We start from the raw sequence: 56,943 nt of genomic DNA, 5'->3' as shown, positions 1-56,943 counted from the left end.
GGTCGCCGATGATCGCACGATCCTGCGCCGCGCGGGTGACGATGTCATTGCAAGCGCGCCCGAAGCGATCCGGGGGCTGATCGAGGCGCGCTTCGTCGGGCTGTTGCGCGCCGATATCGCGAACGATGTGCCGCTCGGGATGATCGTCGATCTAGATGTGCCGGAGACGGAACGTCTACCGCCCCTGCGAACGGATACGATCCTTGGCCGCGCAATCCCCGTTCTTTACCGCTGTCCCGATCCCGCCTTCCCGGCGGCGATCCGGCAATACCTGGCACATGGGCGCCAGGCATGAGCCGGGCAAACCCGGATTAACCTTTCGTTCACGATTGCGGAATTCGGTCTTCCGCGCGCGGTTGCGGTCTTTATATGAGGGCCAAACCTGACGGATTGCCTTTCCCATGACCGACGCGCGCCACACCATCATCCTCGTCACCGGGCCCTCGGGCGCCGGGCGAACCACGTCGATCAACGCGCTTGAGGATTTCGGATACGAGGCGATCGACAACATCCCCCTATCGCTCGTGCCCCGTCTTCTCGAGGGACCGGTGCCGCCCGGCGGCATGGCGCTGGGTATGGATGTGCGCAACCGTGATTTCTCGGTGCCGACGCTGCTCGATCTCGTGGCGGCTCTGCGCGACCGTGATGATATCGCGCTCAGCCTTCTCTATCTCGATTGTACTGAGGAGACGTTGCTCCGCCGGTTTTCCGAGACGCGGCGCCGTCACCCTCTCAGCCCCGAGGGGGAGCCTGCCGACGGCATAGCCCGCGAATTGGCGCTTCTGGCCCCCCTGCGCGACACGGCGGATTACCTGATCGACACGTCGGAGCTGTCGCCGCATGACCTTCGCGCGCGGCTCGCGCAGGATTTCACCGCTCCGGATGACGCGCAGCTTGTCGTCAGCCTCGTGTCCTTCTCCTACAAGCGCGGGCTGCCGCAAGGTGCGGACATGGTGTTCGACTGCCGCTTCCTGCTCAATCCGCATTGGGATCAGGCGCTGCGCAGCGAAACGGGGCTGTCGCAATCCGTGCAGGACTATATCGCGCAGGATGCGCGCTACGCGCCGTTTCTGGAAAAGATCACGGATCTGTTGCTGTTCCTGCTGCCCGGGCACCGCGCGGAGGGCAAGACGCATGTGACCATCGCCATCGGGTGTACCGGGGGGCAACACCGCTCCGTCGCCGTGACAGAAAGCGTGGCGGGCGCTCTTGCGCAGGCGGGCTGGCAAGTGTCAACTAGACATCGCGAGTTGGAGCGGCGGGGTCTGGTGCCCGGCAGCGCCCGTCTCGGACACGGCGGAAAGGACGGAAGTCGGCTTTGATCGGGATCGTCATCGTGGCGCATGGTGGATTGGCGCGGGAATACCTCGCGGCGATCGAGCATGTGATGGGCGAGCAGCCGGGCATCCGCGCCATAGCGATCGCCCCGGTGCATGACCGCGCCGCCAAGCAGGGCGAGATCTGCGAAGCCGCCGATGCCGTCGATGAGGGCCAAGGTGTGGTGATCGTCACCGACATGTTCGGTGGCTCGCCCTCGAACCTGTCGCTGCGCGCCTGTCAGCCCGAAAACCGCCGCATCCTCTACGGCGCGAACCTGCCCTTGTTGATCAAATTGGCGAAATCGCGTCATCTGGCCGTACCCGATGCCGTGCGCATCGCGCGGGAGGCTGGCCGGAAATACATCGACAGCCAGAATATCGAGCCCGGCAGCGTCGCCGTGTTGCAATCGGGATGAAGGCGGCGCCGGAGTGAACGAGACATGACCGAGTCCATTCGACGCGAATTGCAGATCGTCAACGAAAAGGGCCTGCACGCGCGGGCCTCGGCGAAATTCGTCGAAGTGGTCGAGGATTTCGATGCCGAGGCGGAGGTGTTCCGCGATGGCATGCAGGCCTCGGGCGACAGCATCATGGGGCTGTTGATGCTGGCCGCTGCCAAGGGCAATTCCATCGAGGTCGAGACGCGCGGTCGTGACGCCCTTCCGCTGGCCGATGCCATCGAAAAACTGGTGGCGGATCGCTTCGGAGAGGGCCGCTGACATGCGCCCGGAATCGCTTCCCTCCACCACCGGACCCTGTTCCACCTCGGAGGAGCCCGCGGAGGTCACCCCGGTTCAGGCTCCTTATGACAAACGCAAGCTGAGCTACGCCAACACCTTCGGGAACCCGTGGAAGGCCAACACCATCCGCGCGATGGAATGGATGACGGGCAAGCTGACGCTATTGCGCATGGTCCGCCGGTTCGAGCGGCGGGGCCTCGTCGAAGGGCAGGCCTTCTGGGCACGCGCGCTGGAGATCATGGGGATCGACATCGAAACCCCCATGCGCGAGATCGCCCGCATCCCCAAGACCGGCCCCGTCGTCGTGGTGGCCAACCATCCCCACGGTCTTGTCGATGGCATGGTTCTGGCGGAAATCATCGGACGGCAGCGGCAGGATTACCGCATTCTCACGCGCTCCTTGCTGACGGGCGTGGATGAGGTTGCGCATTTCATGATCCCGGTGCCGTTCCCGCACGAGCCCGATGCGCGGCAGCAGGGGCTCACGATGCGCGCCGAAGCGATGGCGCATCTGGCCCAGGGTGGTCTGATCGCGGTGTTTCCCTCGGGCGTGGTGGCGTCGTCGGATCGCGCTTTCGGCCCCGCCGTCGAGCGGGAATGGAATGCCTTCACCGCCAAGATGATCCAGCGCTCCGGCGCGACGGTGGTGCCCATCCATTTCCCGGGCCAGAATTCGCGCGCCTACCAGATTGCCAATCGGCTGTCGCCGACCTTGCGGCAGGGCCTCCTGATCCACGAGGTGGTCGCAGCCTGTGGCAAGCCGCAGGCCCCCATCGTCGGGCGCCCGCTCGATCCTGCCGCGCTCGAGGCGCTGGCGCCGAACGGCCGGGATCTGTGCGCCCGGTTGCGGGACCTCACGCTGTCTCTGGGACGCTAATCGGGGTCGGCCGGGCGGCCCGGCTAGCCTGCATCCACAGGCACCATCGTGCCCTGTAACGTGGCGACATGCGTCTCCCGTCCGTCCGCGATCGCATAGACATCCGAGGCCACCACGATCAGCCGCCGCCCGGGTTTGATGATCCGTCCGCGTGCGATCAGTCGGTCGCCGCGCGCGGGCGCCAGAAGATGGATGCCGATCTCGGAGGTGACGACCTCGCGACCCTCCGGCAGGATCGACAGCGCCGCATAACCCGCCGCGGAATCGCCCACGGAAAAGGTCAGGCCCGCATGGGCAAACCCGTGCTGCTGGAGATGCGCCGCCCCAATGGGCGCGCCGATTTCGACCGCGCCGGGGGCCACGGAAACCAGCGTCGCGCCAAGGCTCGTCATCATGCTCTGGCGCGCGAAACTGGCGCGGATACGGGCGTCGAGGTCACTCATGCGGACAGGAAGCCACGGGGCTGGCGCGGGCGCAAGCCCTCAGCGCGGCATCGGGATCGCCAGGGGGCGCGGACCGGTCAGGATCGCGCGGGCATCCTCCGCCATCAAGCGCCGGAAGGCGGCATGTGTCGAATGCAGTCCGCCGGTATAAGCGCCATAGGCGGGCAGGATCATGCGCCTGCGGTCGATCAGGAAACAGGCCCGCGTGATGGTTCGTCCCCGCAGCGCCAGCCGCGCCTTGGGGTGGTAATGCCCCGACACCTCCGCCTCTGCACCGGGGGTTGCGATATGGCGAAAGGTCAGCGGGCCAAGCTGGTGCTGTCGGGCATGAGCGCCGCCGATGCCGACGGGGCCGGGATCGTGATTGCCCTCGATCCAGATCCATCTGCGCCCGGCCTGCAAACGCGTGATCCAGAGGATTTCATCTTCGCTCAGGGCCGCGCCCGCCGCGACACTGTCGAAGGAATCCCCGAGGCAAATGACCACCCGCGCGCCGGTGGCTTCGAGGTCGCGATCCAGCCGCGACAGCGTCTCGACCGTGTCATAGGGCGGCAACAGCGCGCCGCCTCCCGATACGGGCCGCGCAGCCTTGCCGAGATGCAGGTCCGAGACAACGAGAAGCGCCTCGTCCGGCCAGTAGAGCGCGCCCGAGGGCAGGGCCTGCAACGCCGCATCACAGAAGGTGAAGTCGTGGGTGTTCATGGCTTGTTCTTAATGCGCCCGCGAAGCCGCCCGCAAGGGCGAATGCGCGGGGCGCCTCACCAGGGCACGCGCCAGACGGGGCGCGCGGGCGCGTCGACCTGCGCCAGACCGGACTCGTCCAGAAGCTGCGTGATCTCCTCCTCGATCAGGCGATCATCGGCATCGCCCCGAATGGGCACACGCCCCGGCTCGAGGAACAGCGGCGCGGCGAGCGGCGTCACACGGTCGAGCCGCAGAAGGTCGATCCGGTCGCCCACCCGCGCGCACATCTCGCGGATGCGGGCGAAGTCCACGAGGCCGCGCATCGCCTCCTCGCGCGTGATCTGCAACATCAGGTGGCCGGGGTCATACTTGACCAGCGTGTCATACAGAATATCCGACGACATCGTCGCCTGCCGTCCGGTCTTGCGCTGCCCGCCCACCTGCCGTTCGATCAGACCCGCAATCGTGGCCGAGGCCCGGAAGGTCCGCTTCATCACCGCATTGCCCTGCAACCAGCCCTCGAGCCCCGCCTCCAGCCGCTCCAGATCGAAGAGCGGCCGGGGATCGCGCGCCGCATCGAGCCCCCAGATCAACGTCGCGTAATCCGTGGCAACGAAGCCCATGGGGGCGAGGCCCTCCTCCTCCATCCGCTTGGTCAGCAAGAGCCCGAGCGTCTGCATCGCGTTGCGCCCCGCAAAGCCGTAGACCACCAGTTGTTCGCGCCCATCATGGGGAAAGCTTTCGATCAGAAGGCGCCCGGGCTCGGGCAGGCGCGAGACATCGCGCTGCAGCCGCAGCCAGTCGGCGGTGTGATCGGGCAGCTCCGGCCAGTCTTCCTGTTGGAACATGGTCACGATGCGACTCGACAGCTGCGTCGAGGTGGCGAATTTCGTACCCATGAAGGTCGCGATCTTGGGTTTGCGCGTGGCCTCCCGGCTGACCTCCACCACCATCTCGCGCAGGCCCTCGTAGCGGACGATCTTGCCACCAATCAGGAACGTATCCCCCTTGGTCAGCGAGGCGGCGAAGCCTTCCTCGACCTCGCCCAGGGGTTTGCCGCCGCGCCCGCGCATCTTGACCTTCAGCGTGTCCGTGTCCTGGATCGTGCCGATATTCTGCCGGATCCGCACGGCGGAGCGCGGATCGCGCAGTTCCCACTTGCCATCATCGCGCTGGCGGATGCGCTGCCACTGGTCGTAAGCGCGCAGCGCATAACCCCCCGTGGCGCAGAAATCGAGACAGGCATCGAACTCCGCCCGCGTCAGCCCGGCATAGGGCCCTGCCGCGTTCATCTCGGCAAAGAGCATGTCGGCATCGAAAGCGCCCGAGGCCGCCGCGATCAGGATATGCTGACAGAGCACGTCGCGCGGTCCCGGCCCGCGCGGCTCCCCATCGAGGTCGCGGGCCTTCACCGCCTCAAGTGCCGCGACGCATTCCACCACCTCAAAGCGGTTCGCGGGCACCAGAAGCGCCTTCGAAGGCGCGTTGTAGCGGTGGTTCGCCCGCCCGATCCGCTGCACCAGTCGTTTGACATTCTTGGGTGCGCCCACCTGGATCACCAGATCCACATCGCCCCAGTCGATCCCGAGATCGAGGCTGCCGGTGCAGACGATGGCGCGCAATTGCCCAGCGACCATTGCCGCCTCCACCTTTTCGCGCTGGGCGCGGTCGAGGCTGCCGTGATGGATGCCGATGGGCAGCCCGTCCTCGTTGGCGAGCCAGAGGTTGTGAAAGAAGATCTCCGCCTGCGCGCGGGTATTGTGGAAAATCAGCGTGGTCTTGTGCTGGCGCACGGCCTCCAGCACGGCCGGAATGGCGTATTTCGCGCCACCGCCGGACCAGGGCGGCGCCTCCTCGGTCACCAGCATGGAGATGTCAGGCTCGGGGCCGGGATCGGCCTCGATGATCTCGCAGGGGTCTGGGTGCCGCGCCATCAGGCGGGCGACCGCTTCGGGGTCGTCCACCGTCGCGGACAGGCCCACCCGGCGCAGTGTCGGACAAAGTGTCTGGAGACGTGCCAGCGCCAGCATCAGCTGATCGCCGCGCTTGCTTTCGGCCAGCGCGTGGATTTCGTCGATGATGACCCGCTGGAGGCCCGCGAACATGCGCGGCGCATCTTCGTAGGAGGTCAGAAGCGCCAGGCTTTCGGGCGTGGTCAGCAGGATATGCGGCGGGTCCGCGCGCTGGCGTTTCTTCCGGCTGGCGGGGGTGTCGCCGGTGCGGTCCTCGACCCGGATGTTCAGACCGGCCTCGGCAATGGGCGTCGAGAGGTTGCGCTTGATGTCCGAGGCGAGCGCCTTCAGCGGGCTCACATAGAGCGTGTGCAGCCCGGGTTCGGGCGCTTCTCCCAACTCCGCCAGCGTGGGCAGGAATCCCGCCAGCGTCTTGCCGCCGCCCGTGGGCGCGATCAGCATCAGCGCAGGCGCGTTCGCACGGTCGAGCATCGCGGCCTGATGCGGGTGCATCTGCCAGCCGCGTCGGTCGAACCAGGTCTGCAGGGAAGCGGGTAGGGTGTTCATGCGCGTCACATAATGCTCCGCGGGGCCAAGCAAAATAGCCCCGCGTGTCGCAGCGGCGTCGGCCGGTCGCGCTCCGGCCCCCGCCTTCTGCCCTTATTGCCCGTGGGCTCCGTCTTACCGGTAGGGATCTTTCGGGCTGCGATCATCGGACAGCGTCTGCTGACGCCGCTCCACGAGCAGTTCGATCGCATCGGCCAGATGCACCTCGGCGATGTTGTAATCGCCACGCGCCACGCGGATCCGGTGCGCCTCGATCATCACGTCCGCATGGCTGCAGCCCATCGGCGGCTCGAACCGGTAGCAGGCCAGCTCGATCAGGAAGCCCAGCGGATCCTTGAAATAGATCGAATCCATGAAGCCCCGATCCTTCGGCCCGGAATGCGGGATGCCGCGTTCGTCGAGGCGGCTGACGACCTGGCTCCACACCGCCTTCGAGACGTTGAGCGCCAGGTGATGCACGCAGCCCGGATCGGTGGGCGTCCGGTCATGCACGGGCTTGCGTTTTTCGTTGCTGAAGATGGTGATGAGCCGCCCGTCGCCCGGATCGAAATAAAGATGCCCTTCGTCCGGATCGTCGAGATTGGGCTGATCGAAGATGAACGGCATCCCCAGCAGCCCTTCCCAGAAATCGATCGAGGTTTGCCGATCCGCGCCGGTGATGGTGATGTGGTGCACGCCCTGCACTTGAAGCTTTTTCATGGGGGCTCTCCCGTTTCCTGTCTGTTGCCGGGAAGGATAGCGCGTCTTTGCGGCTTGGCGCGTTCAAGCCATGTTTTCTTTCTTGAAACGCAGCAGACGCTATACTTGTCGCAACGCCAACCTGCACGGTCCAAGCCGGAGAGATATCATGCCCAGACGCCTCACGCGCGCCGTGGCGCTTGCCGCCAGCCTCGGCTTGAGCATGCCCGGCTGGGCGAGCGAGCTTTGCACCGAGGATGCGATGATCGTCTTCGACGGGTCGGGCTCCATGGCCGAGACGGGCTTCAACCAGATCGGAAAGCCGCGCATCTTCGAGGCGCGCCGCGCCGTGCGAGAGGCGGTGCCCGGCATCGCCGAGGCCCGGCGTCTGGGCCTCGTGATCTACGGGCCGGGCCGCGCGGGCGAGCCGGGTATCTCCTGCAAGAGCGTGGATATCCGCTTCGGCCCGCAATGGCAGGCAGCCGCCCCCATCATCGACGCGGTCGACGGGCTGGCGCCTGCAGGCGATACGCCTCTGACCGCGGCCATCGCCACCGCAGCGGATGTGCTGGACTATCGCGACCGTCCTGGCGCCATCGTGCTTGTGACCGATGGGAAGGAGACCTGCGGCGGCACGCCCTGCCTGTTGGCGGCGGAACTGGCCGCCGATGCCGCGGACCTGACCGTGCATGTGATCGGCTACAAGGTGCGCGGCGATTTTTTCAGCTGGGAAAGCCAGAACAACCAATACGAGGACGCCGAGACCGTCGCGCGTTGCCTCGCCGACCGGACGGGCGGGAAATACGTCTCCGCCGAGACCGTGTCCGAACTGGTGGCGGCGTTGCGCGTGACGCTCGGCTGCAACGTCTACGGTGCGAGCGCAAGCGCTGGAATGCACCGTCCGGGCTGAAAATCGATAAAATTTCGCTCAAATTGCGATCAACTGCGCCTGTTTTGTGGGCGATCGGGCCTAGGCGCCTCAAGCGTGGGCCCCGACGCACGCCGCAACAAGGAATTGTTCACCGGTCTGTGCCATCTCTTGGGTCAGGGAGGATCACCCATGGAGGCATAGCCCATGTTTCGATCCTTGGTCTCGGGCGCACTCGCCCTGTCGATGATGACCACAAACGCCGCCGCTGGCTGTTACGAGGACGCCATGATCGTCTTCGATGCCTCCGGCTCCATGGCGCAGTCCGTTGGAGGCTCGGACTCGCCCACGCGCATCGCAGAAGCGCAAACAGCCCTTCGGCGGGTCTTGCCGATGGTCCCGGATGAACGCCCGGTGGGCCTTCTCACCTACGGGCCGGGTGCGCTGGGCTTCTGCGAAAACTTCGAGGTGCGCCTCGCGCCGGAACCGCATCAGCGCATGCTGATCCAGTCGGAGATCGACGCGCTGTCGCCCTTGGGTGACACACCGCTCGCCCGCGCGGTCGAACTCGCGGCCGAAGCGATGTCGTTTCGCGACAAGCCTGCGGTCGTGGTTCTTGTGACCGACGGGCGCGACACCTGCGGATCCTCGGTCTGCCGGGTTGCGCAACGCCTGGCCGATGAGAGCAACGATCTGACGGTGCATGTGATCGGGTTCCGGTTCGCAGGCTACGAGCCGGGGCAGGATATGTACCGCACATCGCCGGGCTGCCTCTCGGCCTATACCGGCGGGCATAACCTGAGCGCGCAATCGCTCGACGATCTGATCGGCGCCTTGCACCGCACGCTGACCTGTCCGCTGGTGGCCGGGCTGGCGCCTGACGCCGCTGCGCCCTCGCGCCTGCAATAGCGGCTTCAGGCGGGGCGACAGGCGGCACGAAAAAACGCGCGCCGGGATGGACGCGCGTTTCCGATAGATCAAACGGCGCGGGGCGGTTTGTCGCCGCGCCGCACCTTCACGTGACGATCAGTTCGGGATCTCGCCGGTCAGGCCTTCAACATAGAAGTCCATGCCGAGAAGTGTGCCGTCATCGGCGGTCTCGCCCTCTGCCAGCCAGACCGAGCCGTCCTGCTTGTTGATCGGGCCGGTGAAGGGGTGGTACTCGCCCGAGGCGATCGCCTCCTTCATGGCCAGCGCCTCTTCCTTCACATCCGCGGGCACGGCGTCGGAAATCTCGCCGATGCCGACCATGCCGGGGCCGATGCCGTCCCATGTGTCGGTCGATTCCCAGGTCCCGTCCATCACGGCCTTGGTGCGCTCGATGTAGTAGGGCGCCCAATCGTCGATGATCGAGGAAACGCGCGGCAGCGGGGCGAATTCCGACATGTCGGAGGCCTGACCGAAGGTGATGATGCCGCCCGCTTCCTGTGCCGCGGCCTGCGGCGCGGTGGAGTCGGTGTGCTGCAGGATCACGTCGGCGCCGTTCTCGATCAATGCGCGCGCGGCGTCCGCCTCTTTCGCGGGATCGAACCAGGTGTAGGCCCAGACGATGGAGAACTCGACATCCGGGTTCACCTTCTTGGCGTGCAGATAGGCCGAGTTGATGCCCCGGATCACTTCGGGGATCGGGAAGGAGGCGATGTAGCCGATCTTGTTCGTTTCGGTCATCTTGCCCGCGATGTGGCCCTGAATTGCGCGGCCTTCGTAGAAACGCGCGGAATAGGTCGAGACGTTGTCGGCGCGCTTGTAGCCGGTGGCGTGCTCGAACTTCACGTCCGGGAACTTCTCGGCCACGGCGATGGTGGGATCCATGTAGCCGAAGGACGTGGTGAAGATCAGGTCCGCGCCCGACAGCGCCATCTGGGTGATCGCGCGCTCGGCATCGGCGCCCTCGGGCACGCTTTCCTGGAACACGGTCTCGACGGCGTCGCCGAATTCTTCCTCGACCGCAAGGCGACCCTTGTTGTGCTCATAGGTCCAGCCGCCATCGCCGATGGGACCGACATAGATGAAGCCGACCTTCGTCTTCTCTTCGTGTTCCGCGGCAAAGCTGGTGGTGGCAAGTGCCGCCGCGGCGGCGGTGGCAAGCAGTGTTCTGCGCAGCATGTATCGTTCTCCCTGATGCTGATTCATGTTTGGCCGCGATCATCGTCACGGCGATGGCCTCTTAGCAAGGCCGAGGTGATCACACCGGCGGGAATCGCGATGATTCCCAGACCGATGAGTAAAATGAAGCCGGTGAAGATGCGGCCCCCCATGGTGATCGGATAGACATCTCCGTAGCCCACCGTGGTCAGGGTGGCCAGCGCCCACCACAAGGCGGCGGGGATCGACCCGAACTTCTCGGGCTGGGCTTCATGTTCGAAATGGTGGATGCCGACGGCCGCGATGAATAGCACGATCACGGCGGCGAAGGTGAAGAGGATCAGCTCATCGCGGCTTTCGGCGAAGGCGCGCTCGATCCGGGCCATGGCGCTGCTGAGACGCAGGAGTTTCAACAAGCGGACGGCGCGCAGAAGGCGCAGAAGCCGCAGGCTCTGCCAATCGGGCAGAAGCATCAGGATCGCGGGCAGGATCGCCAGAAGATCGAGGATGCCCCAGAAGCTCGTGGCATATTGCAGCCGGTTCGGCGCCGACCAGAGCCGCGCGGCATATTCCACGGTGAAGATCGCGAGGATGATGTATTCGCCGATCCACAATGCGCGATGCGCGGCCTCGGGCAGGCTTTCCATGCTTTGCAGCGTCAGCATCACGGCCGAGGCGAGGATCACGCCATGCAGCGCGAAGGCCAGCTTTCGGCCATGGACCGGATCGCTGCCGCGCAGCGCGAGGTTGAGCCGGTTTCTCGCAGCCTCGCTCATTGCGTCGCGTGGAACGGATGTCCGAGCGAGGCGGGCGCCCCGTGATTGCCCCGTGCCGAGATCGCGACCAGCACGAAGATCGTCATCAGGTAGGGCGAGGCCGACAAGAGCGCCACCGGCACCGCAGCCCCCGCGGCCTGCAGGTTCAGTTGCAGCACCGTCACCCCGCCAAAGAGGTAGGCGCCGATCAGCACCCGCTCCGCCCGCCAGGAGGCGAAGACCACGATGGCCAGCGCGATCCAGCCCGCGCCCGCGGTCATGCCTTCGGTCCATTGCGGCACGCGCACGAGGCTCAGATAGGCGCCGCCGAGGCCCGCGCAGGCCCCGCCGAAGAAGATCGCGGCCATGCGCACCCGCACCACCTTGTAGCCCAAGGCATGGGCCGCATCGTGGCTTTCACCGACCGCCCGGAGGATCAGGCCCGCGCGGGTATATTTCAGGAAGGCCCAGACCGCCGCCACGAGGGCGAGCGACAGGTAGACCATGATATCGTGCGAAAAGAGCATCCGCCCCAGCACGGGCAGGTCCGATAGCGGCCCGAGGTCCAGCTTGGGCAGGGTCGGGGTCTTCATCCCCTCATAGGGTTTGCCGATCAGCGATGAGAGGCCCAGACCCACGAGCGTCAGGCCAAGCCCGGTCGCCACCTGGTTCGACAGCAGAACCTGCGTCAGAAACCCGAAGGACAGCGACAGCACGGCCGAGGCCAGCGCCGCCGCGGCAAAGCCCAGGGCAGGCTGCCCGGTATTGATCGCGACGGCAAAGCCGACCACCGCGCCGGTGATCATCATGCCCTCGACGCCGAGGTTCAGCACGCCGGATTTCTCCACCACCATCTCGCCGATGGCCGCCAGCAGGATGGGCGTCGCCGAGACCATGATCGACGCGACAAGAAGGATCGGTGAGATCGAGGAGAGGTCCATTACGCCGCCACTCCCTGTCCGATGCGAATGCGGTAATTGGTGAAGACGTCGACGCCCAGAAGGAAGAACAGCAGCATCCCCTGGAACAGCTGGATCGACGCGCCGGGTACGCCCAGCATCAGCTGCGCCAACTCGCCGCCGATATAGGTCAGCGCCATCAGGAGGCCCGCCAGCAGAATGCCCACGGGGTGCAGCCGCCCGAGGAAGGCCACGATGATCGCGGTGAAGCCATAGCCCGAATTGAAGTCGATGGAGATCTGGCCCGCCGGTCCCGTGACCTCGAAAAGACCCGCAAGACCGGCCAGCGCGCCCGCGATGCCCAGACACAGGACCACGATCCGCGTGGGGTTCACGCCGGAAAAGCGCGCCGCGCGCGGCGCCTCGCCGGTCAGGCGGATGTTGAAGCCCTGGATGTGCCGCGCCATCAGCACGTAGGCGAGGATCACCGCGATGAAGGCCGCGACCACGCCCCAATGCAGGCCGGTGCCCGCGATCAGCTCCTCGTTGGCGGCAGCGTCCCATTGGCGGAAGTTGCGGCTGCCCGGAAAGCCCATGCCTTCGGGATTGCGCAACAGCCCCGAGGAGACGGAGGCGAGGATCGATTCCGCCACATAGACCAGCATCAGCGAGACGAGGATCTCGTTGGTGCCGAAGCGCGTCTTGAGGATTGCGGGGATCATAGCCCAGGCCCAGCCGCCCAGCGCACCTGCCAGCACCATGAGCGGGAAGATCAGCACGCTTTCGGACGGGTAGAGCGCGAGTCCCGCGCCAGCCCCCACCACGGCGCCCATGATGTATTGCCCCTCCGCCCCGATATTCCAGATGCCCGCGCGGAACCCCAGCGACAGCCCGATCGCGATCAGGATGAGCGGCCCGGCCTTCACCAGAAGCTGGGGACGCGAATAGGAGGCGAATTGCGGGTTGAAGAGCGGATCCCAGAAGATCGTGCGGATCGCCTCCAGCGGCGGCTTGCCCAGGACCGCGAACATGATGCCACCGACGATCATGGTCAGGATCACCGCGATCAGCGGTGCCGCTGCCGTCCAGAGGCGCGATGGCTGCGGGCGTTTCTCAAGCCGGATCATGGGGCCGTCCCTTCAGCGTTGCAGCTCGGCGCCCGGCGCGTGCCTGCCGCGGTCAAGGGGCGTCCATCCGCGCGGGGTCCGGGCATAGCCTCAGGCCGTGTCATGGGCGACCTCCATGTCATGCGCGCCGCCCATCATGAGGCCGATCCGTTCGACGGTCAGCTCCCCGACGGGCCGCATGGCCGACAGCCGTCCCTCGTTCAGGGCGGCGAAGCTGTCCGATATCTCCATCAGCTCGTCGAGGTCCTGCGAGATCACGAGAATGCCCGCGCCATCGGCGGCAAGATCCAGAAGCGCCTGCCGGATCGCGGCGGCCGCGGCGGCATCGACACCCCAGGTGGGCTGGTTCACCACAAAGACGTCCGGCGCCTGCACGATCTCGCGCCCGATCACGTATTTCTGCAGGTTGCCGCCCGAAAGCGCGCGTGCGGCGGTCTGGGCCGAGGGCGTGCGCACATCGAAGCGCTCGATCACCGTCTCGGCGAATTGGCCCGCCTTGCTCCAGTCGATGAAGCCGCGCCGAAGAAGGTGCGCGCGCCGCGACGCGGTCAGCACGCCGTTCTCGACAAGGCTCATATTGGGCGCGGCGGCATGGCCCAGCCGTTCCTCGGGCCCGGAGAGAAGCCCCATGTCCCGCCGCGCAATGGGACCCGTCCGGCTGATATCCTGCCCCTTGAGCATGATCGCGCCCTTGGCGGACCGCCGCTCGCCCGACAGGGCTGCCAGCAGCTCGTCCTGGCCATTGCCCGCGACGCCGCCGATCCCGAGGACCTCACCCGCGCGCAGCGACAGGCTGACATCGCGCAGGGGCGTCCCGAACGCGCCGGGGGCGGGCAGGGACAGGTTCTTGACCTCCAGAAGCACAGCGCCGGGCGTCGTGGGACGTGCTGCGGGCGCGGCAAAGCTCGCCCCGACCATCATCTCCGCCAGCTCGCGCGCGGTGGTCTCGGCGGGGGTGCAGGTCGCCACCTTCTTGCCCAGCCGCAGGATCGTCGCGGTGTCGCACAGCGTCCGGATCTCTTCGAGCTTGTGCGAGATATAGAGGATCGACGTGCCCTCGCTGCGCAGTTTGCGGAGCGTCTCGAAGAGGATCTGCACCTCCTGCGGGGTCAGCACGCTGGTGGGCTCGTCCATGATCAGAAGGCGCGGGTCCTGCAGCAGGCAGCGGATGATCTCCACGCGCTGGCGTTCCCCCGCCGAGAGCGTGCCCACCACACGGAAGGGATCGAGCGGCAGGCCGTACGCCTCCGAGACATCGCGGATACGCTTTGCGAGGTCCCGCGTTCTCGGTGGATTTTCCATGCCGAGGGCCACGTTCTCCGCGACGCTCAGCGCATCGAAGAGGGAGAAATGCTGGAAGACCATCGCCACGCCCGCGCGCCGCGCCTCGGCGGGTTCGGAGGGCGCGAAGGGCTGACCGCGCAGCGTCATTTCGCCGGTATCGGGTTTGACCAGCCCGTAGATCATCTTGACCAGCGTGGATTTGCCCGCGCCGTTCTCGCCCAGAAGCGCGTGGATTTCCCCTTCGCCGATCTCGAAGGAGACATCGTCATTGGCGACGACCCCCGGATAGGCCTTGGTCAGGCCCCGGAGGCTGAGGAGCGACTGTCCCAAAGCGCACCTTCCCTTGCGTTTTCCCACTGGAGTAGCTGGGCCGCGACACCCAGTGCAATGGCCTGCGGGTGCTTGCCGAGCGATTTCTGCCCAATTGGGCAGCAAATGCGACCGATTTCAGCGTCCAAATGGCCAAGGGCTGTCAGCCGTTTGCGAAAGCGCGCCCATTTCGTGTCCGATCCGATAAGGCCCGCGAAGGCGAAACCGCGCGTCAGAAGCGCGTGGCAGAGCGCGAGGTCGATCTCGTGGCTATAGGTCAGGATCAGATGTGCGGCCTCCGCAGGCGCATGCGCCGCAAGACGCGGCAGATCGGAAGCGGGCAGGGGCGTGACAGCGTCCGGCACCGCGTCGGGAAACCGCGTGGGCCCGGTATCGGCCCAGGTGATCGCAACATCCGGCAGCGGATGCAGCACATCCACGATGGCGCGCCCCACATGACCCGCCCCCCAGATCCAGAGCGGACGCTGCGCCCTGGTGACCGGCTCCACCATCCAGCCATCGATAAGCTGCGGGGCCCGGATCACACCCTGACCACGGGCCTCCGAGAGGTGACGCCGGACGGAGAGGGGCATCTCGCCCGGACCGCGTGCAAAAAGGCCGCCCTCTGGCACCGCCGCCACCGCCTCCGCATCGAAGATCTCGGTCAGCAGGGTCACGCGGCCCCCGCAGCATTGCCCCAGATCGGGGCCGAGCGCGTGGCGGCTGAGGCCAGCGCCGGTCAAGGCGCGGCGCGCGGCCTCGTATTCCAACGTCCCTCCGCCGATCGTGCCTGCCTGTCCACCCGCCCAGACCAGCATCGCGGCACCCACCTCGCGCGGGGTGGAGCCTGCAACTTCGGCCACCACGACGCGCGCCACGCGGCCATGGGCGGCGACGGCGCGGGCCAGGGCGGCGCGATCGAAGCTCATCCGCGCACCCGCCGCACGGCGCGCAGCACCGCCTCGGGTGTCGCGGGGGCATCGAGCGCGGGATATCCCGGCCCGCAGGCCGCCACCGCATCCGACAGCGCGAAGAACACGGACATGCCCAGCATGAAGGGCGGCTCGCCCACGGCCTTGGAGCGATAGATCGTCTCCTCGCGGTTATCCGCGTCCCAGAGCGCCACGTTGAAGACGTCCGGGCGATCCGAACAGACGGGGATCTTGTAGGTCGCGGGCGCATGGGTGGTCAGCCGACCATCCGCGTCCCAGACGAGCTCCTCGCTGGTGAGCCAGCCCGCGCCCTGCACGAACCCGCCTTCGATCTGGCCCCGGTCGAGCGCGGGGTTCAGCGAGCGGCCGCAATCATGCAGGATATCGGTGCGCAGGATCCGGTGCTCGCCCGTGAGCGTGTCGATCACGACCTCCGAACAGGCCGCGCCATGGGCGAAGTAGAAGAACGGCCGCCCCTGACCCTTGATGCGATCCCAGTTGAGATTCGGCGTCTTGTAAAAGCCGGTCGAGGACAGGCTGACACGGGCCTCATAGCAGCGCTTGGCGGCCTCCGCGAAGGGCATCTCTGCGCCCCCGACCGTGACGGTGCCGCGTTCGAAGCGCACATCCGCCGGATCGGCCTGATGCTCCGCGGCGAGGAATTCCGCCATGCGGCCCCGGATTGTCTCTGCGGCGGTTTTCGCGGCCATGCCGTTGAGGTCCGATCCCGACGACGCCGCCGTGGCCGAAGTATTGGGCACCTTGGCGGTATCGGTTGCGGTGATCTTCACCGCGCTTGTCTCAAGGCCGAAAACCTCCGCCGTGACCTGCGCGACCTTCTGGAACAAGCCCTGGCCCATCTCGGTGCCGCCATGGTTCAGCACGAGGCTGCCATCCTGGTAGACATGCACAAGCGCACCCGCCTGGTTGAGATGCGTCAGCGTGAAGGAAATCCCGAACTTCACCGGTGTCAGTGCGAGCCCGCGCTTCAACAACGGATTTTCGGCGTTCCACGCGGCGATGGCGTCGCGCCGCGCGGCATAGGCGCAGCTTTCGGACAGCCGCTCGGTCATGGCGTGCAGCACGAAATCCTCGACCGCCATGCCGTAGGGTGTGGTCTGACCGGCAGGCACAGGCGGCGCGCCACCTTCGGGCACCGATCCCTGCGCCCCCCGCGAGGCCAGATCGACGTCGGGCTCCGGAGCGGCGTCCTTTGACGCATCGGACCCCGCAGATGCCGCCGCCGCCTCATCGGTGTGCGCAGCGCTGTCCCCCTGGTTCACCTTTCCAGAAAAACGCGACGCCGTCCCATCCGACCCGTCCGACGCCGGGGTATCGCCCGCCTCGGCGTAGTAATTCCGCCGCCGGATCTCCAGCGGATCGAGCCCGAGCTGATGCGCGGCGTGATCCATCACCCGCTCGATCCCCATCATGCCCTGCGGGCCGCCGAAGCCGCGAAAGGCCGTGGCGCTTTGGGTATTGGTCTTCAGCCGGTGGCTCTCGATCCGCGCGGCAGGCAGGTGGTAGGCGTTGTCCGCATGCAGCATGGCGCGGTCGGCCACGGGCAGGGACAGATCCTGCGCCCAGCCGCAGCGCATCAGGTGCACGAATTCGACGCCGGTCAGCCGCCCATCCGCGTCAAAACCGGCGCGGTATTCGACGCGGATATCGTGACGCTTGCCGGTGATGATCATGTCGTCATCGCGATCATAGCGCATCTTGGCAGGCCGGCCGGTCTTCGCCGCCACGATGGCGCAGGCGATGGCCAGCGCATTGCCCTGGCTTTCCTTGCCGCCGAAGCCCCCGCCCATGCGCCGCGTCTCGACACGCACCGCATGCATCGGCAGGCCCAGCGCATCCGCGACCTTGTGCTGGATCTCGGTCGGGTGCTGGGTCGAGGCATGGACGATCATGTCCCCGCCTTCCTGCGGCAGGGCGAGCGCGGCCTGACCCTCCAGATAGAAGTGCTCCTGCCCGCCCACATCGATCTCGCCCGTGACCACATGCGCGGCCTCGTCAATGGCCTCGCCCGCATCGCCCTTTTCCCAGATCCGCGGGCCGTCCTCGAAGCGGCTCCCCGCCTCGATGGCCTCCTCCACGGTCAGGATCGCGTCGCGCTTGCGGGTGTCGATCACTGCTTGCCGGACGGCCTTCCGGGCCTTGAGGTGACTGTCCGCCGCGACAAGAAACACCGGCTGGCCAAGATAGTGGATCGTATGGCCCGAGAGGAGCGGCTCGTCATGGGCCGAGGGCGAGCAATCGGCGGGCCGGTCGAGATCGGCGGCTTCCAGCACCAGGGCCACGCCCGGTGCCTCGCGCACCTTTCCAAGGTCGAGCTTGGTAATCCGGCCCGCGGCGATGGGGGCCATCCCGAAAGCCAGGTGCAGGCAGTCCGCCGGTGTGGGAATATCGTCCACATAGCGTGCGGTGCCGGTGACATGCAGCTTCGCGGCATCATGGGGCAGGGGTTTGGCGACGCTCATGGGCTCACCTCCAGGACCGAGATGGCCGCGCCCGTTGTCTCCGCAAGGCAGCGCCGCAACATGCCGCGCGCCGCGTCGAGGCGATACTCGGCGGAGGCGCGCATGTCGGACAGCGGATCGAAATCCGCCTCGAACGCCTCAAGCGCCGGCGCGATGCCTTTCTCGGACCAGTCCGCCCCGATGAGCGCCGCTTCGACCGCGGGGCTGCGTTTGGGCACGCCCGCCATGCCGCCGAACGCCACCCGTGCGTCGGTGACGCGACCCTCTTCGCGGGTGATGGAAAAGGCGCCGCACACGGCAGAGATATCCTGATCGAAGCGCTTCGACAGCTTGTAGACGCGCAGATCGGGCGCATTCGCCGGGATCGAGACATCGAGCACGAATTCACCGCGCGCGCGGTCCTGTTTGCCGTAGCTGATAAAGAATTCCTCAAGCGGCATTTCACGCACCGCGTCGCCCGCGCGGAGCCGGAGCGTCGCCCCCATCGCGATGAGTGCCGGTGGATTGTCCCCGATGGGGGAGCCATTGGCGATATTGCCGCCGATGGTCGCCGCGGCCCGCACCTGCGCGGAGCCGTAGCGGCGGATCATCTCGGCATAGGCCGGATGGCTTTCGCGGACCCTGTCCAGCACGCGGTCCATCGTCACGCCTGCGCCAAACCGGATGCGGTCCTCTTCGGTGGTGATCTCTTGCAGATCGGTGCAGCGGTTGAGGAATATGACGGTGCCCAGATCGCGCAGACCCTTGGTGACCCAAAGCCCGACATCCGTGGCGCCCGCCACGAGCGTGGCCTCCGGGTGCCGCGCATAAAGACGTGCCAGATCATCGGTGTCGCGCGGGGCGAATGGACCGGTCTCACCGGGCTCGGATAGCGGATCGGTCAGCTGGGAAAGATCATCCCGCATCCAGTCGGGGACCGGTGCCTCGGTCGCGGCTTCGGCCGCGCGCACGATGGGGGCATAGCCGGTGCAGCGACACAGATTGCCCGCGAGCGCGTCGTCATGGCCTCTATCGCCATTGAGATGCGCCACCGCCATCGACACGACGAAGCCCGGCGTGCAGAAGCCGCATTGGCTGCCGTGATGGTCGATCATCGCCTCCTGCACCGGATGCAGCGCGCCACCCGGGCCCGCGATGCCCTCGACCGTGCGCACGGCGCGGCCATGAAGCTGCGGCAGGAACAGGATGCAGGCATTGAGCGCACGCGCGCCGTGATCGTCCGTGACCATCACCGTGCAGGCGCCGCAATCGCCTTCGTTGCAGCCCTCCTTGGTGCCGGTCAGGCCGCGCGTCTCGCGCAGCCAGTCGAGCAGGGTGACGGTGGGGGCCACGTCCTTCAGCTCGACACTCTCTCCGTTGAGAAGAAAGCGGATATCCATGATGAAACCTTGCCGCCTTACCGTGGGCCCGTGACATGCGCGCCCTCGATGCGGCGTAGAAGGCGGCGGGCTGTCTTTGTGTCAGACAGGCTAGGAGCGGGACCCGGGGATATGCAAGGAAAAACGCGCGGGAGGCGGGCGTGACGTGGCCGCGCCGCCCGCGCGAGAGGCAGGTTCAGTTTCCGTCGCCCTGGATGGCCTCGCCGGTATTCTCGATCGCTTCGCCCACATTCTGCTGGGTGTTCTCGATCGCCGCCTCGCCCTCGGGGCTGAGGTCGAGGAAGCCGAAGAAGATCAGGATTGCGATGATGACGATCACCGCGATGATGAAGCCGATGAGTTTTGACATGTCGACATTTCCTTGCGCTGTAGACGTGGAAGAAGTGTCGGCGGGCGCGATCGGTTCCCGTCTCTTCGCGCAGTATGACGTATTCGTCGGGATGGCGCTTGCGGGCAGGATCAAACCCGTTGGCGGGCTTGGACATGCCGAAAACCCGCGACATCCAGGCTGGTCGGTCACCGGCCCGACCACCTTGTTCGTGCAGCCTCTGAAATGACGGCTGACGCTACGGATGGGGCTTTCGGAGGGAGAGAGCTCAGCATATCGTGTCCGCATGGCAGATCCCCGATTCATCCACCTCCGTCTTCACACCGAATATTCCCTGCTCGAAGGGGCGATGCGGCTGAAAAAGCTGCCCGGCCTCTGTGCAAAGGCGGGCATGCCCGCCGTGGCGGTGACGGATACGAACAACCTCTTTGCCGCGCTCGAATTTTCCGTGGGCGCTGCGGATGCGGGCATTCAGCCCATCATCGGCGCCTGTGTCGATCTGCGCTTCGTCGAGCCCGGTCCCGGCGAGCGGCCGCGCGACCCGGCGCCCGTGGTTCTGCTGGCGCAGACGGAGCGGGGCTACGAGCATCTGATGAAGCTCAATTCCTGTCTCTACCTGCGCGGCGACGGGGAATTGGCGCATGTCACGCTCGACGAGCTGGAGGCGCATTCGGAGGATCTGATCTGTCTCAGTGGTGGGCCGGATGGTCCGGTCGGCCGGCTGTTGCAAAGTGGCAGCCGGGGTGCGGCCGAGGCGCTGATGGTGCGGCTGCACGCGATCTTCGGCGACAGGCTTTACGTCGAGTTGCAGCGCCATCCGGGCGAGGACGGCGCACCCGAGGCCGAGCGGCAGACAGAGCGCGGATTCGTTGAGATGGCCTATGCGATGGGCATCCCACTTGTCGCGACAAACGATGTCTATTTCCCGCAGGCCAAGATGTACGAGGCGCATGACGCCCTGATCTGCATCTCCGAGGGCGCCTATGTGGACCAGCAGGAGCCGCGCCGCCGCCTGACCCCGCAGCATTACTTCAAGACGCCCGAGGAGATGGTGACGCTCTTCGCCGATCTGCCCGAAGCGGTGGAGAACACGATCGAGATCGCGCGTCGTTGCGCCTTCATGGCCTACAGGCGCGACCCGATCCTGCCGCGCTTTGCCGATGACGAGGTCGACGAATTGCGCCGCCAGGCGAAGGAAGGCCTTGCCGCGCGGCTGGCGGTCATTCCCCATGCAACGAGCGTGGAAGACTATGAAAAGCGGCTCGATTTCGAGCTGGGCATTATCGAGGGGATGGGCTTTCCGGGCTACTTCCTGATCGTGGCCGACTTCATCAAATGGGCCAAGGATCACGACATCCCGGTGGGTCCGGGGCGGGGCTCGGGTGCCGGCAGCCTCGTGGCTTACGCGCTGACGATCACCGACCTCGACCCCTTGCGCTATTCGCTGCTGTTCGAGCGGTTCCTGAACCCCGAACGGGTCTCGATGCCCGACTTCGATATCGACTTCTGCATGGATCGCCGCGAAGAGGTGATCCGCTACGTCCAGGAGAAGTATGGCCGCGACAAGGTGGGCCAGATCATCACCTTCGGCGCGCTGTTGTCGAAGGCCGCCGTGCGCGACGTGGGGCGGGTCCTGCAGATGCCTTACGGGCAGGTCGACCGGCTGTCGAAGATGATCCCCGTCGAGGGCGTGAAGCCCGTCTCTATCGAGAAGGCGCTCGCAGATGAGCCGCGCCTGCGCGAGGAGGCACGCAACGAGGAGGTCGTGGACCGACTGCTGACCTATGGCCAGCAGGTCGAGGGGCTCTTGCGGAACGCCTCCACCCACGCGGCGGGCGTGGTGATCGGGGACCGGCCCTTGGATGAGCTGGTGCCGCTCTACCAGGATCCGCGCTCGGACATGCCGGCGACGCAGTTCAACATGAAATGGGTCGAGCAGGCGGGCCTCGTGAAGTTCGACTTCCTGGGCCTGAAGACCCTGACCGTGATCCAGAACGCCATCGACCTCATCCACAAGGGCGGACGGCCCCTGCATGTGGCCGAGGACGGCAGCGAGATCTATGCGCCCTTTGAGGGGGCGGAGAACGATATCGGGCAGATCCCGCTCGATGACGAAAAGACCTACGCGCTTTATGCCCGTGCCAAGACGGTCGCGGTGTTCCAGGTGGAAAGCTCGGGCATGATGGATGCCCTGAAGCGCATGAAGCCCGACTGCATCGAGGACATCATCGCGCTTGTGGCGCTCTACCGGCCCGGCCCGATGGAAAACATCCCGAAATTCTGCGAGGTCAAGAACGGCCTGTCAGAACGCGACACGCTGCACCCGTCGATCGACCATATCCTCGACGAGACGCAGGGCATCATCGTCTACCAGGAACAGGTGATGCAGATCGCGCAGGAAATGGCGGGCTACTCGCTTGGCGGCGCGGACCTTCTGCGCCGCGCCATGGGCAAGAAGATCCAGGCGGCGATGGATGCCGAACGGCCCAAGTTCCTGGCGGGCGCCAAGGAAAACGGCGTCGACAAGGAGAAGGCCACCGAGGTCTGGAACCTCTTGGACAAGTTCGCCAATTACGGCTTCAACAAGTCCCACGCGGCGGCCTACGCGGTGGTCAGCTACCAGACCGCGTGGCTCAAGGCGAACCACCCGGTGGAGTTCATGGCGGGCGTCATGAACTGCGATATTCACCTGACGGACAAGCTCGCGGTCTATTTCGAAGAGGTGAAGAAGGGGCTCGGCCTGCCCTGGGTGCCGCCTTGCGTGAACCGCAGCCAGGCGACCTTCGACGTGCAGGACGGGGCGCTCGTCTATGCGCTGGGCGCGCTGAAGAATGTGGGCCTCGATGCGATGCGGCTGATCGTCGAGGGGCGCGGCGGCGCCGCTCATCCGCCCGGGCGGGCGTCTTCGCAGGACGGGGCGAGGACGCCGGAGACGGCGGAGGAGCGGCCCTTCGCCACGGTCTACGATCTGGCGCGGCGCGTCGATCTCAAGCGGATCGGCAAGCGGCCCCTCGAGATGCTGGCGCGCGCGGGCGCCTTCGACCAACTCGATCCGAACCGGCGTCGCGTGTTTGAAAGCCTCGATGCGCTGACCGCCTATTCCGCCGCGATCCACGAGCAGAAGGCCTCTGCGCAGGTGTCGCTTTTCGGGGAGGCGGGCGAGGATCTGCCCGAGCCGCGTCTCGCGCCGGTGAATGACTGGTTGCCCGCGGAACGGCTCGCCGAAGAATTCAAGGCCGTGGGCTTCTATCTCTCGGGCCATCCGCTCGACGATTACATGCCCGCCTTGAAGCGCGAGGGCGTGCTGACCCTCGACGAGGTGATGAAGAAGGCCGAGGCGGGGCCGTGTCTCGCCAAGCTCGCGGGCTCCGTCGCCGGGCGGCAGGAGCGCAAATCGGCGCGCGGCAACCGCTTTGCCTTCTGCCAGCTCTCCGACCCCACCGGCGCCTACGAGGTCACGCTGTTCTCCGAGACGCTGGAGAAAAGCCGGGAGCATCTGGAGACGGGCGCCAAGGTCGTCATTACCGTCGAGGCCACGATGGAGAGCGATCAGCTCAAGCTTCTGGGCCGTTCGGTCAGCTTGGCCGATCCGCTCATCGCCAAGGCCGGCGCGTCGGGCTTGCGGATCTACGTGGAGGACCGCGCGGCGATCCCGCAGATCGCGTCGGTTCTGAGCCGGGCCTCCGATCAATTGCCCAAGGCCAATCGCGGCCCGGTGCATCTGTGTCTCAGCGCGCAGGGCCTACCAGGCGACGTGGAGATCGACCTCGACGAGGCCTTCCCCGTCACGCCCGAGATCAAGGGCGCGATCAAGTCGCTGACGGGTATCATGGACGTGGTGGAGTTCTGAGGGTCACGGCATTGTGCGGGTCGGGCGCCGCCCCCAAAAGTCCGCCGTCTTGTCCCCGAGGCGCTCCGCGGGCTAGAGAGGCGGAACATCGAACAAAGAGGTCCGCCTTGCGCGCAGCCCCGATCCTGATCTGTCTTGCCGTCGCCCTGTCTGCCTGCGCCCCCCAGCCGGGAACGGGTCCCGAGGCGGAGGTGCCGACCTTGTCCCAGCTGGATATGGATAGTGCTGTGGGACAGGCCGAGATCGCCGCCACTCCCGCGGATACGGCCGATCAGCCATTGTCCGACGCGCCGGGCGTCGGCGGACGGCCCGTGGAGCCCGAGGCGGCACCGGAGGGCGGGCTTCTGGGCTTCTTCCGGCAACGCGCCGAGGCCGCGGCCCCGGCCGCCCCCGAAACCTCCGCCGACCGCGCGCGCGACAGCGTGCTGGCCAGTCTGCCCGCCGAGACCCGTGCCCAGCCCGCCGCGCCCGCGCCCGCAGCAACGGGCGGTGGCGGCTTCCTCGCCGGTCTCCTTGGCGGGGGCGGGGGCAACGCCCCGACGGCGCAATCCGAGGTCGGCCCCAACGAAGCGGTGGCCTTCGGCAGGATGGCGCGGCTCTGCGGCGTGGATGTCGGCCGATTGGCGACGGCCATCGAGACCCATCAGCGCTATCGCCTCTATGACACGGCGCCCGGGCAGACCAGCCCGCGCAACTGGTACATCACCGGCTTCGATGACGGCTGCGCGCGGCAATTCACGGCTGCGCTTGCGCTTTTCGGGACGGTGGAGACGCATGAGAGCCTGCGCTACGGCGCGGCCTCCAGCGATCTTCCGATGACCGCCACGGATAGCGCCTACAAGGATGTGAAATCGCGGGTCTGCCGCGTGGGTCGCAACGCGCCATGTGGCGCGCGCCTGGCGCGGCTCGACCGAACCAGCGTGTTCGTGACCGTCTATGAAAGCTTCGGAGGCGCCGCCCGCTGGATGAACGCCTTCCTGCATGACGGCGACGTGGCCGCGATCGACATCGCATCCAATTGAGCCCGCGTACCGCGGGCACATGTCTGGCCGTCTGATCCTGTGAGGATCAGTCGGCGTGACGGGGCGCTGCCCCGAACCCCGGCGGTTTTCGGGAAAGGTGAAGAGGGGCGAGGCGGCCTGCGCGTCACCCGCGCGCCCGGGCCTGCCTGCGGGACCCGCCCGGGTGGCAAAGGAGGGCTCGGACAGGGCCAGACGCGGCACCCGGACCTTCGGTAGGGTCGGGGTGTCTTCCGGCCAATGCTGCGCTTCAGGTGACATGCAAATGCATCAGGGATGCAGCGCAACGTCCAACCCGCTCGAAGGGAGCGTGGTCAGGCCGGAAGTCATCCAGGTCTTTGCATGGCGACTTCAGTAATGCGGGGGCCGTTCATCCGCATAGAGATGCGCGCCGGAATTGTCGGCCTCTCGCGTAGCCTCGCGCTGCATCAGCCGGGCCACCTGCGCGGTCAGCGTGTCGATGGTGCGGTCCTGCCGGGCGACGACGTCGGACAGGTCGTCGATCTGGGCGATGAGATGGGCGAGGCGTTCCTCGATCCGGTCGATCTGGTCGGTCATGATCACTCCGTGGCTTGGGTTGCTTGCCCCCGACATGCAGAGGGGCTAGGGAATGCCGCGCGGAAACACCCCCTGTCAGCCCGAGGCTTACACCATGGCCAAAGTGAAGAAACAGCCCCGTCCGAAGGCGGAGACGCCGAAAGGCTTCCGGGATTACTTCGGCGCCGAGGTGACCGAGCGGCAGGCCATGCTCGCCCGGATTGCCGAAGTCTACCACATGTACGGCTTCGATGCGCTGGAAAGCGCGGGCGTGGAGACCGTCGAGGCGCTGGGCAAGTTCCTTCCGGACGTCGACCGGCCCAATGCGGGCGTCTTCGCCTGGCAGGAAGGCGAAGAAGACGGCAAGGGCGATTGGCTCGCCCTGCGCTATGACCTGACCGCGCCGCTCGCCCGGGTCTACGCGCAGCACCGCAACGACCTTCCGACGCCGTACCGGCGCTACGCGATGGGGCCTGTTTGGCGCAACGAAAAGCCCGGCCCGGGCCGCTACCGGCAGTTCTATCAATGCGATGCGGATACGGTGGGCGCGCCTTCGGTCGCCGCTGATGCCGAGATCTGCGCCATGCTGTGTGACGCGCTGGAGGGGGTTGGCATTCCGCGCGGCGATTACGTGGTGCGGATCAACAATCGCAAGGTGCTGAACGGGGTGCTGGAGGCGATGGGTGTGGCGGAGGACGCCACCCGCGACGCCGTGCTGCGCACCATCGACAAGTTCGACAAGGTCGGCGAAGCGGGCGTGCGCGAGCTTCTGGGCAAGGGCCGTCTCGACGCGTCGGGCGCCTATATCGACGGTGTCGGGCTGGAGCCCGCGCAAGCCGAGCCGGTCATCGCCTTCCTGACCTCCCGTGGGGCGAGCGCGGAGGAGACGCTGGCGAACCTGCGCGGTGCCGTGGGCGAAAGCCCCGTCGGCGCCGAGGGCGTGCAGGAGCTGTCGCAGATCGCGGATCTGCTCGCCGCCCAGGGCTACGGCCCGGACCGCATCATCATCGATCCGTCCGTCGTGCGGGGCTTGGGCTACTACACCGGGCCCGTCTTCGAGGCGGAGCTTACCTTCGAGATCCTCGACGAGAAGGGCCGCAAGCGGCAATTCGGCTCGGTTGCGGGCGGCGGACGTTATGACGATCTGGTCAAGCGCTTCACCGGGCAGGCCGTGCCGGCAACGGGCGTCTCCATCGGGGTCGACCGGCTGCTCGCCGCGCTCCGCGAGAAGGGCCGCCTTGGCAGCGAGGCTGCGGGACCGGTCGTCGTGACCGTCATGGACCGCGCCCGCATGGCCGATTACCAGGCGATGGTGGCGGAGCTGCGCGCGTCAGGCATCCGCGCCGAGGTCTATCTCGGCAATCCGAAGAATTTCGGCAACCAGCTCAAATATGCGGACAAGCGCGCCTCTCCGGTGGCGATCATCGCGGGTTCGGATGAATTCGATCAGGCCAAGGTGCAGATCAAGGATCTGATCCTCGGGGCCAAGATCGCCGAGACCGCCACGCTCGAGGAATGGCAGGAACGGCCGTCGCAATTCGAAGTGCCGCGGGCCGAGATGGTCGCCAAGGTGCAAGAGATCCTGGACAGTCAGCGATGAGCCAGGACGTCGCAGGGGCCGCGCGCGACCGGGCCATGGCGCTCAGGGACGGGTTCGCCGCTGCCCGCGGCGCGGCTGTCATCGACTGCGCCATCCTGCAACCGGCCGAGACGCTGCTCGACCTTTACGGCGAGGATATCCGCGCGCGCGCCTATGTCACCCAGGACCCCGTACGGGGCGAGCAAATGCTGCGGCCCGATTTCACCGTGCCCGTCGTGCAGATGCATATGGCGGGTGGGGCGGAACCTGCGCGTTACACCTATGCCGGCGAGGTCTTCCGACGCCAGGAGGACCACCCCGAACGCGCATCGGAATACCAGCAGGTGGGCTACGAGGTCTTCGATCGGGCCGATCCCGAGGCCGCCGATGCGGAAGTGTTCGTCGCGATTGCCGAGGCGCTGGGCGATATCCCCGTGCGCGCGGTCACGGGCGATATCGGCATCCTGACCGCGGCCGTGGCGGGCCTGCGCACCTCCGAGGCACGCCGCGCCGCCCTGATGCGGCATATCTGGCGGCCCCGGCGCTTCCGGGCGCTCTTGAACCGTTACGCGGGCCGGACGCCCGTATCCGATGCGCGTGCCGCCCTTCTGGCCGCGGCAGATCCGATGGAGGGGGCGGGCCCGCTGATCGGGCTTCGGGGCGAGGCCGAGATCGCAGCCCGGATCGAGACGCTGCGGGCGGACGCCAAGGAGCCGCCGCTCTCCAAGTCCGAGCTCGGGATGATCGACGAATTGCTGTCGGTCTCCGAGACGTGCCCCTTCGCGCTCGAGCATCTCAAGCATATCGCGATGGATGCGCCGGAATTGCGCGCCGCGGTCGCCCGGTTCGAACGGCGCTGCGAAGCCCTCTCGGCGCGGGGCGTGGATGTGGACGCGCTCGGGTTCGAGGCCTCCTACGGGCGCACCTCGATGGAATATTACGACGGCTTCGTCTTCGGATTCGCGTCGGAGACACGGGTCGATCTGCCGCCTCTGGCCACCGGCGGGCGCTATGATGCGCTGACCGCCCGGCTGGGTGCCGGCCGGTCAATTCCGGCCGTGGGCGGCGTGATCCGGCCCGACCTGACCCTGCTTCTGGAGGGCGTGGCATGAGCCTGAAACTGGGCGTGCCCTCCAAGGGCCGGTTGATGGAAAAGACGTTCGAGTGGTTCGGCGCGCGCGGCATCACGCTGAGCCGGACAGGCTCCGAGCGGGAATATGCGGGTGCTGTCGAGGGCATCGACGGCGTGCAGCTGGTTCTTCTGTCTGCGGGCGAGATCCCGCGCGAACTGGCGGCGGGCCGCATTCATCTTGGCGTCACGGGCACCGATCTCGTCCGCGAAAAGCTGGTGCAGTGGGACCAGAAGGTCGAACCGCTGGCCGAGCTGGGATTCGGTCATGCGGACCTGATCCTGGCCGTGCCGCAGGCCTGGGTGGATGTCGAGACGCTGGACGATCTGGATGCGGCCGCGGCGGCCTTCCGGGCGCGGCATGGCTTCCGGCTGAGGATCGCCACCAAGTATCACCGGCTGGTGCGGGATCACCTGCGCGACGGCGGTGTCGCGGATTACGCGCTGGTCGACAGCCAGGGGGCGACCGAAGGCACGGTGAAGAACCTGACCGCCGAAGCCATCGCCGATATCACCTCGACGGGTGAGACGCTGCGCGCCAATCATCTGAAGGTTCTGAGCGAAGAGCCGATCCTGAAAAGCCAGGCGACGCTGTTCCGCGCGCGCAAGGCGGATCTGACCGATCAGGACCGCGCGACGCTGGCCGAAATGATCGCGCTCCTCGATCTGTGATCGCCTCTTTTTTACGAGATATCAGTCGCTTGCAGCCATGCGCGTCGTGATGCCGGAAACCTCTTTGACTCGCGAGTCAAAACCCGCATGATCTGCGCCATGACGGCTAACCCCGAAATTTGGGAGAGTATGACCATGAAAACGACCCTCACCTCCATCCTTGCCTTGGGCCTTGCTGCTGGTGCGGCGCAGGCCCAGGAGGCTTGCTCGGAGCTGACCTTCGCGGATGTGGGCTGGACCGACATCACCGCCACCACCGCCGCGACCACTGTCGTGCTGGAGGCGCTGGGCTACGAGACCGAAACCAAGGTCCTGTCCGTGCCGGTGACCTACACCTCGATGGCCGATGGCGACATCGACATCTTCCTCGGCAACTGGATGCCGACGATGGAAAACGATATCGCCCCTTACCGCGAGGCAGGCACCGTCGAGACCGTGCGCGCGAACCTCGAAGGTGCGAAATACACGCTGGCGACGAATGCCGCCGGTGCCGCCCTCGGCATCGACAGCTTCGAGGCGATCGCCGCCAATGCCGATGCGCTGGACGAGACGATCTACGGCATCGAGCCCGGCAATGACGGCAACCGCCTGATCCTCGACATGATCGAAGCCGATGCCTTCGGCCTGTCGGAGTTCTCGATCCGCGAAAGCTCCGAACAGGGCATGCTGGCGCAAGTGGGCCGTCTGTCCGATCGCGACGAGCCGATCGTCTTCCTCGGCTGGGAACCGCATCCGATGAACGCCAATTTCGACCTGACCTATCTCGAAGGCGGCGACGACTGGTTCGGCCCGAACTTGGGTGGTGCGACGGTCTACACCAACACCCGCGCGGGTCTGGTCGAAGAGTGCCCGAATGTGGGCACGCTTCTGCAGAACCTCGAATTCACGCTGGCGATGGAAAACGAGATCATGGGCGCGATCCTGAATGACGGGACCGACCCGGACGAGGCCGCGACCGCCTGGATGTCGGCCAATACCGGTGTCGTCGAAGGCTGGCTCGACGGTGTCACGACCCTCGATGGCGGCGACGCGGTTGAGGCGGTGATGGGCGCGCTTCAGTAAGGCGGGCCATCGTGCGTTTGAGAAGGGCCGGTTCTTCGGGACCGGCCTTTTTCTTGTGGCGGGGGCGGAGCGAGGGGCCAGCCCCTCGCGCTCTCCGGAGGTATTTATGGTCCGGTCGTAACATCGGGTTGGCGCAAGGACCGCAGGTGGGACGCGCGGGTGGCGCGGATCAGCGCGTTGCCGTCACGAGATTGATGCGGGCGGGAAGGCGCAGCCCGTCGGCTGTCAGGTAGCTGCTCCAGCGCGTGCGCATGTCCGAAAGGATCGCATCCAGGTCCTCGCCTGTGCCCGACCGTTCGCGCATGATACCCGCGATGGGGCCAATGGCGGGCAGAAGCCGCAGCGCCGCGTCCCAGCCTTCGGGGTGGTGCAGGACGATATCCTCGGGCGCCACGTCTATGTTCTGAAAGCCCGCATCGGTTAGTAGTTGGCGCACGCGGTCCGGGTCTTGCAGCGCCATCGGACCCGGTGCGTCGGGATCGCCGGGCGCAGGCGCGCCGAGGCGCGCCACCGCGGCTTTGCGTGCGGTCGAGAACCACGGGTTGTGCTGGGCGGCGGCCCAGGTGGCCGCGACGAAGCGTCCGCCCGGGGTCAGGGCGCGGCGCAGATTGGCGAAGGCCGCGACCGGATCGTCGAAGAACATCACGCCGAAGCGCGACAGGATCACGTCATAGCGCGCCGCGAAGGGGTAGGTCTGCGCGTCCGCATGGTGAAAGCTCACGTGATCGAGTGCGGCGGCCTTGCGCGCGGCCTCGGCCACGGAAAGCAGCGGCTGAGAGATGTCTATGCCGTCCACATGCCCCGTCGCGCTCACTTCGCGCGCAGCCGAAAGGGTGGTCGCGCCGCCGCCGCAGCCCACGTCGAGCACCTTCGCGCCGACCGAGAGGTTCGCGCGCGCGATCAGCCGCGCGCGCACCACGTCATGCAGGATATCGAGGTCGCGATGATGCGCGACCCAGCGCCGTCCGGGATCCCCGCCCCAGAAATCCTGCTGGGCCGCGTTGGCCGTTTCGCTCACTCGGTGCCGATCTTGTCCTGCGTCCGGGTCTCGAAATCCGACGCGTCGTGACGTTCGTGGAGCTGCTCGTGCGGCTCGCCCATGGTGCGGTTGACCATGCGGCCCCGCCGTGCCGCCGGACGCTCTTCGATCGCGTCGGCCCAGCGAATGACGTTCTTGTATTCATGCACCGACAGAAACTTGCCCGCATTATAGGCCTGTCCCTGCACCATGCGGCCATACCAGGGCCAGATCGCCATGTCGGCAATGGAATACTCATTGCCCAGCATGAAGTCCTTGTCGGCAAGATGCTTGTCGAGCACGTCGAGCTGGCGCTTGGTCTCCATCGCGTAGCGGTTGATCGGATATTCCATCGGCTCCGGCGCGTAAGCGTAGAAATGCCCGAACCCGCCGCCGAGGAAGGGGGCCGATCCCATCTGCCACATCAGCCAGGACAGCAATTCCGGCCGGTCCTCCGGGCGCCCCATGAACGCGCCGAACTTCTCGGCCAGGTGCATCATGATCGCGACGGATTCGAAAACCCGGATCGGTGTGTCGCCGGAGCGATCCACGAGGGCGGGGATCTTCGAGTTCGGATTGACCTCGACGAAGCCAGAGCCGAACTGATCGCCATCGCCGATGCGTATGAGCCAGGCGTCATATTCGGCCTCGCTTATGCCCGCTTCCAGCAGCTCCTCGAACAACACCGTGACCTTCACGCCGTTGGGCGTGCCCATCGAGTAGAGCTGGAAGGGGTGCTTGCCGACCGGCAGCTCCTTGTCATGCGTGGCGCCTGCGATGGGGCGGTTCAGACTGCCCCAAGTGCCGCCATTCTCGGCATCCCAGGTCCAGACTTCAGGGGGCGTGTAGCTCATGGTGATCCTCGCGTCTCGAAAGCGTTGCGTTGTGGCAAACCTATGCGCTGGGGCCCGAAAGACCAGACGCGCCGGTGTTCCCCTGCGCACAGACCTCTGGCCATGGGCACACCGCGATCCCACCGCCCGCGTGTCCCAGGTCGACATGACAGGACCACGCCCTGTCACGACCGGACCGGAAATACCTCTCGGGGGAGCGCGAGGGGGCAGACGGCCCCCTCGCCCCGGTCCGGTCCGGGCGCGTCGCAGGGCAGATGGCTCAGAGCACGCCGATTTCGGCCAGCGCGCCCGCGAGCTCCGGCGGCAGATCATCGTCCTCGGCGCGCGCGGGCGCCAGATCGCCCGGCGCATCCTCGGGATCGAGATAGCGCCAGCCTTGAAACGGGCGCCGTGGTGCTGGGGCCACGCGCACCAATTCCGGGTCGAGCACCAGCGCGCAGCGGCGTATGCCGTCCTCGCGCGTGACCTCGTCGAGGCGCAGGATGCGTTGGCGGCACTGGATGAAGCCCTTGATGACCCAGTAGATCGAGCCGCCAGCGAGGATCTCCGCCTCCTTCTTGGGCCACATCCGGGTGACGTGACGGGGCAACCCATCAGCCCCCTTGGCGCGCGCGGAAGCCTGCCACCGGCTCAGCGTCTCGACGCTTTCGGTCCCGGCGCTCAGCTTCATCAGATGTGTGACGTCCTGCCCCATGATCCCCCCGGAAAAGCGCGGCAATTCGTGATGGCAAATGCCATCTCCTTGGCCTATATTGTGGTCCCTCCGCGACGGTCTTCAAACCCTTGTGGATAACCCCTGTCCTGCCGCAGCCGTGAGAGAATCATCACCATGAGCCGTTTCGCCGCCCCCATCGCCGAGCAGATCTGGGACATGAAATACCGCCTGAAGGAGGCGGACGACACCCCCATCGATACCGATGTGGAAGCGACCTGGCGTCGGATCGCGCGTTCCTTGGCCGAGGTCGAGGACGATCCCAAGACTTGGGAAGACCGGTTCTATGCCGCACTCGAGGATTTCCAGTACCTGCCCGCGGGTCGCATCACGGCGGGTGCGGGTACGGGCCGTTCGGTGACGCTCTTCAACTGCTTCGTCATGGGCACCATTCCCGATTCGATGGGTGGTATCTTCGACATGCTGAAGGAGGCCGCGCTGACCATGCAGCAGGGCGGGGGCATCGGCTACGATTTCTCCACGATCCGGCCCAAGGGCGCGCTGGTGGAAGGCGTGGCCGCCGATGCCTCGGGACCGCTGTCCTTCATGGATGTCTGGGACGCGATGTGCCGCACGATCATGTCCGCGGGCTCGCGCCGCGGCGCGATGATGGCGACGATGCGCTGCGATCATCCGGATATCGAGGATTTCATCTCCGCCAAGGCCGATTCTGCGCGCCTGCGCATGTTCAACCTTTCGGTTCTCGTCACCGATCCCTTCATGGAGGCGGTGAAGGCCGATGCGCACTGGGATCTGGAATTCGGCGGCAAGGTCTACCGCACGCTCAAGGCGCGCGACCTGTGGAACCGGATCATGCGGGCGACCTATGATTACGCCGAGCCGGGCGTGATCTTCATCGATCGGATCAACGAGGCCAACAACCTCAACTACGTCGAGACCATCGCGGCCACCAATCCCTGCGGCGAGCAGCCGCTGCCGCCTTATGGCGCCTGCCTTCTGGGATCGGTGAACCTCGCGCGGCTGGTGACGGATCCGTTCGAGGCAAATGCCGAGCTGGATCCCGAACGCCTCGACACCATCGTGGCGACCGCCATTCGCATGATGGACAACGTGGTCGACGCCTCGCGCTTCCCGCTCGAGGCGCAGCGGCAGGAAGCGCAGAACAAGCGCCGTATCGGCCTCGGCGTCACGGGGCTGGCCGATGCTCTCCTGATGCTGGGGCTGCGCTATGGCTCGGACGAGGCGGCGGCCCAGACCGAAGCCTGGCTGAAGCAGATCGCGCGGGCCTCCTATCTCGCCTCGGTGGAGCTTGCCAAGGAGAAGGGGCCGTTCCCGCTCTTCGATGCCGACGCCTATCTCGCCTCGGGCAACATGATGAACATGGATGAGGATGTGCGCGACGCGATCCGCGAACACGGCATCCGCAACGCGCTTCTGACCTCCATCGCGCCCACCGGCACCATTTCCCTTTACGCGGGCAACGTGTCCTCGGGGATCGAGCCCGTCTTCGCTTATTCCTACACCCGCAAGGTGCTGCAGAAGGACGGGACCCGCACGGAAGAGGAGGTCGTGGATTACGCCGTGAACCTCTACCGCGAGAAGTTCGGCACGAACGCCGAGCTGCCCGCCCATTTCGTCAACGCGCAGACGCTCAGCCCGCTCGATCACGTCAAGATGCAGGCGGCGGCGCAGAAATGGGTCGACAGCTCCATATCGAAGACGATCAACTGCCCCGAGGATATCAGCTTCGAGGACTTCAAGGACGTCTACATGCAGGCCTACGAGACGGGCTGCAAAGGCTGCACCACCTACCGTCCGAACGATGTGACGGGCTCGGTCCTGTCCGTGTCGGATTCCGAGCCGAAAAGCGCCGAGAAGCCGGTGCTCGTCTCCGAGGGCGACGGCAGCGCGGAAGTCGTCTACATGTCCGAACCGCTGGAGCGGCCGCAGACGCTGGAGGGTGCAACCTACAAGCTGAAATGGCCCGACAGCGAGCACGCGATCTATCTGACCATCAACGACACGGTGATCGGCGGACGCCGTCGCCCCTTCGAGGTGTTCATCAACTCCAAGAACATGGAGCATTTCGCCTGGACCGTGGCGCTCACGCGGATGATCTCGGCGGTGTTCCGCCGCGGGGGCGACGTGTCCTTCGTGGTTGAGGAACTCAAGGCCGTCTTCGATCCGCGTGGCGGGGCCTGGGTGAAGGGCAAATACATCCCCTCGATCCTCGCCGCGATCGGCGGGGTGATCGAACAGCATCTCATTGCCATCGGCTTCCTCGAAGGCGAAGGCATGGGCCTCAAATCCGACCCGCAGGCGGCGGTGGTCAATCTCGATGCGCCGCGCGGCAAGGCCTGCCCCTCCTGCGGCCAATACGAGATGCGCATGGTCGAGGGCTGCATGACCTGCGCCTCCTGCGGGCACAGCAAATGCGGATGACGCGGGGCGGGCAAGGCGCAACGCGTTGGTTCTGACACGGGTCTGAGCGGCGCGCGGGGTGGATCTGCTGCGCTGGCCCGCGCGCTTGCCCCCGTCACGCCGTAGCCCGGCGGATCAGCCGCGCAGCCAGCCCGGCGAATATCGGATCTCGTCCGTCCCGGCCAAATGCGCGACCCGGTCCAGCTCCGACATCAAGCCGGATGTGCGCGCCTTGCCCATCCGCACGCCACGCTCCGGCCAAAAGGCGCGCAGGACGAGCGCTTGGCCTGCGCGTTTGACGTCGAGCCTGCCGATCAGGCGGTCGCCCTGCAGGACGGGAAAGACGTAATATCCGTATTGGCGTTTCGCCTCGGGCACAAAGATCTCGATCCGGTAATGGAAGTCGAACAGACGCTCGGCCCGCGCGCGGTCGCGCAAGGCCGGATCGAAGGGTGACAGCAGCCGCACTCGTGTGCTCGGCGCGGGCAGGGTATGTACATGCTCCAGGAGCGCTTCCGTGGTGAAGCTGCGGCGCCGAGATCCATCGGCCATCTCGATATCCGCCTCGATGATGCGCCCGCAGCCAAGCGCCTCTGCGCACCAGGCCTGCGCCTCGCTTCGGGTCACGATGTCGAAAAAGGCCGCCAGCTCCCCGCTGGTGCCGAAGCCCAGCCGCGCGAGAGCCTCCGACATGGCCCAATCGACGATCTCCGCATCGTCCATGCGGCGCGCGCGGTAATCTTCGGGGATGACCCGTTCCGCGAGATCGTAGAACTTCCGAAATCCGCGGCGATGGCACACGGCCAGCCGTCCGGAGCGCCACAGGAATTCCAGCGCGGTCTTCGACGGATGCCAGTCCCACCAACCCGAGGAGGCGCGTTTCTCAACGTCGCCGACATCGAGCGAGCAGGCCGCGCCGTGATTGTCGATATGCTTCAGGACCGCGTCGATCTCCGCCTCCCATCCCGGACGGCGCGCATCCGACCACCGGGCCCGCATCCGCGCCTCATCCCGGGCGAATTTCAGCCGCCAGACGGGGTAGAACGGCATCGGGATCACCGCCGCATCATGTGTCCAGTGTTCGAAGGCGGAACGATGCCGCGCGACCGCTTTTTCGAGCGCGGCGGGCCTGTATTGTCCGCGCCGCGACCACAGGATCAGGTCATGGGCGCGCGCCAGCGTATTGACGCTGTCGAGCTGCACGAAGCCGAGGCTGTGCAGCACCCCGTCCAGATCCTTGTCCCGGCCGGACCCGGAACCCGGCCGCAACAGCATGTGAAGATCGAGGAACAGATGACGGGCGCGGGTATTGTCCAGAAAGGGTCGGGTCATCCGGTCACGCTATCACCAATGTCGCCGTGTGTGGGCCAAAGACTGCCGGGCGGGGTGGCGACAGCGCGAAAATCCCTGCGTGACAGCGGGGGCAATGCGCCTCTCGGACAGCGCTGCCGCTCCTCCGAACGCGACGGAGAGACCTTGCATTACCGCGCAGGCTCCGCAACAGCATCGGCCCAGGGGGCCATGACCTCGGATGTACCAGCCTGGCGCCCGTCCCGCGTCGAGACGGCGGACGGGATCGCAAACGGGTAGGGCAGGACCGACCGGCGCACGGTCGAGGTGGGCGCAACTGCGCGCAGGGCCTCGATCACCGCGTCCGGCAGCGCGTCATCGGCCACGATCCGCTCCGGGCCGGAGACGTCGATGCGGGGCGTGGCGAAGGCCGCCCCGAGGTCCATGCCGAAATCGGCGAAGAGCGCGGCAAGCTGGGCCACGGCGGAGACGATCTTGCGCCCGCCCGCCGCCCCGAAGGCCACGCGCATGCCGCCCGCATGGCCAAGGGCCGGGCAGATATTCATGAGGCAGGGCGCACCCGGTTGCAGCGAATTGGGGCGCCCCTGCACCGGATCGAACCACATGATCCCGTTGTTCAAGAGCAGCCCCGTCGAGGGCGAGACAACCCGCGCGCCGAAGACCGACAGCAAGGTCTGGGTATGGGCGACCATGTTGCCCTCCCGGTCCACGACGGAGAAATGCGTCGTCGATCCCGGTGCTGCGTGAATTTCGCCGTCGTGCCCCATGTTTGTCAGGCGATCCCGGTAGGCCGAAAGAAGTGCGCGCGCATGGGCGGGACGCGCCTCATCCAGCGTGGAGGGCGCAACGTCCGACAGATGCGCCAGCGCATGGGCGAAGGTCGGCCCGGCTGTCAGACCGGGCAGCACCTCGAACCGGGCATCGCGGTAGTCTACCCTAAGCGGGGTCTCGAAGCGCGGTGTCGCGGCGGCCAGATCCTCACGGCTGAGGTAGCCGCCCTTGGCCGCGACATCAGCGGCGAGTGCGGCCCCCAGATCGCCCCCGTGCAAGGCCCCGGCACCCTCGCGCGCGAGGATGTCGAGGCTGTCGGCCATGCGCGATTGATCGATCCGGTCAGAGCCTTGCGCCGTCCAGGAAAAGGACCGCGGGAACCTGTCCTCGACCAGGAATTGCGCTGCGGCATCCGGGTCTTGCGCCAGATCGCGCGCGGCGCTTGCGATGATGAGGGCGGCGAACCAATCGACCTCCATGCCGCGCCGCGCATGGGTGATGGCGGGCTGCAAAAGCTCTGCCCAGGGCATGCGCCCCCATCTTTCATGCGCCGCTTCAAGCCCGGCCACCACGCACGGAACCGCAACCGCCCGCGCGCCCTGCACGTTGCGATCCTCCACCACGCGCTCCCACGGGAAGAGATCACCCGCGAGCCCGTCGCCCGAGAGCGGGAAGTCCGCGACGTCCAGCGCCGCAGGGGCCGACATTCCGAAATTCAGCGCATGCGCTGTGCTGGTATCGGCGCGCCAATGCATCGCCCCGCCACCGCCCGCGGGTCCCGACATCCACGGCTCGAGCACGCCGCAGACAAAGGAACAGGCCACCGCCGCATCGACCGCATCGCCGCCTGCGGCCAGCACGTTGGCGCCCGCTTCAGCGGCCTGACGGTGCTGTGCGGCGACGACGCCGCGATCGGTCTCGACCACGTGTTTCGTGATTTCCATCGACCGCGACAGCGCCTCCGACATCAGGTGCCCAACCGCGTGAAGAGCCCCGCGGCCAAGCGCGCGCGTTCAACGAGGCTGTCGACCTCGATATGCTCCGTCAGCGTGTGCAGCCCCTTGCCGCGCACCCCGATGGAATCGAGCGTCGGCAGGCCCAGAAAGCCGGTGAAATTCCCGTCAGACCCGCCGCCCGCGGATTGGCCGGTCATCTGGAAGCCGATCTCACCGGCGATGTCGTTCGCCAGATCCAGCATCGCCATGGTACCGGGCTGATCCGGCTCCCAGACGGGGCGGGTGACGCCGCGCCGAACCTCCATGATGACGTCGCCGCTGTCGTCGTTCAGCGCGAGCATCTTCTCGACGCCTTCATCGAGCAGCTCCTGCGTCTTGGCCATGCTCAGCACCTCGGCGTCGCAGACGCTGGAGACGCAATTCACCCATTGCCCGGCATGGATAACCCCGAGCGAGAAGGTGCAATCCTCGGTCGTCATGCCCTCGATGATCGCCACATGGCGCGCCATCTCGGCAATGGCGGAGCGTCCGTCCGCCAGCGCCCAACCCGCATGGCTGGGGCGCCCGCGGGTTTGCAGGTTGAACCGGGCAATGGCGTAGCGCCCGATCACCGCACCGCCATCGGGACGCGCCGGTTCCGGCACGAGGATGAACCGGTGGCGCTTGGCCTCCGCCTCGATCAGCGCGCGGGTCGAGGGCGTGCCGATCTCCTCATCGGGGGTGAAGAGCACCGTGACCGGCAGCGACGTGTCGATCCCGGCGGCCAGCAATTTGCGCAGCGCGTCGAGATAGACGTAATTGCCGCCCTTCATGTCCATCAGGCCCGGCCCGGTGCAGATCGCGCCCTCGCGCTTGAAGGGAAGGGTCTTCAGGGTGCCCAGCGGATGCACGGTGTCCATATGCCCCAAAAGCAGGATGCCGCCTTCGCCCGCGCGGGGATGGGGCATGGTCGCGCGAACGCTGTCGCCGAGCCCCATGCGCCCCGGGATACGCTCCACGCGCGCGCCCAGCGCCGCCATCTCGTGCTGCACGAGGTCCATCATCCGGTTCACTGCCGCCGCATCGAAGGTCGGGCTTTCGGTTTCGATCCAGGGACGCAGGCCGTCCAGCATTTCGTCGGTGTCAAACGGCAGGTCGAGTGGGGCGGTCATCGGAATGGCTCCTTGGCGCCGCGCCCTTTCGGGCGACGGCGTTGGGCAAAGGGATCAGGCGTCGTGCTTCAGGCGGGTCTCGACGATCCGCGCATAGACCGAGGCGCCGATGGGCAGGATCTCGTCATCGAGCACGAAGGACGGGTTGTGCAGCGGCACGTTGCCCGCATGGCCGACCCGGCAATAGGCTCCGGGCACGACGTGCAGCATGTCGGCGAAATCCTCCGAGCCGGTCATCTGGTCGTCGATCTCGAAGGAATTGTCCTGGCCCACGATATCCTGAGCCGCGGCCACATAGGCTTTCGACAGGTCCGGATCGTTCATCAGTACGTCGAAGACGTTGCGCAGATCGGCCGTGATTTCGACGCCGTAGGCCTGCGAGAGGCCCGCGCACAGCTCGCGGATACGCGTCTCGGCAAGGTCCGCGACCTCCTGGTGAAAATAGCGGATCGTGCCCGCGATGGTCGCGTCATCCGGGACGACGTTATAGGCCGAGCCCGCGTTGAACTTCGTCACCGACAGGACGATGGGTTTTGTCGGTGGAGTATTGCGGCTGACCACGCTTTGCAGCTGCTGGATCAGCGCGGTGCCGATCACGATGGGATCGCGGGACTGGTGCGGCATCGCGGCGTGGCTGCCGGTGCCTTTCACCTTGATGTCAAAAAAGGTGGCCCCCGCCATGGCGGGGCCGGGCGTCACGGTCACGATGCCCGGATCGGTGTTGGGATCGTTGTGCATCCCGTAGATCTCGTCGCAGGGGAATTTCTCGAAGAGGCCTTCGGCGATCATGCGCCGCGCGCCGCCAAGGCCTTCTTCCGCGGGTTGGAAGATCAGCACGACGGAGCCCGCGAAATCGCGCGTGGCAGCCAGATAGCGCGCGGCCCCCAGCAGCATGGTCGTATGCCCGTCATGACCGCAGGCATGCATCCGGCCGGGATTGGTCGAGGCGTAAGGCACGCCCGAGGCTTCCTCGATCGGCAGGGCATCCATGTCGGCACGCAGTCCCACGCGGCGGTTGCCCTCGCCCTTGCCCTTTATGATCCCGATCACGCCGGTGCCACCGAGGCCCTCATGCACCTCGTCCACGCCATAATCGCGCAGCTTCTGGGCCACGATCCCGGAGGTGCGCGTCTCCTCGAAGCCCAACTCGGGATGGGCGTGAAAATCGTGCCGGATCGCGGTCAGGTCGTCGGCGAATTGCGCGATTTCGGGGATGATACTCATGGCGTGGCTCCTTGCGTCAGCGGCGCGCCATCGAGCGCGCGGAAATTGGCGAAGTCCCAGGACCGGCCGGGCGCGGCCTCGATCAGGGAGCGGGTGTAGTCGTGTTTGGGGTGCAGCAGGACTTCATCGGCGGGGCCGTCCTCGACCACGCGGCCCTTCTGCATGACCAGCACCTCGTCGCAGATCTGTGCGGCGACCCGCAGGTCGTGGGTGATGAACAAAAGCGCGATCCCGAACTGCTTCTGCACATCCGCGAGAAGGTCCAGCACCTGCGCCTGCACGCTCACATCGAGCGCCGACACGGCTTCGTCCGCGACCAGAAGATCGGGCTTCATGGCAACCGCGCGGGCGATGGCGATGCGCTGCCGCTGCCCGCCCGAGAATTGGTGCGGATAGCGGTCGAGCGCGTCGCGCGGCAGCTCCACCAGCTCCATCAGCTCGGCGGCGGTCTTCATTGCTTCCGCCTTTGGTGTGCCGAAATTTATGGGCCCCTCGCAGAGGCTGCGCGCCACGGTCCAGCGCGGATTGAGCGACCGGTAGGGATCCTGGAACACGATCTGCAGCGACTTCCTGTGTGGCTGCAATGCGCGCCGTCCCAACGTCGAGATCTCCTTGCCCGAGACGGTGATCTGCCCGCTGGTGGGATCGATAAGCCGCATGATGCAGCGCGCCACCGTGGATTTGCCCGAGCCGCTTTCGCCGACGATGCCTAGCGTGCGGCCCGGCGCGATGGAGAAGCGCGCGTCCTGCACCGCGTGCACTTCCTTGGTTTTGCGGAAGATGCCCGAGCCGCCATAGGTCATGTTCAGATTTACGACGTCGAGCACCGGCTTTGCCGCGTCGCTGTCCCGGCGCATGCGCGGGGCGAGGCTCGGCACGGCGGTCAGCAGCTTGCGGGTATAGGGCTCCTTCGGGTCGGTCAGCAATTGCCGGATCGGCGCACGTTCGACGATCTGGCCCTTCTGCATGACGCTGACCGTATCGGCGATCTCGGCCACCACGCCCATATCGTGCGTGATGAACAGCACCGCGGTGCCGTGACGCTCCTGCATCTCGGCGATCAGTTTGAGGATCTGCAACTGCGTCGTCACATCGAGCGCGGTGGTCGGCTCATCGGCGATCAGGAGATCGGGATCGAGCACGAGCGCCATGGCGATCATGATGCGCTGGCGCTGTCCGCCGGACAATTGGTGCGGGAAGGCATGGTAGATGCGTTCGACATCCGGCAGATGCACCTGGTCCATGATGTCGAGAACGCGGGCCTTGGCCTCCGCGCCCGACAGGTCCGTGTGCATGGCCAGCACTTCCTCGATCTGCTCCCCCACGCGCAGGACCGGGTTCAGCGCGGTCATCGGCTCCTGGAAGATCATCGCGATGCGCTGCGCGCGCAGCTCGCGCATCTGCGCGGGCGTGGCGGCGGTGATCTCGAACCCTTCGAGGTCGATGAGCCCGCCCTGCACCTCGAGCGCGTCCTTGGGCAGAAGTCCCATCACCGCAAGCGAAGTCACCGACTTGCCCGATCCGCTTTCGCCCACGAGGCAATGCGTCTCGCCTGCGCGGATATCGAGGTCGATCTCGTTCAGAACCGGCGCTGCATCGGGACGACCCGCAAGGCCGACCTTCAGTTTGCGGATCTTCAGGACGCGCGTCGCATCCGTGAAATCCTTCGACTTGAACTGCATCTCAGCCCTCTCGTTTCTTCATGCGGGGGTCCAGAATGTCGCGGGCCGCATCCCCCAGCAGGTTGATCGACAGGATGCAGAGCGACAGCAGGAGGCCGGGCCAGAAGATCAGGCCGGGCTTGATCTGGAAGTAGAGCCGTCCCTCGGCCATGATATTGCCCCAGGTCGGGATCTCGGTGGAGACGCCCGCGCCGAGGAAGCTCAGAAGCGCCTCGATCAGGATCGCGGAGGCGCAGATATAGGTGCCCTGCACGATGAGCGGCGCAAAGGTGTTGGGCATCAGGTGTTGAAAGAGGATCTTCGGCATCGGTGAGCCGAGCGCGATGGCGGCCTCCACGTAAGGCTCCTCGCGCGCCGATAGCACCACGGAGCGCACCAGCCGCACCACGCGCGGCACTTCCGGGATGGTGATCGCGATGATTACGGATCCGAGGCTCGGCCCGTTCAGTGCCACGAGCGCAATCGCCAGCAGGATCGCGGGGATCGCCATCAGGCTGTCCATGATGCGCATGATGATCGCGTCGGCCATGCGGAAAAAGCCCGCCACAAGCCCGATGATCAGCCCGAGTGCGACGCTGACCACCGCAGCGCCCACGCCGATCAAGAGCGACACGCGTCCGCCCGTCATCACCCGGCTGAAGATGTCGCGCCCGAAAGGATCGGTCCCCAGCGGATGCGCCTCGGACGGGCCTTGCAGCCGCGACAAGGCCTGCATCTCGAGCGGATCGTAGGGCACGTAAAGCGGTGCCGCGAGCGAGGCCACGACGATGACGAACAGGATCAGCGCCGCGATGATCGGCCCGCCGCCAAGGCGCGCGCCGCGGGGCAGTGAAATGAACCGTGTCAGCGCGGAAAAGGCGCTGCCGGTGGATCGGGTCGTATCGGTCATCAGTACCGGATCCTCGGATCAAAGAAGGAATAGGAGATGTCGACGAGCAGGTTCACCACCACGTAGATGCCCGCCGTGAGCAGGATCATCGCCTGGATCACCGGGTAGTCGCGCGCGAGGATTGCATCGACCGTCAGCCGCCCGATGCCGGGGATGTTGAACACGCTCTCGGTGACCACCACGCCCGAGATCAGCAGCGCGAAGCCGGTGCCGATGATCGTCAGGATCGGCACGGCGGCATTGCGCAGGGCATGGCGGAACAGCACGACGTTCTCGCGCACGCCCTTGGCGCGGGCGGTGCGGATGTAATCCTCGCCCAGCACTTCGAGCATCGAGGCGCGGGTCATGCGGGCAATGAGCGCGATGTAGATCGTGGCCAGGGTTAGCGACGGCATGATCGCGCGCACGAAGAACTCGCCGAAATCCTCACCGGGCGCGACATAGCCCTGCACTGGCACCCAGCGCAGCTCGATCGCGAAGATCTGGATCAGGATGTAGCCGATCACGAAGACCGGAACGGAAAACCCGAGCACCGAGAAGGACATCACCATGAAGTCCACCCAGGTGCGATGCCGCCAGGCGGCGATGACCCCCATCGGCACGGCCAGAGCCACCGAGATGGCGATGGTCATCAGCGCGATGTTGATCGTGGGCCCGATCCGGTTGCCGATCATCGACGAGACCGCGGTGTTGGAAATGAGCGAGGTGCCGAGATCGCCCTGCAGAAGCTGTCCGGCCCAAGTGAAGAACTGGATATAAAGCGGATCGTTCAGGCCGAGCCGGTCGCGGATACGCTCAAGCTGGTCCGGGGTCGCCGCATCGCCTGCGAGGATCGCCGCCGGATCGCCGGGCGTCAGACGCAGCAACAGGAAGACGAAGACGGCGACAATCGCCATGACCGGGATCGTCGCCAGCAGCCGTTTGAGGATATAGCCGAGCATAAAGGGGATCTCCGTAGGGACGGGGCTGCGTGTCGGTGAGACAGATCGGCGATGGGTGCGATCCGCAGATAGGGAAGGGGCGCACGATACCCGCGCGCCCCTCGTCAGGCAGAGATTACTCCGACGTCTTTTCCATGTTCCAGAAGACCGGCACCGGCGACGGGATCATGTTCTCGATCGTGGTGCGGCGTGCCTGCGGGATCAGGTATTCGCCCATCATGATGTAGTTCACGTTGTCCATGACATGCGCCTGGATATCGACGGCGATGGCCTTCTGCTCCTCGGGCGTGGTGGCCTTCACGAAGGCCGCGCGCATCTCCTCGATCTCCGGATCGTCCGGCCAGCCGAACCAGGCGTCATCGCCGCGGCCATTGACCATCACGTTGATCAGCGGATCGGAGACTTCCGGCACCATCCAGTTGGTGAAGAACATGTTCCAGCCGCCATCCTCGATGGTGTTCTGCTGGGCGCGACGCTGAACGACGGATTGCCAGTCCATCGACTGCATGTCGACTTCGAAACCCGCCTCGCGCAGGGCCTGTGCCGCGACGACCGGCTGGTTCATCAGGCTGACCACGTCCGTCGGCGCCATCAGCACGATGGGCGTGCCGTCATAGCCTGCCTCTTCCAGCTTGGCCTGTGCCGCTTCGATATCGGCGCCGCCCGTCACCGGCTCGGAGCCCGTTTCGTCACCGAGTGGGGTCGCGCAACCGAAGATGGCACCGCAGACATTGTAGTATTCCGGGTTGCCCTGCATCGTCGCCAGCATGTTCTCCTGGCTCAGCGCATCCATCGCCGCCTGACGGATCAGCTTGTTGTCGAACGGAGGATGCAGGTGGTTCGGGCGGCCAATGGTGACGTAACCCAACGGGTCGCGCATCTCGACGGCGACATCGGGGCTCGATTCCAGGATCGGCAACAGGTCTATGGAGAGCTGCTCGATATAGTCGATCTCGCCTGCGACCAGCGCGTTGATGGCGGTCAGGTTGTCCGGCATGGTGGTCCAGACGACGCGGTCGACCTTGACCTCCTTCGGGCCCGCCATCCACGACACTTCGCCGTCGCGGGGCACGTAGTCGTCGAACTTCTCATAGGTAACCGACACGCCAGGCTCGTATTCTCCCTCGTTGAAGACGAAGGGGCCGGAGCCCACGTATTCGGTGATGGTTTCCGAGGGCGGCGTCTCGGCCACGCGCGCGGGCATGATGAAGGGCGGCACCGCCGATTGCTTCGAGATCACGTCCATCAGCGGCGGAAACGGCTCCGACAGGGTCCAGACGATGGTGCTGTCATCGGGCGCCTCGAGGCTTTCGGTCACGTCGAAGATCAGCTGACCGCCGGAATCGCGATCACCCCAGCGGGTCAGCGACGCCACGACATCCGCCCCGGTCACCGGCGCGCCGTCGTGGAACATCAGCCCGTCGCGCAGCGTGAAGGTATAGACCAGCCCGTCCTCGGAGATTTCCCAGTCAGCCATCTGCGGCTGCGGGGTGAAGTCCGCGTCCACCGCCGTCAGCACGTCATAGATCATGTAGCCGTGGTTGCGGGTGATGTGCGCGGTGGTGATGACCGGGTCCAGCACGCGCAGGCCCGAATGCATCACGGCCGTGATGGTGACCTCGTCTTCCTGCGCGAAGGCCGGTGACAAGGCCGTGGTGCCGGCCATGAGGCCAGCGGCGAGCCAATGGGTATTCGATCTGAGTGTCTTCATGGACGTTTCCCTGTTTGTCTTTCGCGTCTGTTCATTGATCTCCGACAAGGCCGTCACCTTGCCCGATTGCGCAGGCGGGGCGCCTGCACTGTCCCCGGCGGAAGGCCGCCGGAAGTCACATGGCTTTGCCGCCTGTCGCGCGCGACCTGCGGCCATCCCCGGCATCCCGGACTGCTCCGAGAGCCGAATCAGCTTGGCGAAAGTCGGGTCTGATCCCCGCATTCCCCCGGCTGTTGGTGCACCCCTGAATCTTGAGCGATTTCTGCCAGTTGCGGCGGGGCTTTTTTTGGTTTCCGGCCTGCTTTTCCTTGTGTATCGGCAGGCGATACTTTTATATCGTACTGCGATCATCGACCAATTCGGGACGCAACGTCAACAATGAGGACTGCGATGCGGGAAGTTTTCAGAGCCGATCCGATTGCCCCGCCCAATAAAGAGGCAGAGGAGAACGACCCGCTTTTCGTGCGCGCCGCGGCCCGGGCGATGCATGTTCTGGCGGCGTTCAACCATGCCAGCGGTCCGCTGTCGCTCAGTGACATCGCGAGCCGCGCAGGCATGGATCGCTCGGCGGCGCAGCGGATCACCCATACCTTGATGACGCTGGGCTATCTCCGGCGCGGCCCCAACGACCGGGGGTACCTTCCGGGCGTCCGGCTGCTCGACCGGACGCTGGATGTCCTTCGCCTCGATCCGGTGGTGCAGAAGGCGACGCCGGTGCTGCTGGAGTTGCGCAAGACGGTGCGCGAACGGGTCGATCTGAGCCTCTTCGACGACGCGCGGCTGATCTATGCGCTCCGGATGCAAAGCAAGCGCGAGACCTTCTTCGCCACGCTGGTCGGGCACAGCGTCCCGGTCTTCTGCACCGCAGGCGGACGCGCGGTCCTGTCCGCGCTACCCGATGACCGCGTGGCAGAGATCCTCGATCGCGCGCCCCTGACCGCCTATACCGGCCAGACCCTGACCGACGCCGCCGCCATCAAGGCCGAGATCGAGGCTGCCCGAAATGACGGCTTCGCGGTGGTCACTGACGAATTCATCCAGGGCGAGATCGCGATCGGCGTGGCCATCGCGCGCGAGCCGGGCCAACCTCTCGGCGCGATCCACGTGGCGGGATCGCTCGCGGAATGGTCGCGCGAGGCCTTCGTGGCCCAGATCGCGCCACTGGCCATCGAGGCCGCCACAGCCATCACCGAAAGCCTGTGACAGCGGGGGCGTGCGCAAGGGCGCCGGACCTGATGGCCGACGGGATCGCGCCCCGCCAAGGCGGGCAGAGGCAAGAACAATCGAGGAGCGACAAATGACGACAAGGACGGCAATCATCGGGTTGGGCATCATGGGCCGCCGCATGCTGGAGAATATGGTCCGGCATGAAAGCTACAGCCCGGTCACGCTGTGGGATCCGGATCCTGCGGCCTGCCGGGCGGCGCAGGACCTCGCCCCGGAGGCCGTTCTGTCGGGCAGCGCCGAGGCCGCGATGGAGGGGGCGGAGCTGGTCTATCTCGGCTGTCCGCCCGCTCCGCGAAAGGCCTATGCGCTGGCGGCGGCAGAGGCCGGGAAGGCGGTCTTTCTGGAAAAGCCGCTTGGCGTCGATCTCGGGGAAAGCGAGGATCTCGTCACGCGCCTCGAGGGTTTCGGCGTCCCGGCGGCGGTCAACTTCGTTCAGGCGTCCGGGGAGGCGCTGGCGGATGTCACCGCCGCCGCCCGGGCGGGCGATATGGGCGATCTGGTCGGGGCGGAGATCGTCCTGACCTATGGCGCCTGGCCCCGTGCCTGGCAGCAGGCGGCGGATTGGCTGCGCTTGCGCGAGGAGGGCGGCATGACCCGCGAGGTCGTGTCGCATTTCCTGTTCTTCACGGAGCGCGTGCTGGGTCCGTTATCCGTGGTCTGGGCGAAGCCCGCATATCCCGCCGAACCCACCTTGTGCGAAACGCATTTGGCCGCGCGCCTTGAGGCGGCGGATGGCCTTCCGGTGACCCTGTTGGCCAGCGTGGGCGGAGCACTGCCCGACCGGCAGGAGCTGACCATCAAGGGCACGCGGACCACTCGGCGGATCACCGATTTCTACATCGACGCGGTGTCCGATGGTGGCGCGTTCGCCGAGACGAAGCCTCGCCCGGAGGATCCCCGCGCGACCAGCCTCAAGGCCCAGCTCGATGAGCTGCAGCTTTGCATGGCGGGTCGTCCTCACCGGCTGGCCACCCCGCGCGAGGCGCTGCGGGTTCAGCGATTGGTCGAGACGATGCTGCAAGGCGTGGGCTGACTGTCCGCGGGGCGGGGAAGGCGATCCTGCCCAGGCGGGCAGGGCGCACCCCGTAACCATGACCGCCGCGCATCACGCCGCGCTCGGGACGTCTTAGCCCGCTCATTGACGCAGGCGCGCTACGGTCACTTCCGCTTCAGGACCGCCGACAGCGCATCGCCAAGCGCGCCCTGTGATGCGGGCTTTCCCTGCACCGGCACTTTGCCGGACCGCGCCTTGCCGCCCTTCGATGCGCCCTTGGCCGCGGGCTTCGGGCCGGGACCGGCCCCCTTGCCGCCATCCTTGCGCATGCTCAGCCCGATCCGTTTGCGCGGGATATCCACCTCCGTGACCCGCACCCGCACGACATCGCCCGCCTTCACCACCTCATGGGGATCTTTCACGAAGCGATCCGCAAGCTGGCTGACATGGACGAGCCCGTCCTGATGCACGCCGATATCGACGAAGGCGCCGAAGGCCGCGACATTGGTGACGGTGCCTTCCAACGACATGCCAGGCTTGAGGTCCTTTATATCCTCGACCCCGTCGGCGAAGGCGGCTGTCTTGAACTCGGGCCGGGGATCGCGGCCGGGTTTGCCCAGCTCTTCGAGGATGTCCTCCACCGTGGGCAGGCCGAAGCGGTCATCCACGAAATCCTGCGCGCGGAGCCCGCGCAGCGCCTCGGGCGCGCCCATGATCGCGCGGATATCGCGCCCGCAGGCATCCACGATGCGGCGCGCGACATCATAGGCTTCGGGATGGACGGAGGAGGCGTCGAGCGGCTCCTTGCCCTCGGGGATACGCAGGAAGCCCGCGCATTGCTCGAACGCGCGCGGACCGAGGCCCGGCACTTTCAATAGCGCCTTGCGCGTGGCGAATGCGCCATGCGTGTCGCGATGGGCGACGATCGCGGCCGCGACCGAGCCGCTGAGCCCCGCGATATGCGACAGAAGCGGCGCTGAGGCCATGTTGAGGTCCACGCCCACGGCGTTGACGGCATCCTCCACCACCCCTTCGAGCGCCTGCGCCAGACGCCGCTGATCGACGTCGTGCTGGTACTGGCCGACCCCGATGCTTTCGGGCGGCACCTTGACCAGCTCCGCCAGCGGGTCCTGCAGGCGGCGCGCGATGCTGACAGCGCCGCGCAGGCTCACGTCGAGGTCGGGAAATTCCCGCGCCGCGAGTTCCGAGGCGGAATAGACGCTGGCCCCGGCCTCGGAGACCACGACCTTGGTGGGTTTCGGCCCGTCGATCATCTTCAGCGTGTCCGCGACCATGCGCTCCGTCTCGCGGCTGGCGGTTCCGTTGCCGATGGCGATGAGAGCGATGCCGTGGCGCTTCACGGCCTGGGCGATCCAGGATTGCGCGCCGCGCAGGTCCATCCGGGGCTGGAACGGATAAAGCGTCGCGGTCTCCACCAGCTTGCCCGTGGCATCGACGATGGCTGCCTTCACGCCCGTGCGGATACCGGGATCGAGGCCGAGCGTCGCCTTGTTGCCCGCAGGCGCCGCCAGCAGCAGATCGCGCAGGTTCCGGGCGAAGACCGCTATGGCTTCCTCATGGGCGCGGCGGCGCAACTCGCTCATCAGATCGACATACATGGTCAGCGACAGCTTCACCCGCCAGGTCCAGGCGGCGGCATCGCGCAGCCAGGCCGTGCCCGGCCCGTCGTCCCGCATCCCGATCGCGGCGCAGACGATGCCCTGGGCGCGTTCCGCCCCGGTTTCGGGCTCGGGCGCGATATCCACGGTGACGATCTCTTCCTTGGCCGCGCGCAAGATGGCCAGCGCCCGGTGCGCGGGGATCGTCGACCAGGCTTCCGTATGGTCGAAATAATCCGAGAACTTGACGCCTGCCTCCTCCTTGCCGGGGACGACGCGGGCGCTGACGCGCGCTTCGGCCTTCATGAAATCGCGCAGACGGCCCAGCAGCGTCGCGTTCTCCGACAGCTCCTCGGCGAGAATGTCGCGCGCGCCCTCGAGCGCCTTGGCCGCCGTCTCGACCGCCTCGCCGGTATAGGCCTCGGCCAAACTGTGCGGATCGGCCTGACGGTTGGCCTCGATCGCGCGGAGGAGCGGCTCAAGGCCGTTTTCCCGGGCAATCATCGCCTTGGTGCGGCGCTTGGGCTTGAAGGGCAGGTAGATGTCTTCGAGCGTGGCCTTGGTCTCCGCCCCGGCAATCGTCCGGGCCAGATCGTCGGTCAGCTTGCCCTGTCCGCGGATCGATTCGAGGATCGCCGCGCGGCGCTTTTCCATGTCGCGCAGGTAGGTCAGCCGGTCGCTCAGCGTCCGCAGCTGCGTGTCGTCGAGCCCGCCCGTGGCCTCCTTCCGGTAACGCGCGATGAAGGGCACGGTGGCCCCGTCATCGAGAAGGGCCACCGCCGCGGCGACCTGCTTGTCGCTGGCGGAAATCTCGGTGGCGATGGTGCGGGCAATGCGGCTGGCGGTCTGGTCCAAGGGGGCCTCCTCTACGTCGGATCACCCGTCTATCCAAGCCCTGCGAGAGCGCCAAGACCCCAGTTGCACGCGCCGCCTGTGGCACGGCCCGATCGGTGGGAATGCGCCTTCGGGGGACGGGACGATCAGCCGGTATAGCGCTCAAGCACCGCCGTGCAGCCGTCTTTCCACAGGGCCGCGAGATGCGCCTCGAACGCGTCCGCGAAGGCCCGCGCTTCACCGAGCGTGCCGTAATATTGCTGCTGGGCGAGCCAGATGCCCGGCGCCTCGCGCGCGGCAAGTGCTGCGGCCTGCAGGTCGGTCCAATCGGGATCGTTGGGTTCGATCACGGAGCCATCGGCGCGCGTTCCGGCGCACATCCGCGCCCAGAGCGCCTCGACGAGGGCGAGCCCCTTCACCGACGTTCCTGCCGCCACCGCGTCGCGCACGGTCGGCAGAACGAAGCCCGGATGCCGCGAGCCGCCATCGAAGGCCACGCGGCGTACCGTGTCGCGGATTTCGGGGTTGGCGAAGCGTCCGATGATCAGATCGATATAAGCCTCGGGCGTCATGCCCGGCACCGCATCCACATGGGGCGCGACTTCCTCGGTCAGCACCTTGCGGAAGAAGGGCGCGATCTGCGGATGGGCCATGCAGCCCGCGATGGTCTCGACGCCCAGGATTTCGCCCGCATTGGACAGCACCTGATGCCCCGCATTCAGAAGCCGCAGCTTCATCGATTCGTAGCTATGCACGTCGTGGGTGAGCGTGGCGCCCGCCTCTTCCCAGGGCGGACGGCCCGCGCAGAAAACATCCTCGACCACCCATTGGCGGAAGGGTTCATGCGTGACGGGGGCGGCATCGTCGATCCCCAGCGACTGCGCGCGGGCGATCTCGTTCGGGCCGGTCGCGGGCACGATGCAATCCACCATGGAATTGGGGAAGGTCACATGCGCGTCGATCCAGTCGGCCAGATCGGCATCCGAGGCGCGCGCGAGCGACAGCACCGTGTCGCGCACGATATCGCCGTTGCCCTGCAGGTTGTCGCAGCTTTGCACCGTGAAGGGCCCGTGCCCGCCTGCGCGGCGCGCGGCGAGGGCTGCGATGATGGCGCCGAACGCCGTGCGCGGGCTTTGCGGATTGGCCCCATCATGCAGCATGTCGGGGTGGGACGCGGCGAAACTGCCATCGGAGGCATCCCGATAATACCCGCCTTCGGTCACGGTCAGCGACACGATGCGGATCGCCGGATCGGACATGGCGGCAACGAGCGGCGCGTTATCTTCGGCGATGGGCAGGAAGTCGATCATGCTCCCCGTGACCTCGGCGCGGATGCCGGTCGGGTCGAGCTCGATGAGCGTCGTCAGGCAATCCTGCGACAGAAGTTTGTCGCGCATCGCGGCGTCGGGTGCGCGCACGCCCGCACCGATGATTGCCCAGTCATGCGCCAGACCCGCCTGCATCAGGCGGTGAAGATACCACGCCTGATGCGCGCGGTGGAAATTGCCAAGCCCGATATGCACGATCCCGGCCGTCAGGGCGCCCCGGTCGTAGCGCGGCCGCTCGATCGCTTCGGGCAGATCGGTGAGGGTCTCGTTGCTCAGATGCATCGCGCGCACCTCCATTGTCAGCTCATCCACTGGCCGCCATCCACGTTATAGGTCTGCGACACGATGTAATTTGCCTCGTCCGAGGCCAGGAACACGGCCATGCCGGTCAGATCGCCGGGCACTGCGAAGCGGCCCGCGGGCACACCTGCCTCGACCTCGGCCTTCTTCTGTCCGGGCTTCTTGCCTTCGAGCTTGGCGAACATGCTGTCCACATGCACCCAGTGCTCGCCATCCACGACGCCGGGCGCGATGGCATTCACGTTGATGCCGTGCTTGATCAGGTTCAGCCCCGCCGATTGCGTCATCGAGATCACCGCGGCCTTGGTGGAGCAATAGACCAGCACCAGGGGCTCGCCCCGCCGCCCGGCCTGGCTCGCCATGTTGATGATCTTGCCGCCATGGCCTTGCGCGATCATCTGCCGTGCCGCGGCCTGCATCGTGAAAAGCGTGCCCGCGACGTTCACGGCATAAAGCCGGTCATAGCTGTCGCGGGTGATATCCACTGTCTCGGCGGCATCGAAGAGGGCCGCGTTGTTGATCAGGATGTCGAGCTTGCCCGCCTCGGCCACGACCGCTTTGATCGCGGCGTCGATGGAATCCTGCTGCGTGACGTCGAGGTGCACCGCATAGGCCCCCGCGCCGATCTCGTCAGCGGCGGCGCGGGCGGCATCGAGGTTGATATCCCCGATCGCCACGCGCGCGCCCTCCCGGACGTAGGTCCGCGCGAATTCGCGGCCGATGCCGCGTGCGGCCCCGGTGATCAGCGCGGATTTTCCGTCGAGGCGTTTCATGCGATGCGCAGGCCCTGCGCGTCGAAACGGTGGATCTGGCCTTCTTCGGGCTCCAGATGGATCACGTCGCCATGGCGCAGCCCGACCTCGCCGCCCGCGCGGACGGTGACCGGCTCCTTGATGCCGTCCACATCCACATGGAAGAAGGTGTCGGAGCCCAGATGTTCGGACACGATGATCTTGCCCGAGAAGGTGCCGTCGCTTTCCACGATGCGGAAATGCTCGGGCCGGATGCCGATATGGGTGGCGTTGTGCTTGTCTGCGGGCGCGCCGGGGATGAGGTTCATCTTCGGGCTGCCGATGAAGCCCGCGACGAAGAGGTTGCGCGGATTGCGATAGAGCTCGAGCGGGCTGCCCACCTGTTCGATGTGGCCTGCGCGCAGAACCACGATCTTGTCGGCCATGGTCATGGCTTCGACCTGGTCGTGGGTCACATAGATCATCGTGGTCTTGAGCCGCTCGTGCAGTTCGGAGATTTCGAGCCGCATGCCCACGCGCAACGCCGCGTCGAGGTTCGACAGCGGTTCGTCGAAGAGGAAGGCCGCCGGTTCCCGGACGATGGCCCGGCCGATGGCCACACGCTGACGCTGACCGCCCGAAAGCTGGCCCGGCCGGCGGTCGAGGTAATCGGTGAGGTTCAGCGCATCGGCCGCCTTCTTGATCCGCGCGTCCTGTTCTTCCTGGCTGAGGCCCGCCATCTTCATCGGGAATGCGATGTTCTTGCGCACCGACATGTGCGGATAAAGCGCGTAGCTCTGGAAGACCATTGCGAGGCCCCGCTTGGCGGGCGGAAGGTCCGTGGCGGGCGTGCCGTCGATGTCGATGTCGCCGTCGCTGACATCCTCCAGTCCCGCGATCAGGCGCAGAAGCGTGGACTTGCCGCAGCCCGAGGGGCCGACGAAGACCGTGAATTCACCGTCCTCGATGGTCAGGTCCAGGGGCGGGATGACCTCCACGTCGCCGAAGCGCTTGACCACCTTGTTGAGTGTAATGCGTCCCATGTGATGTTCCTTTCTGCGCTATCGCTTCGCTACTTGAGCGCGATTGCTGTTTTTGCGCTTTCGCGTCGCTCAATGAGCAGGCGCAGGTTGATTACTTGACGGCGCCGAAGGTCAGGCCGCGGACGAGTTGCTTCTGGCTGAACCAGCCAAGGATGAGGATCGGCGCGATGGCCATGGTCGAGGCCGCGCTGAGCTTGGCGAAGAACAGACCCTCGGGGCTGGAATAGCTGGCGATGAAGGCGGTGAGCGGGGCCGCATCGACCGCGGTCAGGTTCAGCGTCCAGAACGCCTCGTTCCAGGCGAGGATGAAGTTCAGAAGGACCGTCGAGGCGATGCCAGGGATCGCCATGGGCGTCAGCACGTAGAGGATCTCGTTGCGCAGGCTCGCCCCGTCCATCCGCGCGGCTTCCAGGATCTCGCCCGGAATTTCGCGGAAGTAGGTGTAGAGCATCCAGACGATGATCGGCAGGTTGATGAGCATCAGGATGATCACCAGTGCCGCGCGGTTGTCGAGAACGCCGAGCTCGATGCAGATCAGGTAGATCGGGTAGAGCACACCGACCGCGGGCAGCATCTTCGTCGAGAGCATCCACAGCAGGATGTCCTTGGTCCGCCGCGAGGGCACGAAGGCCATGGCCCAGGCGGCCGGCACCGCGACGATCACACCCAGAAGCGTGGAGCCGCCCGCGATGATGACCGAATTCCACAGGAACCGCATGTAGTTGGAGCGTTCCTGCACGACCGCGTAATTCTCCAGCGTCCAGTCGAAGAACAGGAAGACGGGCGGATCGGCGATCGCGGTGCCCTCGGTCTTGAACGAGGTCAGGATGGTCCAGAGGATCGGGAAGAAGATCACGAACCCGATGGTCCAGGCGATGGCGGTGTTGATCGCCTTGCGTTGTGATGTGACGGCACGTGCCATGGTCAGTTCCTCCTCACGCGTCCATGTTCTTGCCGACGATGCGCATCAGGAAGATGGCAACGATATTGGCGAGAATGATGGCGTAGACACCGCCGGCAGACCCGAGACCGACATTCTGGCTTTCCAGCACGCGCTGGTAGATCAGGTAGGTCAGGGTCCGGGTCCCGAAGGCCCCGCCGGTGGTCACGAAAATCTCGGCGAAGATCGACAGAAGAAAGATCGTCTGGATCAGCACCACGATGGTGATGGCCCGCGCAAGGTGCGGCAGGATGATGTAGATGAACCGGCTGTGCAGTGGTGCACCGTCCATTTCGGCAGCCTCGAGCTGCTCACTGTCGAGCGACTGGATCGCGGTCAGCAGAATGAGCGTCGCAAAGGGCAGCCATTGCCAGGACACGATCATCACGATGGAGGTGGTCGGCACCTCGGACAGCCAGGCAATCGGATCGGCCCCGAAGAAGCGCCACAGATGCGACAGAAGCCCGTTGGTGGGATCCATGAACATGTTCTTCCACACCAGCGCCGAGACGGTCGGCATGACGAAGAAGGGCGCGATGACGAGGATGCGGACAACGCCCTGGCCCCACATCGGCTGATCGAGAAGCATCGCCAGAAGGATGCCCAGGCACACCGTGATGACGAGAACGCCGCCCACGATCACCAGCGTGGTGATCACCGAGGGCCAGAAGGCGCTCGAGGTGACGAAGCGGACGTAGTTGTCAAAGCCCGTCCAGCCCAGATCGCCGCCCCTCAGGGGCAGGTAGCGCTTGAACGAGAAGTAAAGCGTCATCGTGAGGGGAACCAGCATCCAGCCCAGAAGCAGGATCACGGCTGGGGCCATCATGAAGCGCGCGGCGGATCGGGAATGTTGGGTAGCCATGACGCAAGACCTCTCTGTTCGGGCAAAACGGTCCCGTGAGGAAAAACAACGGTGATACTGGTCACGCTGGGGAAGGGGGGGCGGAAGGCCGCCCACCCCTTGGGAAGTGCCGGGCTTAGTAGCCTGCCGCTTCCAGTTCTTCGGTCATGATGGCCTGACCTTTTTCGAGCGCTTCCTCGATCGACTGCTGACCCGCATAGGCCGCCGAGAATTCCTGGCTCACCTGGCCCCACATGCCGGCCCATTCCGGGATCGCGGCGAACTGGATGCCCGTGTAGGGCACCGGCTCGACGGTCGGGTTGTTGGGGTCGGCTGCATTGATCGAGTCGAGGGTCTTCTGCGCGAAGGGCACTTCTTGATACTCAGCCGTCTCGTAGAGCGAGGTGCGCGCACCCGGGGGCACGTTCGCCCAGCCTTCGTTCTCGGCGACAAGCTCGATGTAGCCCTTCGATGTGGACCACTCGATGAACTGCTTGGCCGCGTCTTCCTGCTCGGTGCCCGCCGGGATGGCGAGGGCCCAGGCCCAGAGCCAGTTGGCCTTCTTGTCGACGCCGTCCTTGTTGGGGGCCAGCGCAAAGCCCACGCTGTCGGCCACTTCGGATTCGTCGGGGTTGGTCACGAAGGAGGCCGCGACGGTCGCGTCGATCCACATGCCGCACTTGCCCTGCTGGAACAGCGACAGGTTCTCGTTGAAGCCGTTCGTGGCGTAGCCGGTCGGGCCGGATTCTTCCATCATCTCGGTGTAGAAGGTGAGCGTTTCGGCCCATGCGTCGCTGTCGAGCTGCGGCTCCCAGTTCTCGTTGACGGGACGCGCGCCGAAGGAATTGGCCATCGTGTTGATGAAGGCACCGCCTTCACCCCAGCCGGCCTTGCCGCGCAGGCAGATGCCGTTGATGTCGGCATCGCGGTCGGTCATCGCCGCAGCCGCTTCGCGGATGAATTCCCAGGTGGGGGCGTCGGGCATTTCGAGGCCCGCTTCTTCCATCATGTCGGTGCGATACATGATCATCGAGGATTCGCCGTAGAACGGTGCCGCGTAGAGCGTGCCGTCATGGCTGAGGCCAGAGCGCATGGCCGGGAGGATATCGTCGACGTCATACTCGTCGGACAGATCGTCCAGCGGGACAAGCCAGCCATTGGCGCCCCAGATCGGCGCTTCGTACATGCCGATCGTGGTGATGTCGAACTGGCCACCCTTGGTGGTGATGTCGGTGGTCACGCGCTGGCGCAGCACGTTCTCTTCAAGCGTGACCCACTCGACATTGATGCCGGTCTGCTCGGTGAAGGTGTCGGTGTAGCCCTGCATGCGGATCATGTCGCCGTTGTTCACGGTGGCGATGGTGATTGTGGGGCTGTGAGATTCAGCGAATGCGCCGGTGGCCGTCAAAAGGCCGAGCGCGGTCGCCGCACGAAGTGCGTTCTTGATGGGCATCCGGATGTCCTCCCTTGGTGAATGCCCATAAATCATGCGTCGATATGTGCCGCGCGGTCAATCAAAAATTTACGCGCGATAAATTTAGGTGCAGGTGCTTGATTTGATTTGCGAAAAGAAATGAGCAATCAGGCGGATTGGCGCAGAACAAGGCGCGCGGGTACCAGCGTTTCGGTCCGTTCGCTGAGTTTTCCATCCGAGAGAATCAATTTCAGAAGCGTTTCGACGGCGAGTCGGGAAACCGATTCGTAGTCATGCGCGGCCGTGGTCAGGGCCGGGCAGGTGTAGCGCGCGAAGGGATGATCGTCGTTCGAGGCGACGCGCAGGTCGCAATCCGGCCCGTGCCCCACCTTCAGCCCCAGATCGTAACAGGCCGACAGGAAGCCGATCGCCAGCCGGTCATTCGAACACAGCACCGTCCTCGTCGGCAGCGCGTCTTCCTGGAGCAGCTTCAGAGCGCCCTGCTTGCCGATC

51 protein-coding genes (2 of these 51 cut by a window edge) are annotated in these 56,943 nt (G+C 66.1%); 18 read left to right on the top strand and 33 right to left on the bottom strand.

Translation table 11 applies throughout. The annotated features are described in order from the left end of the window. The 5 genes from FIV09_RS15260 to FIV09_RS15240 all read left to right on the top strand — a co-directional run. Positions 1-295, top strand: the 3' portion of a protein-coding gene (locus FIV09_RS15260) for an HPr kinase/phosphorylase (RefSeq protein WP_152451200.1). It extends 149 nt beyond the left edge of the window; the window shows 295 of its 444 coding nt (coding positions 150-444); the start codon falls outside the window, past its left edge; it ends in the stop codon at positions 293-295. A gap of 106 nt (positions 296-401) precedes the next feature. After that, complete coding sequence (gene rapZ / locus FIV09_RS15255; protein WP_152451198.1) at positions 402-1,322, top strand: RNase adapter RapZ; 921 nt, start codon at positions 402-404, stop codon at positions 1,320-1,322. Beyond that, a complete protein-coding gene (locus tag FIV09_RS15250; RefSeq protein WP_152451196.1) occupies positions 1,319-1,735 on the top strand; it encodes a PTS sugar transporter subunit IIA in 417 nt (138 codons plus the stop codon). Before rapZ ends, FIV09_RS15250 begins: the two co-directional genes overlap by 4 nt. A gap of 24 nt (positions 1,736-1,759) precedes the next feature. Continuing rightward, on the top strand, positions 1,760-2,038 hold the full coding sequence (locus tag FIV09_RS15245; RefSeq protein ID WP_152451194.1) for an HPr family phosphocarrier protein: 279 nt from the start codon (positions 1,760-1,762) through the stop codon (positions 2,036-2,038). Position 2,039: 1 nt separating this feature from the next. Then, positions 2,040-2,936 (top strand): lysophospholipid acyltransferase family protein, encoded by an 897-nt coding sequence (locus tag FIV09_RS15240; protein WP_152451192.1) that lies wholly within the window; start codon positions 2,040-2,042, stop codon positions 2,934-2,936. A gap of 23 nt (positions 2,937-2,959) precedes the next feature. Here FIV09_RS15240 and FIV09_RS15235 read toward each other — a convergent pair whose 3' ends face one another. The 4 genes from FIV09_RS15235 to FIV09_RS15220 form a co-directional block, all read right to left on the bottom strand. Beyond that, entirely contained in the window at positions 2,960-3,379 is a 420-nt protein-coding gene (locus FIV09_RS15235; protein WP_152451190.1) for a PaaI family thioesterase, read from the bottom strand. Between the two features lie 39 nt (positions 3,380-3,418). Continuing rightward, a complete protein-coding gene (gene pdeM / locus FIV09_RS15230; RefSeq protein WP_152451188.1) occupies positions 3,419-4,081 on the bottom strand; it encodes a ligase-associated DNA damage response endonuclease PdeM in 663 nt (220 codons plus the stop codon). A 56-nt stretch (positions 4,082-4,137) separates the two neighbouring features. Next, entirely contained in the window at positions 4,138-6,582 is a 2,445-nt protein-coding gene (locus tag FIV09_RS15225; RefSeq protein ID WP_152451186.1) for a ligase-associated DNA damage response DEXH box helicase, read from the bottom strand. A 114-nt stretch (positions 6,583-6,696) separates the two neighbouring features. Beyond that, the gene (locus tag FIV09_RS15220) at positions 6,697-7,281 is read right to left on the bottom strand and encodes a VOC family protein (protein WP_152451184.1); all 585 of its coding nucleotides are present in this window, start codon (positions 7,279-7,281) and stop codon (positions 6,697-6,699) included. Positions 7,282-7,429: 148 nt separating this feature from the next. Here FIV09_RS15220 and FIV09_RS15215 point away from each other — a divergent pair, with 148 nt between their 5' ends. Further along, a complete protein-coding gene (locus tag FIV09_RS15215) occupies positions 7,430-8,170 on the top strand; it encodes a VWA domain-containing protein (protein ID WP_254702242.1) in 741 nt (246 codons plus the stop codon). A 165-nt stretch (positions 8,171-8,335) separates the two neighbouring features. Further along, positions 8,336-9,037, top strand: coding sequence for a VWA domain-containing protein (locus FIV09_RS15210; RefSeq protein WP_152451182.1), 702 nt, complete (start codon positions 8,336-8,338; stop codon positions 9,035-9,037). Between the two features lie 117 nt (positions 9,038-9,154). Here FIV09_RS15210 and FIV09_RS15205 read toward each other — a convergent pair whose 3' ends face one another. The 9 genes from FIV09_RS15205 to FIV09_RS20485 form a co-directional block, all read right to left on the bottom strand. After that, positions 9,155-10,234 (bottom strand): BMP family ABC transporter substrate-binding protein, encoded by a 1,080-nt coding sequence (locus FIV09_RS15205; protein WP_152451180.1) that lies wholly within the window; start codon positions 10,232-10,234, stop codon positions 9,155-9,157. Between the two features lie 23 nt (positions 10,235-10,257). Beyond that, positions 10,258-10,989 (bottom strand): ion transporter, encoded by a 732-nt coding sequence (locus FIV09_RS15200; protein ID WP_152451178.1) that lies wholly within the window; start codon positions 10,987-10,989, stop codon positions 10,258-10,260. Continuing rightward, positions 10,986-11,909 carry an ABC transporter permease gene (locus FIV09_RS15195; RefSeq protein WP_172975750.1) on the bottom strand — a complete coding sequence of 308 codons (924 nt, stop codon included), beginning with the start codon at positions 11,907-11,909 and terminating at the stop codon, positions 10,986-10,988. The genes FIV09_RS15200 and FIV09_RS15195 overlap by 4 nt, the downstream gene beginning before the upstream one ends. Further along, on the bottom strand, positions 11,909-12,994 hold the full coding sequence (locus FIV09_RS15190) for an ABC transporter permease (protein WP_152451176.1): 1,086 nt from the start codon (positions 12,992-12,994) through the stop codon (positions 11,909-11,911). The genes FIV09_RS15195 and FIV09_RS15190 overlap by 1 nt, the downstream gene beginning before the upstream one ends. 90 nt (positions 12,995-13,084) lie before the next feature. Beyond that, on the bottom strand, positions 13,085-14,608 hold the full coding sequence (locus tag FIV09_RS15185; protein WP_152451174.1) for an ABC transporter ATP-binding protein: 1,524 nt from the start codon (positions 14,606-14,608) through the stop codon (positions 13,085-13,087). Continuing rightward, entirely contained in the window at positions 14,575-15,516 is a 942-nt protein-coding gene (gene xdhC, locus FIV09_RS15180) for a xanthine dehydrogenase accessory protein XdhC (RefSeq protein ID WP_152451172.1), read from the bottom strand. The genes FIV09_RS15185 and xdhC overlap by 34 nt, the downstream gene beginning before the upstream one ends. Beyond that, entirely contained in the window at positions 15,513-18,002 is a 2,490-nt protein-coding gene (locus tag FIV09_RS15175; RefSeq protein ID WP_152451170.1) for a xanthine dehydrogenase molybdopterin binding subunit, read from the bottom strand. Before FIV09_RS15175 ends, xdhC begins: the two co-directional genes overlap by 4 nt. Beyond that, positions 17,999-19,381, bottom strand: a complete 1,383-nt coding sequence (xdhA, locus tag FIV09_RS15170) for a xanthine dehydrogenase small subunit (RefSeq protein WP_152451168.1) — start codon at positions 19,379-19,381, stop codon at positions 17,999-18,001. Before xdhA ends, FIV09_RS15175 begins: the two co-directional genes overlap by 4 nt. Before the next feature lie 175 nt (positions 19,382-19,556). Continuing rightward, positions 19,557-19,730, bottom strand: a complete 174-nt coding sequence (locus FIV09_RS20485) for a hypothetical protein (RefSeq protein ID WP_172975749.1) — start codon at positions 19,728-19,730, stop codon at positions 19,557-19,559. Here FIV09_RS20485 and FIV09_RS15165 point away from each other — a divergent pair. From FIV09_RS15165 to FIV09_RS15155, 3 genes are all read left to right on the top strand, one after another. Then, entirely contained in the window at positions 19,717-19,938 is a 222-nt protein-coding gene (locus tag FIV09_RS15165; RefSeq protein WP_152451166.1) for a hypothetical protein, read from the top strand. The two genes, FIV09_RS20485 and FIV09_RS15165, sit on opposite strands and share 14 nt — an antisense overlap. 57 nt (positions 19,939-19,995) lie before the next feature. After that, positions 19,996-23,559 (top strand): DNA polymerase III subunit alpha, encoded by a 3,564-nt coding sequence (gene dnaE, locus FIV09_RS15160; RefSeq protein ID WP_152451164.1) that lies wholly within the window; start codon positions 19,996-19,998, stop codon positions 23,557-23,559. A gap of 107 nt (positions 23,560-23,666) precedes the next feature. Beyond that, entirely contained in the window at positions 23,667-24,581 is a 915-nt protein-coding gene (locus tag FIV09_RS15155) for a hypothetical protein (protein ID WP_152451162.1), read from the top strand. Between the two features lie 348 nt (positions 24,582-24,929). Here the strand turns inward: FIV09_RS15155 and FIV09_RS15150 are convergent, their stop codons facing one another. Then, on the bottom strand, positions 24,930-25,136 hold the full coding sequence (locus FIV09_RS15150; RefSeq protein ID WP_254702241.1) for a SlyX family protein: 207 nt from the start codon (positions 25,134-25,136) through the stop codon (positions 24,930-24,932). 94 nt (positions 25,137-25,230) lie between these two features. Here FIV09_RS15150 and hisS point away from each other — a divergent pair, with 94 nt between their 5' ends. From hisS to choX, 4 genes are all read left to right on the top strand, one after another. Next, positions 25,231-26,715: a histidine--tRNA ligase gene (gene hisS, locus FIV09_RS15145; RefSeq protein ID WP_152452649.1), complete on the top strand. Its 1,485-nt coding sequence runs from the start codon at positions 25,231-25,233 to the stop codon at positions 26,713-26,715. Beyond that, positions 26,712-27,806 (top strand): ATP phosphoribosyltransferase regulatory subunit, encoded by a 1,095-nt coding sequence (locus FIV09_RS15140; protein WP_152451160.1) that lies wholly within the window; start codon positions 26,712-26,714, stop codon positions 27,804-27,806. The genes hisS and FIV09_RS15140 overlap by 4 nt, the downstream gene beginning before the upstream one ends. Beyond that, positions 27,803-28,495, top strand: a complete 693-nt coding sequence (hisG, locus tag FIV09_RS15135; RefSeq protein WP_152451158.1) for an ATP phosphoribosyltransferase — start codon at positions 27,803-27,805, stop codon at positions 28,493-28,495. Before FIV09_RS15140 ends, hisG begins: the two co-directional genes overlap by 4 nt. Positions 28,496-28,624: 129 nt before the next feature. Beyond that, positions 28,625-29,557: a choline ABC transporter substrate-binding protein gene (gene choX, locus FIV09_RS15130; RefSeq protein WP_152451156.1), complete on the top strand. Its 933-nt coding sequence runs from the start codon at positions 28,625-28,627 to the stop codon at positions 29,555-29,557. A 169-nt stretch (positions 29,558-29,726) separates the two neighbouring features. On the opposite strand, the gene FIV09_RS15125 is transcribed toward choX, so the two are convergent. The 3 genes from FIV09_RS15125 to FIV09_RS15115 form a co-directional block, all read right to left on the bottom strand. Next, entirely contained in the window at positions 29,727-30,575 is an 849-nt protein-coding gene (locus tag FIV09_RS15125) for a class I SAM-dependent methyltransferase (protein ID WP_152451154.1), read from the bottom strand. Next, positions 30,572-31,429, bottom strand: a complete 858-nt coding sequence (gene yghU, locus FIV09_RS15120; protein WP_152451152.1) for a glutathione-dependent disulfide-bond oxidoreductase — start codon at positions 31,427-31,429, stop codon at positions 30,572-30,574. Before yghU ends, FIV09_RS15125 begins: the two co-directional genes overlap by 4 nt. Positions 31,430-31,688: 259 nt before the next feature. Next, entirely contained in the window at positions 31,689-32,123 is a 435-nt protein-coding gene (locus FIV09_RS15115; RefSeq protein ID WP_152451150.1) for a DUF1489 family protein, read from the bottom strand. Positions 32,124-32,258: 135 nt separating this feature from the next. Between FIV09_RS15115 and FIV09_RS15110 the strand changes: the two genes are divergently transcribed. Continuing rightward, the gene (locus tag FIV09_RS15110) at positions 32,259-34,544 is read left to right on the top strand and encodes an adenosylcobalamin-dependent ribonucleoside-diphosphate reductase (protein ID WP_152451148.1); all 2,286 of its coding nucleotides are present in this window, start codon (positions 32,259-32,261) and stop codon (positions 34,542-34,544) included. Positions 34,545-34,658: 114 nt separating this feature from the next. On the opposite strand, the gene FIV09_RS15105 is transcribed toward FIV09_RS15110, so the two are convergent. From FIV09_RS15105 to FIV09_RS15070, 8 genes are all read right to left on the bottom strand, one after another. Next, a complete protein-coding gene (locus tag FIV09_RS15105; protein ID WP_152451146.1) occupies positions 34,659-35,855 on the bottom strand; it encodes a winged helix-turn-helix domain-containing protein in 1,197 nt (398 codons plus the stop codon). A gap of 149 nt (positions 35,856-36,004) precedes the next feature. Continuing rightward, a complete protein-coding gene (locus FIV09_RS15100) occupies positions 36,005-37,549 on the bottom strand; it encodes a gamma-glutamyltransferase (RefSeq protein WP_254702240.1) in 1,545 nt (514 codons plus the stop codon). 23 nt (positions 37,550-37,572) lie between these two features. Continuing rightward, on the bottom strand, positions 37,573-38,712 hold the full coding sequence (locus tag FIV09_RS15095; protein ID WP_152451142.1) for a M20/M25/M40 family metallo-hydrolase: 1,140 nt from the start codon (positions 38,710-38,712) through the stop codon (positions 37,573-37,575). Positions 38,713-38,766: 54 nt separating this feature from the next. Continuing rightward, positions 38,767-39,936, bottom strand: a complete 1,170-nt coding sequence (locus FIV09_RS15090; protein WP_152451140.1) for a M20 aminoacylase family protein — start codon at positions 39,934-39,936, stop codon at positions 38,767-38,769. Next, the gene (locus FIV09_RS15085) at positions 39,933-41,618 is read right to left on the bottom strand and encodes an ABC transporter ATP-binding protein (RefSeq protein ID WP_152451139.1); all 1,686 of its coding nucleotides are present in this window, start codon (positions 41,616-41,618) and stop codon (positions 39,933-39,935) included. The genes FIV09_RS15090 and FIV09_RS15085 overlap by 4 nt, the downstream gene beginning before the upstream one ends. Position 41,619: 1 nt before the next feature. Beyond that, a complete protein-coding gene (locus FIV09_RS15080) occupies positions 41,620-42,507 on the bottom strand; it encodes an ABC transporter permease (protein ID WP_152451137.1) in 888 nt (295 codons plus the stop codon). Beyond that, a complete protein-coding gene (locus FIV09_RS15075; protein ID WP_152451135.1) occupies positions 42,507-43,448 on the bottom strand; it encodes an ABC transporter permease in 942 nt (313 codons plus the stop codon). The genes FIV09_RS15080 and FIV09_RS15075 overlap by 1 nt, the downstream gene beginning before the upstream one ends. A gap of 115 nt (positions 43,449-43,563) precedes the next feature. Continuing rightward, positions 43,564-45,159 (bottom strand): ABC transporter substrate-binding protein, encoded by a 1,596-nt coding sequence (locus FIV09_RS15070; RefSeq protein WP_152451133.1) that lies wholly within the window; start codon positions 45,157-45,159, stop codon positions 43,564-43,566. Here FIV09_RS15070 and FIV09_RS15065 point away from each other — a divergent pair. The 3 genes from FIV09_RS15065 (at position 45,158) to FIV09_RS15055 (ending at position 47,419) form a co-directional block, all read left to right on the top strand. Beyond that, complete coding sequence (locus FIV09_RS15065) at positions 45,158-45,541, top strand: hypothetical protein (RefSeq protein WP_152451132.1); 384 nt, start codon at positions 45,158-45,160, stop codon at positions 45,539-45,541. The two genes, FIV09_RS15070 and FIV09_RS15065, sit on opposite strands and share 2 nt — an antisense overlap. Positions 45,542-45,549: 8 nt before the next feature. Continuing rightward, positions 45,550-46,362 (top strand): IclR family transcriptional regulator, encoded by an 813-nt coding sequence (locus tag FIV09_RS15060; RefSeq protein WP_152451130.1) that lies wholly within the window; start codon positions 45,550-45,552, stop codon positions 46,360-46,362. 94 nt (positions 46,363-46,456) lie between these two features. Beyond that, positions 46,457-47,419: a Gfo/Idh/MocA family protein gene (locus FIV09_RS15055; RefSeq protein WP_152451128.1), complete on the top strand. Its 963-nt coding sequence runs from the start codon at positions 46,457-46,459 to the stop codon at positions 47,417-47,419. A gap of 125 nt (positions 47,420-47,544) precedes the next feature. Here the strand turns inward: FIV09_RS15055 and FIV09_RS15050 are convergent, their stop codons facing one another. From FIV09_RS15050 to FIV09_RS15015, 8 genes are all read right to left on the bottom strand, one after another. Continuing rightward, entirely contained in the window at positions 47,545-49,854 is a 2,310-nt protein-coding gene (locus FIV09_RS15050) for a Tex family protein (RefSeq protein WP_152451127.1), read from the bottom strand. A 125-nt stretch (positions 49,855-49,979) separates the two neighbouring features. Next, positions 49,980-51,443 (bottom strand): mannitol dehydrogenase family protein, encoded by a 1,464-nt coding sequence (locus FIV09_RS15045; RefSeq protein ID WP_152452647.1) that lies wholly within the window; start codon positions 51,441-51,443, stop codon positions 49,980-49,982. A gap of 17 nt (positions 51,444-51,460) precedes the next feature. Further along, positions 51,461-52,234, bottom strand: coding sequence for an L-iditol 2-dehydrogenase (locus FIV09_RS15040; RefSeq protein ID WP_152451125.1), 774 nt, complete (start codon positions 52,232-52,234; stop codon positions 51,461-51,463). Next, complete coding sequence (locus FIV09_RS15035; protein ID WP_152451124.1) at positions 52,231-53,235, bottom strand: ABC transporter ATP-binding protein; 1,005 nt, start codon at positions 53,233-53,235, stop codon at positions 52,231-52,233. Before FIV09_RS15035 ends, FIV09_RS15040 begins: the two co-directional genes overlap by 4 nt. A gap of 91 nt (positions 53,236-53,326) precedes the next feature. Further along, entirely contained in the window at positions 53,327-54,157 is an 831-nt protein-coding gene (locus FIV09_RS15030; RefSeq protein WP_152451122.1) for a carbohydrate ABC transporter permease, read from the bottom strand. A gap of 13 nt (positions 54,158-54,170) precedes the next feature. After that, on the bottom strand, positions 54,171-55,037 hold the full coding sequence (locus FIV09_RS15025; RefSeq protein ID WP_152451121.1) for a carbohydrate ABC transporter permease: 867 nt from the start codon (positions 55,035-55,037) through the stop codon (positions 54,171-54,173). Between the two features lie 115 nt (positions 55,038-55,152). Then, positions 55,153-56,469, bottom strand: coding sequence for a sugar ABC transporter substrate-binding protein (locus tag FIV09_RS15020; RefSeq protein WP_152451119.1), 1,317 nt, complete (start codon positions 56,467-56,469; stop codon positions 55,153-55,155). A gap of 128 nt (positions 56,470-56,597) precedes the next feature. Further along, positions 56,598-56,943, bottom strand: the end of a protein-coding gene (locus tag FIV09_RS15015) for a LacI family DNA-binding transcriptional regulator (protein ID WP_152451117.1). The gene runs 689 nt beyond the window's last position; the window shows 346 of its 1,035 coding nt (coding positions 690-1,035); its start codon lies off the right edge, out of view; it ends in the stop codon at positions 56,598-56,600.

It is taken from the genome of Roseivivax sp. THAF197b, from assembly GCF_009363255.1.
GTDB lineage: Bacteria > Pseudomonadota > Alphaproteobacteria > Rhodobacterales > Rhodobacteraceae > Roseivivax.
Note: the sequence above shows the minus strand (reverse complement) of the source record. Positions and strands in the feature narration are given on the sequence as shown.

Coding starts and splice junctions, on each gene's coding strand:
- xdhA (WP_152451168.1), bottom strand. CDS start 19,381: ATGGATATCCGCTTTCTTCTCAACGGAGAGAGTGTCGAGCTGAAGGAC.
- FIV09_RS15195 (WP_172975750.1), bottom strand. CDS start 11,909: ATGGACCTCTCCTCGATCTCACCGATCCTTCTTGTCGCGTCGATCATG.
- FIV09_RS15075 (WP_152451135.1), bottom strand. CDS start 43,448: ATGCTCGGCTATATCCTCAAACGGCTGCTGGCGACGATCCCGGTCATG.
- dnaE (WP_152451164.1), top strand. CDS start 19,996: ATGGCAGATCCCCGATTCATCCACCTCCGTCTTCACACCGAATATTCC.
- FIV09_RS15190 (WP_152451176.1), bottom strand. CDS start 12,994: ATGATCCGGCTTGAGAAACGCCCGCAGCCATCGCGCCTCTGGACGGCA.
- FIV09_RS15110 (WP_152451148.1), top strand. CDS start 32,259: ATGAGCCGTTTCGCCGCCCCCATCGCCGAGCAGATCTGGGACATGAAA.
- rapZ (WP_152451198.1), top strand. CDS start 402: ATGACCGACGCGCGCCACACCATCATCCTCGTCACCGGGCCCTCGGGC.
- FIV09_RS15140 (WP_152451160.1), top strand. CDS start 26,712: ATGAGCCAGGACGTCGCAGGGGCCGCGCGCGACCGGGCCATGGCGCTC.
- FIV09_RS15035 (WP_152451124.1), bottom strand. CDS start 53,235: ATGGGACGCATTACACTCAACAAGGTGGTCAAGCGCTTCGGCGACGTG.
- FIV09_RS15080 (WP_152451137.1), bottom strand. CDS start 42,507: ATGACCGATACGACCCGATCCACCGGCAGCGCCTTTTCCGCGCTGACA.
- FIV09_RS15225 (WP_152451186.1), bottom strand. CDS start 6,582: ATGAACACCCTACCCGCTTCCCTGCAGACCTGGTTCGACCGACGCGGC.
- FIV09_RS15235 (WP_152451190.1), bottom strand. CDS start 3,379: ATGAGTGACCTCGACGCCCGTATCCGCGCCAGTTTCGCGCGCCAGAGC.
- FIV09_RS15200 (WP_152451178.1), bottom strand. CDS start 10,989: ATGAGCGAGGCTGCGAGAAACCGGCTCAACCTCGCGCTGCGCGGCAGC.
- FIV09_RS15115 (WP_152451150.1), bottom strand. CDS start 32,123: ATGGGGCAGGACGTCACACATCTGATGAAGCTGAGCGCCGGGACCGAA.
- FIV09_RS15045 (WP_152452647.1), bottom strand. CDS start 51,443: ATGCATCTGAGCAACGAGACCCTCACCGATCTGCCCGAAGCGATCGAG.
- FIV09_RS20485 (WP_172975749.1), bottom strand. CDS start 19,730: ATGTCAAAACTCATCGGCTTCATCATCGCGGTGATCGTCATCATCGCA.
- FIV09_RS15165 (WP_152451166.1), top strand. CDS start 19,717: ATGAGTTTTGACATGTCGACATTTCCTTGCGCTGTAGACGTGGAAGAA.
- choX (WP_152451156.1), top strand. CDS start 28,625: ATGACCATGAAAACGACCCTCACCTCCATCCTTGCCTTGGGCCTTGCT.
- FIV09_RS15150 (WP_254702241.1), bottom strand. CDS start 25,136: ATGACCGACCAGATCGACCGGATCGAGGAACGCCTCGCCCATCTCATC.
- FIV09_RS15095 (WP_152451142.1), bottom strand. CDS start 38,712: ATGACCGCCCCACTCGACCTGCCGTTTGACACCGACGAAATGCTGGAC.
- FIV09_RS15100 (WP_254702240.1), bottom strand. CDS start 37,549: ATGGAAATCACGAAACACGTGGTCGAGACCGATCGCGGCGTCGTCGCC.
- FIV09_RS15070 (WP_152451133.1), bottom strand. CDS start 45,159: ATGAAGACACTCAGATCGAATACCCATTGGCTCGCCGCTGGCCTCATG.
- FIV09_RS15210 (WP_152451182.1), top strand. CDS start 8,336: ATGTTTCGATCCTTGGTCTCGGGCGCACTCGCCCTGTCGATGATGACC.
- FIV09_RS15020 (WP_152451119.1), bottom strand. CDS start 56,469: ATGCCCATCAAGAACGCACTTCGTGCGGCGACCGCGCTCGGCCTTTTG.
- FIV09_RS15215 (WP_254702242.1), top strand. CDS start 7,430: ATGCCCAGACGCCTCACGCGCGCCGTGGCGCTTGCCGCCAGCCTCGGC.
- FIV09_RS15205 (WP_152451180.1), bottom strand. CDS start 10,234: ATGCTGCGCAGAACACTGCTTGCCACCGCCGCCGCGGCGGCACTTGCC.
- FIV09_RS15055 (WP_152451128.1), top strand. CDS start 46,457: ATGACGACAAGGACGGCAATCATCGGGTTGGGCATCATGGGCCGCCGC.
- yghU (WP_152451152.1), bottom strand. CDS start 31,429: ATGAGCTACACGCCCCCTGAAGTCTGGACCTGGGATGCCGAGAATGGC.
- FIV09_RS15245 (WP_152451194.1), top strand. CDS start 1,760: ATGACCGAGTCCATTCGACGCGAATTGCAGATCGTCAACGAAAAGGGC.
- FIV09_RS15175 (WP_152451170.1), bottom strand. CDS start 18,002: ATGAGCGTCGCCAAACCCCTGCCCCATGATGCCGCGAAGCTGCATGTC.
- pdeM (WP_152451188.1), bottom strand. CDS start 4,081: ATGAACACCCACGACTTCACCTTCTGTGATGCGGCGTTGCAGGCCCTG.
- FIV09_RS15105 (WP_152451146.1), bottom strand. CDS start 35,855: ATGACCCGACCCTTTCTGGACAATACCCGCGCCCGTCATCTGTTCCTC.
- FIV09_RS15085 (WP_152451139.1), bottom strand. CDS start 41,618: ATGCAGTTCAAGTCGAAGGATTTCACGGATGCGACGCGCGTCCTGAAG.
- FIV09_RS15240 (WP_152451192.1), top strand. CDS start 2,040: ATGCGCCCGGAATCGCTTCCCTCCACCACCGGACCCTGTTCCACCTCG.
- FIV09_RS15040 (WP_152451125.1), bottom strand. CDS start 52,234: ATGAAACGCCTCGACGGAAAATCCGCGCTGATCACCGGGGCCGCACGC.
- xdhC (WP_152451172.1), bottom strand. CDS start 15,516: ATGAGCTTCGATCGCGCCGCCCTGGCCCGCGCCGTCGCCGCCCATGGC.
- hisG (WP_152451158.1), top strand. CDS start 27,803: ATGAGCCTGAAACTGGGCGTGCCCTCCAAGGGCCGGTTGATGGAAAAG.
- FIV09_RS15060 (WP_152451130.1), top strand. CDS start 45,550: ATGCGGGAAGTTTTCAGAGCCGATCCGATTGCCCCGCCCAATAAAGAG.
- FIV09_RS15025 (WP_152451121.1), bottom strand. CDS start 55,037: ATGGCTACCCAACATTCCCGATCCGCCGCGCGCTTCATGATGGCCCCA.
- FIV09_RS15090 (WP_152451140.1), bottom strand. CDS start 39,936: ATGAGTATCATCCCCGAAATCGCGCAATTCGCCGACGACCTGACCGCG.
- hisS (WP_152452649.1), top strand. CDS start 25,231: ATGGCCAAAGTGAAGAAACAGCCCCGTCCGAAGGCGGAGACGCCGAAA.
- FIV09_RS15220 (WP_152451184.1), bottom strand. CDS start 7,281: ATGAAAAAGCTTCAAGTGCAGGGCGTGCACCACATCACCATCACCGGC.
- FIV09_RS15030 (WP_152451122.1), bottom strand. CDS start 54,157: ATGGCACGTGCCGTCACATCACAACGCAAGGCGATCAACACCGCCATC.
- FIV09_RS15065 (WP_152451132.1), top strand. CDS start 45,158: ATGGACGTTTCCCTGTTTGTCTTTCGCGTCTGTTCATTGATCTCCGAC.